Here is a 55,477-nt window from a genome sequence, read left to right as displayed (position 1 = left end):
GGACCCGGCGGTTCAATGCGTATTGATCAGCTGGGAAATGGACACCAGCGAAGGCCACGAAGACTGCATCAAACTGCTGGTCAAGCTGCGTGAACGCAACACTCGAGTGCCGGTGTTCCTGATCAGTGACCGCACCACCGCGTCGAGCATTCCATTGCTGGTCATGCAACACGCCGACGACTTTATCTGGTTGCCCGAAGACACCAGCCGTTTCCTCAGCGGGCGTATCCTGGCGGCCATCGAGCGCTATCGCCAGGCCGCCCTGCCGCCGATGTTCGGGGCGTTGGTGAAGTTTGCCAGGTCCTATGAATATTCCTGGCACACCCCCGGCCACGCCGGTGGTACCGCGTTTCTCAAAAGCACCGCGGGCCGGGCGTTCTACGAGTTCTTCGGGGAAAACCTGCTGCGTTCCGACCTGTCGATCTCGGTCGGCGAGCTGGGCTCGCTGCTCGATCACAGCGGCCCGATCGGCCAGGGTGAGCGCTACGCCGCCAAGGTGTTCGGCGCCCATCGCACCTACTACGTCACCAACGGTTCGTCGATGTCCAACCGCGTGATCCTCATGGCCAGCGTCACGCGCAACCAGATCGCCCTGTGCGACCGCAATTGCCACAAGTCCGCCGAGCACGCGATGACCCTGTCGGGGGCGCTGCCGACCTACCTGGTGCCGACGCGCAACCGCTACGGCATCATCGGCCCGATCCTCCCGCAGACCCTGAGCGCCGAAGGCGTGAAAGCGGCCATCGCCAACAACCCGATGGTCAAGGACGGCATCGACCCGACGCCGGTCCACGCGATCATCACCAACTCCACCTACGACGGCCTGACCTACAACGTCACCCGCGTCGAAGAACTGCTGGGCCAGAGCGTCGACCGCCTGCATTTCGACGAAGCCTGGTATGGCTACGCGCGTTTCAACCCGCTGTACCGCGACCGCCACGCCATGCACGGCAGCCCGGACGATCACGATGCTTCGAAGCCGACCGTGTTTGCCACCCAGTCGACCCACAAGTTGCTGGCGGCCCTGTCCCAGGCCTCGATGATTCACGTGCGCAACGGCCGCAACCCGATCGAACACGGGCGCTTCAACGAGTCGTACATGATGCACGCCTCGACTTCGCCTAACTACGCGATCATGGCCTCCTGCGACGTCAGCTCGGCGATGATGGAAGCGCCCAGCGGGCAGATCCTCACCAGCGAATCCATCGAGGAAGCCGTGGCCTTCCGCCAGGTCATCTCGCGCATGCACCACGAGATGCTGAGCAAGGACGACTGGTTCTTCACCTGCTGGCAGCCGCCGACCGTGCAGGTGGGCGATGCCACTGTGCCGTTCCACGAAGTCGATCCGCTGTTGCTGAAAACCGAGCCGAACTGCTGGGTCCTGCACCCGAACGAGGTGTGGCACGGCTTTGGCGACATCGAGGAAGGCTACTGCATGCTGGACCCGATCAAGGTCTCGGTGCTCAGCCCCGGCATGGGCGACGACGGCAACCTGCTCCCCACCGGCATCCCGGCCTGCGTGCTGACCGCGTACCTGGGGCGCCAGGGCATCGTCGTCGAGAAAACCACGGATTTCACCATCCTGTTCCTGTTTTCCATCGGCATCACCAAGGGCAAATGGGGCACGCTGGTCAACGCGCTGCTGGACTTCAAGCGCGACTATGACGACAACGTCGAGTTGGAGCTGTGCCTGCCGGACCTGCTGGCCGGCAACCAGACCCGTTACGCCGGCATGGGCCTCAAGGACCTGGCTGACGAAATCTTCGCCGCCATGAAGCAACACAAGACCACCTCGGCCATGGCCCAGGCGTTCGGCACGTTGCCGCAAGCGGTGTTCAGCCCGGTGGAGGCGTACGAGAAACTGGTGCGCAACGAGATCGAGCTGGTCACCCTGGAAGAAGCCGCCGGACGTATCGCCGCCACCGGTATCGTGCCGTATCCACCGGGCATTCCATTGCTGATGCCGGGTGAGAACGCCGGGGCTGCCGACGGTCCGCTGCTGGCCTACCTCAAGGCGCTGGAAGCCTTCGACAAATCTTTCCCAGGCTTCACCCATGACACCCACGGGATCGAAGCCGAGGCCGGGGTTTATCGGATGCTGGTACTGAAATGAGGTAAACGGGTTTCACAGTAACCCCTGTGGGAGCGGGCTTGCTCGCTCCCACATTTGGATCTCATTCGGACCAAATGCCTATGGGCAAATTCGATCACAGCGCTCTATGATTGAACCCCATGACCCCCACCGCCCCGATCCGCCAACCCTGCCCGCCCGGCGCCTGCGACTGCGGGCGTGACCCGCTGCTGGAAACGCCCGGCGCAGACCTGCGCATCCTGTTCCTGACCCGCACGGAAGAAAAACGCCTGGTCGAACGCCTGGAAAACCTGCAAAGCCTGCAGGACCTCGAACACCTGCAACGGCGGATGTTCGAGCAGTTGGGCATCCGTGTCGACATCGTGCCCAGCTTCAACGAAGTGCGGACCATGCGCGGCATTGGCATCCAGGTCGGCGAACTGCCGGGGCTGTGCCGCAAGACCCGCGCCTCGATCCCGGCCGCAATTCGTCGCGCCATGGAAAAACGCCCGGAAATCGCCTACGACCTGCTCAACGCCAACGACCTGTTGCGCGATACCTGACACCCGAACAGGATCGACGGTCGTACGTGAAGTGCGCGGCGCTGCTATGCCTTCTCAAGGGAGCAAGCGTATCAGGCCAGGCAGGATGACCCTGGCAAGGCAAACGTGACCGTGGTCCCGGCGCCAACCCGGTGCGCGCAGACACACAGGTGCCAATTCCTGGAAGGAGGTGGCAGATGTTATTCATCGTCAGCTGGAAAATCAGTACGGCCAATCGCAACAGTGCGATCGAACGTTTTCTCAAGACCGGTGGCGCGCCGCCAAAAGGCGTCACTATGATCGGACGCTGGCACGCCGTCGGCGGCGCGGCCGGATTTGGCATTGCCGAGGCCGATGATCCGGTACAGGTCCAGAAGTGGGTACTGCAATGGAGCGACCTCATGACCATGAAGGTCCAGGTGGCACTCACGGACGATCAGGTGGCGCCGCTGCTGGCAGCCGTTGCCGGCAGGTAATGGCATCGAGGCGGCGAGGCATCCTCGCCGCCTTGGCCCCAGGAATCTGGAACACCCGGTTTGACTCAGCCAATTACTGGATTTTTCAGGATAAATACCTACGCTCTTTCGCGAGTGATCCAAAATCCTGGTGCAGTCACCGGACTTCGTCCAGAGGACTGACGCCAGTACGTCATGGTCTTTGCGCAGGTGATCCCATGCAGGTAAAAACATCCGCCCTGCCCGCCTTCACCCTGTTAGCGCTGTGCTGCCAGCAGGCCCACGCCGGCGGCCTCATGCTCTACGAAATCGGCACCGACAACGCCGGCCTGGCCAACGCCGGTGCCGCCGCGCGGGCCCAGGGCCCCTCGACGATTGCCAGCAATCCGGCGGGGATGAGCTATCTGCCTGGCACGCAAATCACCGGTGGCCTGCAGGTGCTCTACGGCAACCTGGAGTTCAATCGCGACGGTGACACCAATGTCCAGGGCAGTGGCAGCGGCAATGCCCTTGACCCGATTCCCGGCGGCAGCTTCTTCATCAGCCATGAGCTGGACGACCACTGGAGCATCGGCTTTGGCCAGTACGCCGACTTTGGCCTGGCGGTCAACTACGACAACGATTGGTCCGGGCGCTACTTCTCGCAGAACGCCAGCATCGGCGGGCTGTCCCTGGTGCCGAGCGTGGCTTACCGTTTCAACGAGCAATGGTCGGTGGGCGTCGGCGCGAAGGCCATGTACGGCATGCTGCAGGCCCAGACCGCGATCGACCGCTCCCCATTCGCCCTCACCGACCGTGGCGATGGCCAGTTTAAATACAAGGACCAGGATTGGGGCTTTGGCGCGAACGTGGGAGTGATCTACGCCCCGCAAGCCGGCACGCGCATTGGCCTGACCTACACCAGCAAGGTCGATCTGGAGTTCGAGGACGGGCTGGATATCAAGGGCAACGGCCCGATCTTGAACAGGCTGGATGGCCTGGACACCCAGCTCGATTTGACGGTGCCACAAACCATCACCCTGAGCCTGTTCCAGCAACTGGATAGGCAGTGGGCCCTGCTCGCCTCAGTCAACTGGCAGGACTGGTCGGAGTTCGGCGAGGTCGGTGTGCAGGTCGACACCACGGCAATCGATGCGCGCTCGACGACCATCGACGCCAACTACAAAGACACCTGGCAACTGGCGCTGGGCGCGCAATACCAGGCCACGCCGCAACTGCTGTGGAACGTCGGCGTGGCTTACGACAGCAGTCCCGTTTCGGACAGCGACCGAACTTTGACCGTGCCGATGGCCGAATCCTGGCGCATTGCCACGGGAGCCACCTATGCTGTGAACAAGGACACCGATGTCAACGTCAGCTGGGCCCTGGTCTACCTTGGTGATATGCCGGTTGACCAAACCAAATCCGTGTCGGGCAACCGGGTTTCCGGTCAGTTCGACACAGCCTGGATATCGGCCGTAACCGGAAACATGACCTGGCGTTTCTGATTAAAAAAAAAATGATTTTATCCAAGGAGTAAACAGCACTATGAACCTGACCCGCAAATTGCTTGTTGGCACTGCCCTGGCCGGGCTCATGCTCGGCGGTTGTACATCGAAAGTCACCGAGAAGGAGCAGTACTCCGGCTACCTGTCCTCCTACAACAACCTGCAGGAAGTCGAAACGCCCAGCGGCGGAACGGCCATGCGTTGGGTGAGTCCGTCGTGGAACCCGAATGCCTATGACACGGTGGCCTTCACCCGGTTGGAAATGTACCCGGCGCCCAAGCCCAATGAGCGGGTCAACCAGCAGACGCTGACCGACATCCAGAACTACATGACCAACAAGGCCAAGGCCACGCTGGGGCAGAAGTACCGCGTCGTTTCCAGCCCGGCCGCCGCGCCGGCCGGCGCGAAAACCCTGGTCATGCGTGCAGCGATCACCGGGGTCAGTGCCTCGCCTGAAGGCATGCACTGGTATGAGGTGGTGCCTATCGCAGCGGTCGTGGGCGGTGTGTCCGCCGCTACCGGTATCCGGGATGAAAACACCGAACTGTATATCGAGGCCGAGTTCATCGACGCCAAGAACAATCAGTCCGTAGGCCGGGTCGTGCGCAAGGTCTTTGGCACCACGCTGGAAAATGACAAACAGAAAATCACCGCCCAGGACTTCAAGACGGCCATCGACAAACTGGGTAGCGACTTCCAGGCGTTCATCAACAAGTAATTCGCGACACCTGTAGGCGTTGCCGCAGCCTTTGGCAGCGCCTACAGGACGTCAGGCTTTTTTCATTCCCACCCGCCTACGCATCTCGGCAGTAATCGTCTGCCGGGTTTTCTTCAAGTCCGCCCAAGGCTCATCGCCTACTTCAGCCAGGCGTTCATGCACATTGTGTATGTTCCACAGGTTGCCGCCTTTGAGCGCCTCCACTTCTTCTCGAAAGATCGGCACCGACACCGGCAACCCTTCGCGGGTACGCGCAGCGTAGGCGCAGATGGTGGTCGCGCCCAATCCGTTGCGCAGGTAATCGATGAAGATCCGCCCCACCCGGTTCTTCGGCCCTGACACTGCAGAAATGCGCTCCGGCAGCATCTTGGCCATGTGGCTGACAATGGCGTGGCTGAAGTCCTTGACCTCATCCCAGCCGAGCTTGCGGGTCAGCGGCACCACCAGGTGAATGCCCTTGCCGCCGCTGGTCTTGAGGAACGCCTTGAGCCCCAGTTCATCGAGCACCGTAAGGGTCAACTGGGTGGCCTCGACCATGCGCTTCCATGGCAGCGCCGGGTCCGGGTCGAGGTCGAGGACGAAGCGGTCGGGTTTGTCGAGGTGGTCCGAAGTGGCGTTCCAGGTGTGAAGCTCGACGGTGCTCATCTGCACTGCGCCAATCAAGGCTTCGGCGTTGTTGATGACCATCATGGGCTGGCCCGTGAGTTTCTGGTCGAGGGTGGTGATGCCGGGGATCGCCAGGCGCTCGGCGTTTTTCTGGAAAAACAGTTCGCCGGCGATGCCATCTGGCGCACGCACCAAGGCCACAGGGCGGTCCTTGAGCTGCGGCAGAATCCACTCGGCGACGCTGGTGTAATACTCTGCCAGTTGCACTTTGGTCGTGCCACTGCTGGCGTCGATGACCCGATCCGGGTGGGTGATGCGCACCTTGCCCTGGCCAAGACCGATCTGAGACGGCGCAGGCTCGGCTTTCTTCTTCGCGGTGGAAGGCTTGGCGGCGGCTTTTTTCCCAAGGGCAGTTTTCATGGCAGTCGGGCGCTCCTCGGTGATGTCTTTGGCAGGTTTGTCGTCACGCAGGCCATGGAACACCGCATGGCGCACCGAACCGTCCTTGGTCATTTCGGCAAAGGCCACTTCCGCCAACAGGCTGGGTTTGAGCCAGTGCACGGACTTGAACTCGGCACCACCGGGCGGATTGACCACTGCGGGTTTCTTCGTTTGCAGGGGCTTGAGTTGTTGATGGATGCTGTTGAGGGTCGTCTCGGTAAAGCCGGTGCCGACCTTGCCCGCGTAGCGCAACTCACCGCTGTCGCGGTCATGCAGTCCCAGGAGCAGCGCACCGAAGGCACTGCGTGAGCCTTTGGGGTCGGTGAAGCCGACGATGACGAATTCCTGTCGATGTTTGCACTTGAGTTTGACCCAGTCACTGCTGCGCCTTGATACATAGGGGGAACCCAGGCGCTTGCCGATAAGGCCTTCCATTTGCATCTGGCAGGCACTGTTGAGCAAGGCCTCCGGGTCTTCACCGAAGGCCTCGGAGAAGCGCAACAGAGGGTCTTTCGACGTTTTCAGCACCGTCGCCAGCGCAACCCTGCGCTCCTCGACGGGCACCTCGCGCAGGTCCACGCCATTGAGATAGGGCATGTCAAACAGGTAGTAAAGAATGTTGCCGCTGCGGCCGGCCTCAAAGGCGTTTTGCAAGGCCTGGAAGTCCGGTACGCCCTGCTCGTCGGCCACTACCATCTCGCCGTCGAGCCAGGCCGATTCCAGGCCCAGGCTGGCCAGTGCCTTGGCCTGGCCGGGCAGCTTGTGAGTCCAGTCATGGCCGTTGCGAGTGAAGAGCCGAACCTCGTCGTGGTCGATGCGCGCCATGATGCGGTAGCCGTCGAACTTGACCTCATAACTCCATTCACCGCCCGGGGCCTTTTCCACCAGCGTCGCCAGTTCCGGTTTGATCTGGTCCGGTAACTTGGCCTTGCGCGCGCCGGTCAGTGGCGCGGACTTTTCTTTGCGCGGTTCTTTATGCGTTGGCGCAGCGGGCTGCTTGATGGCCTTGGGTTTGGCCGCCTTGGACGATTTGGCAATGATGGTGCGTTCGCTGAGCACGCTGTCGGGCTCGGCGGCCACCACGTCGTAATCACTTTCCGGGCGGGCGGCACCGTCCTGATGCTTGATCAGGAACCATTGCTCCTGCTTGCCCGGCATGTGCGTGCGCACCAGATTCCATAGCCCGGCGAGCTTCTCGCCTTGCAGTTCGAACTTGAGCCGGCCCTTGGCGTAGGCCTTGGCCGGATCGTCCTGGGGAATCCAGACGCCACGGTCCCAGACGATGACATCGCCCGCACCATAATGGCCTTCGGGGATGCTGCCCTCGAAGGTGGCGTAATCCAGCGGATGGTCTTCGACATGCACCGCCAGGCGCTTGACCTTAGGGTCCAGGGACGGCCCCTTGGGGATCGCCCAGCTCTTGAGGGTGCCGTCGAGCTCCAGCCTGAAGTCGTAATGCAGCCTGGAGGCATCGTGCTTCTGGATGCAGAAGAGCAGCGCATGTGCCTTGCCCTTTCGACCGCCTTTAACAGATTTGGAAAGGCCGGAAGGCTCGGGGCTTTTGTCGAAATCGCGCATGCCGTTGTATTTTTCGAGCGGCTTGTCCATGGCGCCTCCGCCGGGTCTATGACTGTGTCACACCGTTATTGTCATGAGACCCTGGGTGAGTGCGCGAAGGTTCAGTCGATTTGCAAAACACGGCTCGATTAATGATTGGAGAGGGGTAATGGCTTGACGATCATCAGACTGCACGGCGCCCGGTTCAATATGCTCTCGGCAGTTTCACCGATAAAGCGCTCATGCCCATGGCAATGGACCGCGCCCAGCACCACCATGTCAAAGTCATTCTGCTTGGCGAAATGGCCGATGACTTTGTGCGGGATGCCCGTCAGCGAGTGCCGGCGTGTGTCCTTGATGCAATAGCGCTCGGCAAGCGCATCGAAAGCCTCTTGCTGGGCGTCCTGAATGGCGTCCCTCAAGCTGGCATCAAGACTGCCTGTCGGCACGCTCATCGGCGCATCGCTCACTTCCGTCCAACGACTGACGTTAAGCAAGTGCAGCGCGGCGCCGCAGCTGGCCGCCAGGGTCGATGCCAGATCGAGTATCCGGTCATTCAGGCCTTGCGTCAGCTCTTCCAGGTGGGACAGATCGATCGTCGCGAGAATTTTCACCGGTTTGGGATGCCTGGCACTGGTCACCAGGTGCAGGTGGGTCGGACACTCGCGCAACAGTCGCCAGTCCAGGGGGCGGTGAAAGGCACGATCAAGAGCCGGCACATAGTGGGTGTCCTTGATCACCAGGTCCGGCAGAAAGTCATTCACGTACTCAAGCACGTTGCTCAGGCTCGACTTGGCCCAGACCACCTCGGTCGTCACCTGCATCCCGACGCACCGTTGAAACCGGGCCTGCTGCTCCAGCCAATGCCGGTGCACCTGCAGATAACCTTCACGCGCCTGAGCCATCGCATCGTGGTCCAGCAAACCGGCTACGGCCAATGCCTGGACATAGTCGAACGCAACAATGTGCAATATCGCCCCCGTTGCACAAGTCACGGCATACGCTCGGTCAAACGCAGGGGTAAGGGTCATTTCGCTGGGGGCTATCAATAGAATGCGCTTGATTTTGACCATGACATACCTCGTCCAGAAACCCTGATTGCAAACCCGACATCCTGCAGGGGGCGCGCGGGTTGAAGGCTTTTGCCGCCTGGAACGCCGTAGCCCGAGTATTTGGCGTTCGGCGGTGGCGAACCTGATTTTTATCAACTAACCAGCAGCTATGGTTAACAGTTAATTAATCAATGTTGATACAGCTCAACGATCCTCCAGCGCTCAAGCGTAGAAATACACTTGCCGCAGGACCCGATGCCTGTCCAGGTCCACTGCCCCCCTTATCGCTGGAGATTTGCCATGCTGGCAGTCACGCTGATCAATACGCTGGTGGTCATCATCGTCGTAGTGATCCACTACGAATGTCTGTTACGCATGAATGACTGGCTGCCACGGCTCAAACTGTGGAGCCGCTTCAGAATCGTGGTTGGGGTATTCGGCGCCCTCCTGGCCCACGCGCTAGAGGTCTGGTGCTTCGCCCTGGTTTATTACCTGATGGTGCATTCCGGAAAATGGGGCAGCCTGACAGGCAATTTCGACGGTTCGCTGATGGACTGCGTGTACTTCTCCTTTACCACGTACACAACGATCGGCTTCGGCGATATTTCGCCTGTCGGCAACCTCAAGTACCTGACCGGTCTGCAAGCCCTGACCGGCCTGGTGCTCATCACATGGACCGCATCCTTCCTGTTCCTGGAAATGCAGAAATACTGGAAGCGCAAATAAGCGCTAGACCGCCAGGACGCAGCAGGGCACCTGATACAGAATATGCTCGGTGGTGCTGCCAAGAAGCTTGTCGATGCCATGGGACTGGACCCGACCCATCACGATCACATCCACATTTTGCTCATTGGCAAACTCACTCAATACCGTGACCGGATGTCCCTCAATGAAGTGTCGACGATCGGCAGGCACTGCGAACTGGTCGGCCAACCTGGCGAACGACTTTTCCAGGTCGCTGTGAAGCGCTCTGGTCAGGTCAGCCAGTGGCAGGTCGCCCATGTGCGCAAGATAGGCGGCCGAGATATCGCAGGCGTACAGCAAATGCAGCTCGGCATTGCACTGCATGGCAAGACTGCAAGCCTGCTTGATGATTCGTTCGTTGAGTTCGTTGTCGGCTGATTCGCTGTCCGATACTTCGACCGCTGCCACAACCTTGCGGGGTAAGACGAAGCCGCTGCCGCCCACCAGGTACACCGGGACCGAACAGTGGCGCAGCAAGTGCCAGTCCAAGGGGGTGAAGAACGCCCGCTTGAGCGCGGATTCGCGCTGAATCTCCTTGATCAACAGATCGGGCTGCATGTCCGTGACGCGATCGATGATGTCTTGCTTGATGTCCTCAGCCCAGGTCACCTCGGTGGTCACCTCGATCCCCCTGCCACGCAGATTCTCGGCCTGAGTCTTGAGCCAGTCGCGATGGTCCTGCAAATAGCCTTCCCGCGCCAGTTGCCGATCGCCTTCTTCAAGCAGCGATAACCACTTGAACGAAGGAATCAGCGCGACGATATGCAAGCTCGCGCCGCTGGCCTTGGCCAGGGCTGCAGCATGATTCAGGGCGGGAGAAAGGCGCAGGACCGGGTTGATGATCAGTAACAGACGTTGATATTGACTCATGATGAACTCCAGTTACGTGAACTGCCTGACCGCCAGTATGCTCCCTGGCACTGAATACAGCGCCCGCTCGGTGTTACTGCCGATCAGCCGGTCGATGCCCACACGGTGCACAGTGCCCATCACCACCACATCGGCCAGATATTCCTCGACGAATGCACTGATCACTGGCACCGGGAGCCCCATGATGAAATGGCGTCGTTCAGGCGGTACGCCGTAACGCTCCGCCAGCGTGATGAAGGCCTGGTGCAAGGATTGACGCAGCTCCTCGATGAAGTCCACGCCCCAACCGCCCCCGGCCAGCGGCGCATCGCTGTTGAAGGCGGGCGATAAATCATAGGCGTACAGCAGGTGTAATGGCGCGTCGCATTGCAAAGCCAAGGCGTTGGCGGTCTGGATGATGGTGTCGTTCAAGCCGCTGATTTGCGTTGCCGGATCGAACGGGTCCACGGCCGCCACGATCCGATGCGGCAAGCTGTAGGGGGCGCGGTTGACCAGATGCACGGGGACCGGGCATTCACGCAACAAGTGGCAATCTAACGGGGTAATGAACACTCGCTTGAGCACAGGTTCCAGGTTGCTGTCCTTGATCAACAGGTCGGGCTTCAAGTCTTCGACCGTTTTCAGAATGTCCAGTAGCGGATGGGTGGTGAAGACCACCTTGACCGTCACTTCCAGGCCCAGCTCGCTGAGTCGATCGAGCTCTTCGGCCTCCCAGCGACGGTAGCGACGCAAATAGCGCTGATGCTCCGTGTCGTCGATTTTTTCCTGCCATAAATGAACCACCGGCGCCGGTTCGACAAAGGCCCGTACATCCAGTACCGCCCCGGCAGCCTTGGCCAAGGCGACGGCACGCAACTGGGCAGGAGACTGATGCAGGGTTTGGTCAGCGATCAGCAGAAAACGTTGATATTGCCCCATCACACACCTCCGGTCGGCCCCGGCTATCGAGTGCCGGCATGTTTGAAGTCTGCGCTCCATCGCCTCGCGCAGTTTGACTTACATCAAGCTCACGCGAACCAATGCCGCCAACACAGCAATCTGATCCAGATCAGGTTCAAGCGTTGGCAATGGCGTACAAAGAAATCCAACGCGGTTCTTTTGCTGCGCTCCAATTCCCATTCGCACAAGAGGAACACTCCATGCTTACCGTCAAAGACCACAATGATCGGGCTGCGGCCGCCTATGCTGCAGTCGACGGCCAATACTGGATCGAAGCGCTCAGGGATGGTCGCCACGTTTTGATCCGGCCACTGGCGCAGAAGGATCGCGACCGTGAATACGCCTTCATCAAACGACTGTCTCCCGAGTCCCGTCATATGCGTTTTCTTGCGCAGATCAACGAACCCGGCGCTGCGATGCTCGATCAGTTGATGGACACGGACAATCATCGCCGCCTGGCCTATATCGCCCTGGTCCATGACAACGGCAAACTGGTCGAGATCGGCATCAGCCGCTACGCGGCCACTGGCGAGCATGAGTGCGAATGTGCAGTCACGGTCGCCGATGAATGGACGCACCTGGGCCTGGGCAAAATACTGATGGACCACCTGATCAAGGCAGCCCGTAAAAACGGCTTTCGCCAGATGTATTCGGTAGACGCCGCAAGCAATACTCCCATGCGCGACCTGGCCAGGGCGCTGGGTTTCGAGACCCATAACGATCCGGACGACAGCCATCAGGTCATCCATCGCCTTAACCTGTAATGAAAGCGCCCCGCAATGTGCCTGCCAACGGACCATTGCGGGGCCTGAAAGCCCTCAGGATTGCAGCATCCTCCCTGGCTTGATCGCCAGCACACTGCACGGCGCCCGATGCAGGAGTTGCTCGGCCGTGGTTCCCAGTAATTTGCTCAAGCCCTTGTGCTGCACCGTGCCCATGACAATGACATCGGTACGGTGCTCGCTGACGAATTCACAGATACTCGGCACGGGCGCGCCCTCGATGAAGTGACGATGCTCTGGTGGCACGCCATGGCGTTCAGCGATGGCGGCAAATGCCTCATGCTGAGCCGATCCCAGCATTTCATAGATCCCGGTGGCCAACGGTAATGCGGCAAAGCCCATGTCCTGGACGTAAACAGACGTCCAGTCATAAACGTGCAGCAGCTCAAGGCCGGCATCACAGACGGCGGCCAGTTTCGTCGCGGCGTCGATGATCTGGTCGTTGAACACACGGTCTTGATCCTCATCGCGCAACAGATCGATGATGGCCAGAACGTTGCGTGGCCGGGCATTCAGCGGCGTCGTCACCAGGTGCACCGGCACAGGGCAATCGCGCAGCAACTGCCAATCCAGCGGGGTGAAAAAAACCCGTTTGAACGCCGGTTCTTCCTGGGCGTCCTTGATGATCAGCGTCAGCGGCATCTCATTGATGAAGTTCAGGACCTCCTCAAAAGGATGCTGTACCCACACCACCTCGCTGGTGACTTCCACGCCATGTTTGCTCATCAACTCGGCCTGGTCGGCGAGCCATTGCCGATGGGTTTGCAGATAGCCGTCCCGCGCCAGGTTGAATTGTTGCGCAGCGAACAGGCCGGCCACCGCCAGGGCTTGGGAGTAGTCGAACGCCACGATGTGCAATGGCAATTGCATCGCCAGCGCTAACGCCGCGGCACGGTCGAATGCCGGAGTGCGGGTCATGGCTGAGGGAGCGATCAAGAGTAAACGTTGAGTCTGCGACATGGAGCACCTCGGCACGCGGCCATTTCAGTTCAGTGGTAAAACCAGGGTTCGTGATTTGATTGCCATCTGCTTGACCTGCTCGACCTTGCGCCCCGCTCAGCCCCGCAGCGTTACTCCACGCGGTCGGCCCACATCCCTTTGCCATTTGTGTGGGCAGCTGGACGCGCTGGCATCTGTCTTGATTCGCCGGCCGGGCCAGGACTGCTTGGCCAGACATGAGGCGCTTCGATACGTGCCTTGAGTTGGCCAACAAAAGCCTGGGCTTCTCCCAGACTGTTGAAGTTCACTTCCAGGGCGTCCATGCACACGACCCAGCAGCGGGCTGTCGGTTTCTCCGTGATATCAATGAACATGGATACCTCCTTTGACTTCGCGAATCATCGGCCAGCGTTAGTCGACGTCTGCACAAGCCCTGAGACTGCGCCGGGGAGCCGGAGAAAAGGTTGATAATGGTCAATAATTTCCTCCACTGGACGAACACCGGGCCACCGCGCGTCGGGCCGGCCCCTCCTTTGCCCTCGATTTGACAAAGATCAAACCCGACACCCGAAACAGCGGCAGGCTAAGTGCAAGACATCAGCCGCTGCCATCGGGGCAAGCGATCATCTGCCGGAGATTTGTCATGTCTGATCAATCACGTTTCATGCTGGTCGTCTCGCCGTTGATGGAAAACAGCCCCGCCTTCGATCGGGCCGCGGCGTTGGCCAAGGCTTCGGGCGCTGCCCTGCACATCGTGGCGTTCGATTATCTTGAAGGGCTGGCGACTGCCGGAATGGTCAACGAACAGGCGCGGGAGCAGATGCGGCTGGGTTATGTCGAGCGTCACCGCCAGTGGCTCGAAGATCAGGCCCGCCCCTTGCGCAAGATCGGTGTGCACGTCACCACGGAAGTGGTTTGGGTGGAGAGGCCCTTGCAGGAGATCCTCATTCATCTCAAGGAACAACCGATGGCCGCATTGATCAAGGCGCTGGAGCACGAATCGCTGCTGTCACGCCTGATGTTTACGCCCCTGGATATCCACTTGCTACGAGAATGCCCGGTGCCGCTGCATTTTGTCAGCCATTTGCACAACGTCTTGCCGCGCAAGATCGTCGCCGCCGTCGACCCGTTTCATTCCGATGACCAATACGAAGGCTTCAACGACAGGATTCTGCGCGAGGCCTGTAAACTGGCGAGCACCTGTAATGCCCAACTGGACGTGATCTACGCGCATGACCTTTCAAGCATCAGCGCGGACGAGTTCGGTTTCAGTAATGGCTCGGCATTTTTCTCTTCGGGAAAAGCCAAGAGCTTGTTCGACGCGCAGGCTGATGCGTTTCGCGACCTTGCCGAGCGCAACGGTATCCCCCCGGAGCACCAGCATATGATCATGGGCAATCCGGTGAGGGTGCTCTGCGACTATGCCCGGGCCTATGACACCGATGTGATTGTCATGGGGCGCATCGGCCACCGTGGCATGGAGCGGTTGGTTGGCAGTACGGTGGAACATCTGCTGTACAAGTTACCCTGCAGCGTGTGGGTGGTTTCGCCAGAAAAAATCTGACGATGGATCAGGCGCATGGTAATGGTTGCGGCAGAATGAGGAATAATGGATGCCCAACCAAAAAGGCAGAACCGCCGATTGAACATCGATACCCGAATAAAATTCCGTCATCTGCTGTGTTTTCTCGAAGTGTCGCGCCAGGGTAGCCTGGCGCGTGCTGCCGACAAGTTGGCAATCAGCCAGCCGGCGCTATCGAAAACCCTCAAGGAGCTGGAAACCCTGTTGGACGCCACGCTGTTTGAACGGGGTAAAAAAGGTTCGACGCTGACCGAGGCTGGCGTGGCCTTCCTGCGCTACGCAGGGCCGAGCGTGCAATCGTTGCGCGACGGGGTCAACAGTTTGCGCTCCGGGGTACATGAGCCCATCAGCGTACAACTCGGCGTGTTGTCCACCGTCGAAAGCCTGTTGGTGCCTGAAGTTGTCTGCCGTCTACACGACCGACACCCGGCATTGGTGGTCAGTGTCGTGACCGGCCCAAGCGCCTACTTGCTGTCCCGACTACGCGTCGGTGAACTGGACCTGGTGGTTGGCAGGATGACCGATAGCCCGCTGATTCTCGGGCTGGCGTTCGAACACCTCTACAGCGAATCCATGACCCTGGTGGTCCGTAGCGGCCATCCGGTACTCGCCGATACGCAGGGGCACAAACACCTCGAGGACTATCCGCTGGTATTACCATCGGCCGGAACGACGATACGCAAATTCGCCGACAGCCTGTTTGTGCAGCACGCAATAACGCCATCACGTCAACGCCTGGAAACCCTGTCGGTCGCCCTGAGTCGACGCTACGTACAAAGCAGCCTGGCCATCTGGGTCGCACCTTTGGACGCGGTCAGGCAGGACTTGAGGCAAGGCGAACTGGTGGAGCTGGATCTGGGAATGCGTGAGCCTGGCGGCTCCGTGGGGCTCTGCACAAATCCTGCATTGCCGCTGACGCCAGCGGCGCAGTGGTGCGTGGAAGCGTTGCGCGAGGTCGGGCAGGAATATCGTGAGGGCAAGTATCCATAACCATCTGGATATGGATGAAGTCGTTTTTTTCAATTTTGCGAGGGGTCGTACAAGGGGAAACTGACGTCGCTGCCAACGCAGTACCTGCCTCTGTCCACCCATAACAATAGGAAAAACGACATGTCTGATGCGCACGACAGCCGCTTCGTCATTCGTGACCGTAATTGGCATCCCAAAGCCCTGACGCCTGACTACAAGACTTCGATCCTGCGCTCCCCGCGCCAGGCACTGGTGAGCATCCCCCAATCCGTATCCGAAACCAGCGGCCCGGATTTTTCCCATCTGCAGATGGGGCGGCACGATAACGATCTGCTGTTGAATTTCAATCATGGCGGCCTGCCCATCGGCGAACGCATTATCGTCGCGGGCCGGGTGTGCGATCAGTACGGCAAGCCGATTCCTCATACCCTGGTGGAGATGTGGCAGGCCAACGCCGGTGGCCGTTACCGGCATAAGAAAGACAGTTACCTGGCACCCCTTGACCCGAATTTCGGCGGCGTAGGCCGCGCGTTGACCGACCGCGATGGCAACTACAGCTTCCGCACCGTCAAACCCGGCCCCTACCCATGGCGCAACGGTCCCAACGACTGGCGACCAGCCCATATCCACGTTTCCATCAGTGGCCCGTCCATTGCCACGCGCTTGATTACCCAGCTGTATTTCGAAGGTGATCCGCTCATCCCCATGTGCCCGATCGTCAAGTCGATCGCCAATCAGGAAGCAGTGCAGAGCCTGATCGCCAGGCTTGACATGAGCATGGCCAATCCCATGGATTGCCTGGCTTATCGCTTTGATATCGTCCTGCGCGGCCAGCGCAAGACCCATTTCGAAAACTGCTGAGGAGGCCTGCGTATGCCCGTTCAACTTCTGCCTGAAACCCCGTCGCAAACAGCGGGCCCCTATGTCCATATCGGCCTGGCACTGGAAGCGGCCGGCAACGCGCCGCGTGAGCAGGAAATCTGGAATGAAATGGCCAAACCGGGCGCACCGGGTGAGCACATCTTATTGCTGGGCCACGTGTATGACGGCAACGGCCACTTGATTCGCGACGCGTTCCTGGAGTGCTGGCAGGCCAATCACGAAGGCGTCTACGACAGCGGTTTCGACCTGGAAAAACCCTTCAACTGTTTTGGCCGCACGGCGACGACCGATGTCGGTGAATGGACGGTCAAGACCGTGAAGCCTGGCGTGGTGAAAAACGCCGCGGGCGTTCCCATGGCCCCACATATCAATGTGGCCCTGTTCGCCCGGGGCATCAACATACACCTGCAGACGCGGGTGTATTTCGACGACGAATCACAGGCAAATGCGGCAGACCCCGTACTGAACCTGATCGAACAACCCCATCGCCGCGAATCGCTGATTGCCACCCGCTGCACGATTGACGGCAAGCTGGCCTACCGCTTCGATATTCATGTCCAAGGTGAATCGGAAACCGTGTTCTTCGACTTCTGACTCACAAATTGCTCAGACAGACGGCCCCGTGCAGCAGCTGTCGGCAGGCGTTCAAGCGCCTACAATCGGCGGGTGCAGCCTCACCTGCGGAGAGTCATCATGCGCACGGTTCACGTCCTCCAAGCCCCGCCGGCACCGGTCAATGTCGTTGGCGAAACGATCACTGTCCTGGCCGGCGGCGATCTGAGCAAACCCTTTGAAATGCATATCCAGGAAGGCGTGCAAGGCGGCGGTCCACCCCCGCACTTTCACCCGTGGGACGAGGCGTTCTACGTGGTGGAGGGTCAGGTCGAGGTCACCGTCGAAGGCACCTCCAACATCGTCTCGGCAGGGGGATATGTGCACATTCCTGCCGGGTCGATCCATGCCTACAGGAACCTCAGTCCCACGGCAAAGATGATCGGTGTGGTGTCCGATCCCCGGGGCGGGCAGTTTTTCACGGCGCTGGATCAGTTCAAGGTGCCCGAGGATCTGCCGCGGATATTCGAGGTGGCCGAGCGCTTTGGCGTGACGTTCCTGGTGCCGAAACCGCCGGACGCCTGATCGCCTCCCCCTGCGGCAGCTCCTGACAAGGGTATGTGTTGCGTCAGGCGGTGCCGTGGGCCTGCTGTTCCAGATGCACCTGCAGATCCGGCTCGATGCCCAGCGCCGCGGCCAGTTCGTCCAGATAACTGCGCTCAGCATCCTGTTGATCATCCACCAGCATCACGCTGGCCAGGTACATCTCGGCGGCCATGCCGGAATCGGTTGCCGACTGTGCCACTTCGGCAGGGTCAAGAGGTTTGGCGACTTCCTCATCAAGCCACTGCTGCAACTGCGGATCGTCGGTGTGACGGCCGATTTCGGTGCTGATCATCTGCTTCTCGGTGTCGTCGATCCGGCCATCGGCCTTGGCTGCCGCTATCAATGCACGCAGGATGGCATGGCTGTGCTCCTCGACTTCCGGCCCGGCCAGCATGTCCACCGTACGCATCGCCGTTTGCGGCGCCTGCTGTTGCTGCGCGGCCTGGCTGCGTTGCCAGGCTTGATAAGCCTGGAATGCCATCATCCCCAGCGAGGCCAGCGCTGCATAGTTTGTACCACCCCCGGAGCGTGACTGTGGCGCTCCGCCCATCGGCGAACCTGCGCCCAGCAAGCCACCGAGCAAGCCGCCCAAGCCGCCCATGCTACCCGCCCCGGCACTGCTGGCGCCGCCGCCCAACAACCCGCCGAGCAGTCCGCCCAGATCACCCAAGCCACCTTGAGCCGACGCTCCACCGCCGCGCTGTTGCGCCATCGAGCCCTGGCCGGCCCGCAGTAATTGTTCGAGCAGATCGCTGGTGTTCATTACGCCGTCCTCATCGATGGGAGTGATCCAGTCAGACAACGATAGTCCTCGCCGGTAAATGTGCTACCACCGTCTGGCTGACGCATCGCTCATTTACCCCGGCGTATTTTTTTCTGGTGCAGCTAAGATTCATAGGCGGTGAACCTTATTCCCGGATACCCGGTCGATACCTGCAACCCTACCCGGTTTGCCGCCGCCCGCCAGATGAGGGCGATGACTGGCTTGCTGCACTTTCTGGAGAGCGCCCCCGTGATATCGACCCTACACATCGCCAGGCTCAAAGCCTGGGGTGCCCATGGTTTCACCGCCACCGGCGTGGTCACTGCCTTCCTCGCGACACTTGCCCTGCTCGATAACCAGCCGACCAGTTGCCTGCTGTGGCTGGGCGTCGCCCTGATCGTCGATGGCCTGGACGGCGCACTGGCGCGCAAGGTCAATGTACAGACGGTGCTGCCGAGTTTCGACGGTTCGATTCTCGACCTGGTGATCGACTACCTGACCTATGTGTTCATCCCGGCACTGTTCATCTATCGCTACATCCCGCTGCCGGACTACACGTTGCTGTTGACCGTGTCACTGATTCTGGTGTCGTCGCTGTTCTGCTTCTGCAACGTCAACATGAAAAGCAAGGACAACTATTTCCAGGGCTTCCCCGCCGCGTGGAACGTAGTTGCCTTGTGTCTGTACATCATCGCGCCGTCGCCCTGGATCACCTTCCTGACAGTGATCGGCCTGGCGTTGTTGACGCTGACCCGGATGAAATTCCTGCATCCGTTCCGGGTGCGCCGCTTCATGCCGATCAACATTGCCGTCACCGCCATCTGGCTGCTGTGCAGTCTGTCGCTGGTGATCAACCACCCGCTGATCAACCCTCTGGTCATGGGGCTTTGGTTGCTGATGTCGGCATACTTCCTGGGCATCTGCTTCTGGCGTACGGCGCTGGAGTGGCTCGACGAATCGCGGCTCAAATAACGCCATGCCTATCCATATCGTACGGCTTGGCACCCCGCGTACACCCGACGAAGGGCTGCGCCTGGGCACTGTACGCCGGCCACCCCGTGGCGTGCCGAAGTCCGAGTTTGCCAGCCGGGATTTCTACGACGTGTGGCAGCCGCTGCTTTCGCCCAGCCAGGAGCTGGTCCGCGAAGCCCAGTCCGCTGAGGACGACAAGGCCTGGAATGCGTTCAGGCGCAAGTTCAAGGCCGAAATGAACCACCCTGCCGCCAGCCAGTTACTCGATCTGCTGGCCGCCCTTTCTCATCACACTTCCCTGGCCCTGGGCTGTTATTGCGAGGAGGAAGTGCATTGTCATCGCTCGGTGTTGCGCGAGTTGCTTGAGGCGCGGGGGGCGCAGGTTGTCTAGTTAACCCGGCTACAGCCGATCAACTGTAGGAGCTAACTTGGCAGCGATGAAATCACGACAGCCGATGATCGTCTGTCAGGTCTACATCGATTCCTGCGGTAACGGCCCTCTGCGGTTTCGCGGCGCTTGCAGGAGCCAGGCTTGCCGGCTCCTGCGGTTCGAGTGGGTGAGTGGCTCTCACCGCCTCGTGATCACCACCTCCAGGTACTCACTGGGCACCACCATCGACTTGTCTCCCGCCCGGTTCAGGCGGTTGAGCAATTCGGTCAGGTCGTCTTCCAGGGCCTTGGCGCCTTCGGGAGGAAGTGCCGCGAAGGCCTTGTGGATCGGACCGTACCAGCTGCGGAAGGTGTCGATGAAGTGCTCGGCCGAGCGATAGCGGAAGTTGAAGGTCCGGCGAGTGACCTGCAACAGGAAGTCACGCTCGTCGAAGTGCTTGTGCAGCCAGTCTTCAGTGCCCCACTGCGATGGCGGTTGCGCGCCGGGCGGAGGTGGCATGTGCCGCCCCAGGGTCTTGAATATCTGGCCGACGAACCCTTCCGGTGTCCAGTTGGCCAGGCCGATCCGTCCACCGGGGCGACATACCCGCGCCAGCTCTGCGGCGGCCTTGGCCTGGTCGGGGGCAAACATCACGCCGAAGGTTGAAAGCACGGCGTCGAAACTGTCATCGGCGAAAGGCAACGCTTCGGCGTCGGCCACCTGGAAGGTCACGTTCAGGCGTTCGGCTCGGGCGCGATCCTCGCCACGTTCGAGCAATGCGGCGACGTAGTCGGTGGACACCACCTGGCAGCCGCGACGCGCCGCGGCCAATGTTGCATTACCGTTGCCGGCGGCGACGTCCAGCACCCGCTCATCGCATAACAGGTCGCAGGCCTCGGCCAGTTGCTCGCCGACGATCTGCAAGGTGGTGCCGATCACGGCGTAGTCGCCACTGGCCCAGGCGGCCATTTGGCGGGTTTTCAGCGCAGCAAGATCAATGGGTGTGCTCATGGAGGCAATCTCTGGTTTGGAACAGGTCGGACGCACGCTCACTCAGCCGTGGTGGGATCGATGATGTTCATGACCTGGGAAATGCGATTGGCCGGGAAACCGCCCTGCCTGGCATGCTCCCTGATGAGTTCCTCGTTTGGCGCGATGTACACGCAATACAGTTTGTCGCCTGTGACATAACTTTGAAGCCATTGCACGTCTGGCAACTCGCGCAACACCTTGGAGGACTTTTGCGAGACGGCTTTCAAATCCCTTTCTGACAGTGCTCCGGCGCCTGGAATCTCGCGTTCAATAATGAACTTGGGCATGGCAACCTCACTTTATTCTTCTTGATGACAGGACCGGCAGTGGCCCTGTGTACGCACTATCGCTCCGGCGCCCAGCGGCGTCCTGTCCGATCGTCGGCCGACACTGCCCGATCGTCCGGAGAATTCACCTTATGCCGTGACGCGTTCACAATCAGAAACCTCCGTACGGAAAAACGCCCATGGACGCCCTGTCTCAGACCCTGCGCGTCGTCCGCCTGGTCGGCGCGATTTTCATCAACGCCAGGTTCACGGCACCCTGGTGCTACCAGTCGCCACGCGCCGACACGGCAGCCCCGTTCCTGGAGCCCGGAGCCGAGCGGGTGGTGATCTTTCACCTGATCACCGAGGGCGAATGCTACGTCGAACTGGGCGATGATCCGCCGCTGCTGCTCAACCCCGGCGACGTAGTGATCTTCCCCCAGGGACACGCCCATCGCATGAGTTCCCGACCCGGCTTGACGCCCGCCAGCGGAGCGCGGCTTGACGAGGTACTGGCGCGGCGTCCGCGGCAGTTGAGTCATGGCGGTGGTGGCGCGGTGACGCGCCTGGTGTGTGGCTACCTGGCCTGCGACACGCGGTTGGCCGGCATGTTGCTGGCCGGACTGCCGCCCGTGGTCAGGGTCAATGTGCGCGGTTCGAACGCTGGTATCTGGCTGGAATCTTCGGTTCGCTATGCCTTGGCCGAAGCGCGCTCGCCAAGGCCTGGCGGCGAAGGCGTGCTGGCGAAACTGGCCGAGGTGCTGTTCATCGAAGTGCTGCGCCTGTACATGCACGAACACGGCAAGGGCCGTACCGGTTGGCTGGCCGGCGTCAGCGACCGGATCGTCGGCGCAGCCCTCAACGCCTTGCACAAGAAACCCTGCCACGCCTGGACGCTGGACGAACTGGCGCGCACTGCTGGCACCTCGAGATCGGTCCTGGCAGAGCGCTTTGCGCAATTGGTGGGGGTTTCGCCGATGCAGTACCTGACGCAATGGCGCATGTTGCTGGCGGCCAACCTGTTACGCAGCAGTAACAGTTCGTTGATGCGCATCGCCGAAGAGGTGGGTTACCAGACCGACACGGCATTCAGTCGAGCCTTCCGCCGTGAGTATGGCGCGCCGCCAGCGGCTTGGCGGCGCAGTCAGGGTAATCGGTCAATGGCCCACGGTGAGGTGAGCCATTGATACGCCAAAAGATCGCAGCCCGGCAGAGCTGCCGCAGGCTGCGATCGTTTGATCTCAAGCCGCTGGCACAGCGGCTTTCGCTTCTTCCAGCAACTGCTGGATCACCTTCTCCTGAGTCTCATAACTGCCCTCGCCAAAGTGGGTATAACGCACCTGCCCCTTGGCATCGATCAGGTAGTGAGCCGGCCAGTACTGGTTGTCGAAGTTGCGCCAGATCGCGTAGTTGTTGTCGATCGCTACCGGGTAGGTGATGCCATATTCCTTCACCTTGTCCCTGACGTTGTCGATGATGCGTTCAAACCCGTACTCCGGGGTGTGCACGCCGATCACCACCAGGCCATCCTTCTCGTACTTCTTCGCCCAGTCCTTGACGTACGGCAGGGTGCGCTTGCAGTTGATGCAGTCGAAGGTCCAGAAGTCCACCAGCACCACTTTGCCTTTGAGCGATTCGTTGGTCAGCGCCGGCGAGTTGATCCACTCCACCGCACCGGTCAGTGACGGCATGGGGCCCTGGGCGTTGTCCATGGACTCGGCCTTGACCTTGCTGACGAAGTAATCGACCACCTTCGGCACGTTTTCCAGCAAGCCTTTTTCGACGCTGCTGACCCCTTCGGACGAAGTATTGGCCAGCAGCACATCGTTTGCGCCGGTGGAAATCACCGCCGCACCCGCCAACACCGCCACACCGGCACCCCGACGCAGCCAGCCGGTGACCGGGATCGACGGTTTCAGGCGATTGACCAGGCCACGACCGGCGAAGATCAGGGTGCCGAGGGACAATGCGCTACCCAGGCCGTAGGCCACCAGCAACAGGCTGGTCCCGGCGTTCGCGCCTTGCAGCATGGCACTGGTGAGAATCACCCCGAGGATCGGCCCGGCGCACGGCGCCCAGAGCAGGCCGGTAGCCACGCCGATCATCACTGAACTCAGCGGGCCGGACATTTTACGGCTGTTGGGGTCGATGCGATTACCCAGCGCAACGAATGGACGCGCCAACCAATCACCGACCCGTGCGGAAATCAGTGACAGGGCGAACAGTACCATCACGATCAAGGCCACATGGCGCCCGGTGTTGCTCGCTTCGATCACCCATTCACTGCTGACCACGGCCAGGCTGGAGATCAGGGCAAACGTCAGGACCATGCCGCCGAGGGTCAGCATGATCGACGAACGCGTGCGGTCGGCACCGGCGAACAGGAAGGGTACGACCGGGAGGATACAGGGACTGAGGACGGTCAATATGCCGCCCAGGAAAGCGATGAGTAACATGGGGATCACCTTGTAGAATTTTGGGTGGCATGGACCGCCCACTGTAGGAGCTGGCTTGCCGGCGAAAGCGCTCTGACGGTCAAGCCCGGGGTGAATGGGCTGCCGCCTTCGCTGGCAAGCCAGCTCCTACAGGGAGATTGGTGGTGGTCGGGCTTCAGGCGGTCTGGCTATCCAGCGCCTGGCCCTGGGGGGTGCGGTTGTAACCGTCCTCGGCGAGCAAGGCATCACCGCCCTGCTCCGCCACCGGCGTCAGCTGGAAGCAGGTGCTGCTGCCACAAGCACTCTGTTCTACCGCGGCGTTGGCATGGGCCGCGGCCCCGGCAACGGAGAAAGCAAAGGCAGTCAAAAAGCGGGTAATGTTGTTCATGATGTTCTTCCTGGCTTGAGTGGAATGCGCTAAGTACCGGACTCAATTGTCCGAATTACAGTTGTCAGCCAATTTGCGGTAGTCCAGGACCTGGGTCTTGCTCTGGGAATCCAGGTAGGTCAGCTGCGCATTCACCACGCCGCAGGAAGGCGAGGCATCCTGTTTCTGCGACACCACTTTCTTGATATCCAGGTGCGTGCCGTAGCTGTAGCTCACAGGCGTAACATGCGCTTCGGCGCGGGCCGACAAGGTGCAGATGTTCAGGGCGGCAAACAGGCAAGCGGCGTAGATGGCTTTGGTGTTCATGGTGGTTTCCTCAAGGTTCGACAGGTAGATCGTGTGTTGGGTAGAGGCGGTCTGGTTTGCCTCGATGGAACCTATTAGAAGCTTGCGAGGTATCCCGCATGTGTCGGGAACAGGCGCGGGTAAATCGCCAAGTATCTGGAACGGGTCGGGATACAGAGGGATACAAAACCCCGGCAATTGCCTGTTTTTGCGTCGGTGTGTATCCGCCCACAGCCCAGATACACTGCAATACAAAGGGCGAAAGGCGTGCGGGCCAAGGCTCGATAGACTGTGCGACATCCCCCCACTTGAAGAGGCAAGTCCCCATGGAGCACGTCGATCACATTCTCATCGTTGACGATGACCGCGAGATTCGAGAACTGGTGGGCAACTACCTGAAGAAAAACGGCCTGCGCACCACGGTCGTGGCCGACGGCCGGCAGATGCGCAGCTTCCTCGAATCCACGCCGGTGGACCTGATCGTGCTCGATATCATGATGCCCGGCGACGATGGCCTGATGCTCTGCCGCGAGCTGCGCACGGGCAAACACAAGGCCACCCCGGTATTGATGCTCACCGCGCGCAACGATGAAACCGACCGTATCATCGGCCTGGAAATGGGCGCCGATGACTACCTGGTCAAGCCCTTCGCCGCCCGCGAACTGCTGGCACGCATCAACGCCGTGCTGCGCCGCACACGCATGCTGCCGCCGAACCTGGTGGTGACCGAATCCAGCCGCCTGCTGGCCTTCGGTCGCTGGCGCCTGGACACTTCCGCCCGGCACCTGCTCGATGGCGACGGCACCATGGTCGCCCTCAGCGGCGCCGAGTATCGGTTGCTGCGGGTGTTCCTCGATCACCCGCAGCGGGTGCTCAATCGCGACCAGTTGCTCAACCTGACCCAGGGCCGCGACGCCGACCTGTTCGATCGCTCCATCGACCTGCTGGTCAGTCGCCTGCGCCAGCGCCTGCTGGACGATGCCCGCGAACCGGCCTACATCAAGACCGTACGCAGTGAGGGCTATGTGTTCTCCCTGCCGGTGGAAATCGTCGGTGCGCCAGCATGAACCGGTCACTGCGCTGGCCCCGCACCCTGGCGTCAAGACTGTCGCTGATATTCCTGATCGGCCTGATCCTCGCCCAGGCGTTGTCCTTCGGCGTGCAGTACTACGAGCGCTATGAAAGTGCGAAAAACACCATGCTCGGCAACCTGGAAACCGACGTTTCCACCTCCATTGCCATCCTCGACCGCTTGCCCGCCATCGAGCGAGCCAGTTGGCTGCAACAACTGGAGCGGCGCAATTATCGGTATCTGCTCAGTGAGGGTTCGTCGGGCATCCCCATGGGCATGGACATGCCCAACGCGCCCATCGCCATGACCTCGATCAAGAACTCCATCGGCAAGGACTACCCGATGACCTTCACCGATATTCCAGGGCCGGTGAAACACTTCCAGGTCCACCTGAAACTGGCCGACGGCAGTCCGTTGACCATCGACGTTCGGCCTTCGATGGTGCCGCTGTCACCCTGGCTGCCCATGGTGCTGCTCGGGCAACTGGCGCTGATGATTGCCTGCACCTGGTTGGCCGTGCGCATCGCCATACGCCCCCTCACCCGCCTCGCCGAAGCCGTGGACACCCTCGACCCCAACACCCACCCGGTGCTGCTGGACGAAAAAGGCCCGACCGAAGTGGCCCACGCCGCCAAGGCCTTCAACGCCATGCAGGTCCGCATCGCTGCCTACCTGAAAGAACGCATGCAACTGCTGGCGGCGATCTCCCATGACCTGCAAACACCGATCACCCGGATGAAACTGCGCGCCGAGTTCATGGACGACTCGGTGGAGAAAGACAAACTGTGGAACGACCTGGGCGAGATGGAACACTTGGTACGCGAAGGCGTGGCGTACGCCCGCAGTGTCCATGGCGCCACCGAAGAAAGCCGACGCACCGACCTGGATTCGTTCCTCGATAGCCTGGTGTTCGACTATCAGGACATGGGCAAGCACGTGCAACTGAGCGGCAAGAGCACCGCCGTCATCGACACCCGCCCCCACGCCTTGCGCAGAGTGCTGGTGAACCTGACGGACAACGCCCTCAAGTTTGCCGGAGCGGCGGAGTTGCTGGTAGAAAAACAAACCGATGGCAGCGTGTCGGTGAAGATCATGGACCGCGGCCCGGGGATTGCCGAAGCGGAACTGGCCCAGGTCATGCAGCCGTTCTATCGCGTGGAAAATTCGCGCAACCGCAGCACTGGCGGTACCGGGTTGGGTCTGGCGATCGCGCAACAGCTGGCATTGGCGATCGGGGGATCGTTGACGTTGAGCAACCGGGAGGGTGGTGGATTGTGTGCGCAGCTTGTGTTGCGCGGGTGATGATCGTTCCCACGCTCTGCGTGGGAACGATCAGGCGCTCAAGCAACGACGCCTACTACGCCCTCCCCCTGCATCTGCCGCAACAACCCCAGCCCGCTTTCGATAAACGCCACAGACTCGGTCATCCCCGCTTCCGCCGCCAACCCCTGCAGATGTGCACGTCCGGTCTGCCCGGGAAACGTCTCGATGCGTTGCAACAAACGAAACGCCAACGGACTCAACGCAGAAAACTTCACACTGAAATCCAGATCCCGACGCACCAGCAGCAACGTCGGCTGATCCGGTGGTGCATCAGGCTGATACTGCGGCCCGAGCAATTGCACCGGCCAGGAATACGCCAAGGGCCAGGCCAATGGCGAAACCTGCAACGGACGCTCCAGCAACCCATCGGCATCGCCGCCGGACAACGGCTCGTCCTCGGCTTGTTGCAGGGCCATTTCCACCCATTCGTAGTGCGCCAGCTCGACCATGAACGGCGGCCAGGGTCCATCAACCAAAGCCTCGGGCCCGGAGGCCAGGAACTCGACAAACTCCTCGGCGATCTCACCGAATTTCGGGGTGTGGGCGCGGTAGTCGCGCAGAAAGATCCGCACCAGCGCGCGCCAGTGCTCATCGCCGAGAATCTTCACCAGCACCGGAAAGGTGCCGCTGATCAGTGAAGACAGATTGGCGAACACCAAATCGCGGTAAACACGTGCCCGCGCCGGGTCCATTTCGGACGGCGGCGCGCAATGGTCGGGATCGCGCAGGTACAGGCCCATGCTGTTCTGTTGCTCATGCAGCGAGCGCTTAGCCACGATTTGCCTCCTTGGATTGCAATTGGCGAATGGTCTGCAATTCGGCCACCAGTTCGGAAAACGCCGGGAAGTTGAAATCCCGCTCCAGCAAGGTCGGTTGCGCGCCGAACCGGGCATAAGCCTCGGCCAGCAACGTCCACACCGCCGGTTTGACCGAGGCGCCATGGGTGTCGATTTTCAAGGTATCGGACTCATCGAAATGCCCGGCGATGTGCATCGCCACCACTCGGCTCGCATCGATCCCGGCCAGGAAGGCAAGCGGATCGAACCCGTGGTTGATCGAGTTGACGTACACGTTGTTGACGTCCAGCAACAGGTCGCAATCGGCTTCGCGCAGCACGGCGTTGGTGAACGTCACTTCGTCCATGTCCTGCTGCGGGGCGGCATAGTAAGAGACATTTTCCACCGCCAGGCGGCGGCCGAGGATGTCCTGGGCCTGGCGGATGCGCGCGGCGACGTGATGCACCGCTTCTTCGGTAAAGGGCAGCGGCAACAGGTCATACAGGTGACCGTCATCGCTGCAGTAACTCAAGTGTTCGCTGTACAGGGGCACCTGGTGGTGATCGAGGAAAACCCGGACCTCTTGCAGAAATTCGACGTCCAGCGGCGAGGGCCCGCCCAGGGACAAAGACAAGCCGTGACAGGACAACGCAAAGCGCTCGGCCAGGGTGCGCAACGCCGCGCCATGCGCGCCGCCGATGCCGATCCAGTTCTCCGGTGCGACTTCGAGAAAGTCGAAATGGCCGGCCGGGGCGGCCAGCAGGTCCTTGATCAAGCCGCGACGCAGGCCGAGCCCAGCGGTGGCCCTGGTTGATGCGATAGAGGTGTGCATGATGTCGATCCCAAGGGTGGTCAGAACGTCATCACAGTTAATCGAAGCGATGTATCGGGTCTGTGTACCGTGCTGACCGAAAACCGCACGGTGTGTATCGGCAGCGGGTCTATACACACTCTGGTACAGACCCGCTGCCCGGGATTACGCCAGGTCGTACTTCTCGCGCACCAGATGACCGATGCCCATGGCATCGAGCACCTCCATCGGGCACAGGAAGGTCACACGCACCGTGCCTGGCAGGCGACTGATATCGATGGAGCCGGTGATGGTGGCGCGATTGAGCACTTCGTCATAGGGCAGCCCGGTAACTGCAGCGGCGCGCGTCAAACCGTTCTCCACCGCCAGGTTGAGGTTCTCGCCGCTGCCGATGAAGGTAATAGGGCCGCTCTGCTCGATTTCGTGTTGCCCCCAGCGCTCGCCCAGCTGACGGACTTTCCCGCGCTGCTCGGCGTTCATCGGCCGCGCCATTGGTGGCAGGTCATCGAGGTTTTGCAGCAGGATCGGCCCTTCCAGCGTCAGGTTTTTCACCACTTGCACTACCACTTCGGTTTCCCCGGAGCAATCGGTGGCGTGGCCGGCGATCTCGCCGTTGCCCTGCTGCGCATGCATATCACCCATGTACACCCCGGCCCCCGGCACTTTCACCGGGCAGATCAGCACACAGCCTTCGCGGATCGAATTGGTGTCCATGTGGCCGTCGGTCTTGGCCGCGTGCAGCTCCTCGCGGGTCATGCCGAAACGGTGCGGGGCGTTGATCAGGTACTGGCCAAAGTCGGCACAGTTGTGCGAGTCGGGAATGTCCCGGGATGGCATCGTGCCGATGTTGCCGAGGAACGGTCGCATGTGCGCGGCGACGCCAGGGATATCGGCGCGGGCCAGGGACAGGATCGAATGTTGCGCGGCGAACTCCGGCAGCGCCGACATCTCGCTCGCATTGCCGGCCAGTTGATTGGCGACGTCTTGATTCACCGTCAGACTGACCTGATTTTGCGCGTCGAACACAATCACATAACCGTGGCTGAAGCGAAATGCGCTGACCTCGGCACCACAGTGGTTACAGCGAATCGCATCCTCGCCAATGCCTTCGACATGGCTGGCGGGATGCTCGGTGCCACACGTGGAGCAGAACTTGGCGACAAACGGATCGCCGTTGTAGCGTCCCTCGACGAAGCTCATGACCCCGGACGAAGTGGCCAGCGACGTGACGCGCATGCTCTTGATCGTGATCGCCACGGCGTCGCCGATTTGCGCCCCGGCGATGGCCACTGGTTGCGTCACTTCATGGCCGCCCTCGAAGGCTGGCGTGATCATCGGCCCCCAGCAACCTGGCGGCGTCCCGGTGATCAGCGTGCCGCCGTCTGCCAGCGGGCCGAGCATCGGCTGGCCAGGGCCAATGATGCCGTTGGTGTAGCGATCGACCCGCAGGCGATTGACCGGCGTGGCGTTGAGATGGGGTTGAGGCACAAGCGTTGTCATGGTGATCCCCTTCGAAGTCAGGAGCGAACGGAACTCACAGTTCAGCGCAGGTTTGTATCTGGTCTGTGTCCAGGGGTGGCCTTGAATCAAGGTGGACTGTATCCAGAGGCTGTCTGGATACATTGAAATACATACGCAGGCACTGCTGGCTAATCCCCTGTAGGAACTGGCTTGCCAGCGATGAGGCCGGCACATATCGCAGCTTCGGTGGTTTACACACCGCCTTCGCGGGCAAGCCCGCTCCTACAGGGGTTCAGTGCACAGCCATAGAGCACTTTCGTCGCTCAAGCCCGCGGTACACAGCCTGCGAACTAAACTTAATCCACACGGGACCTGCTCAGTGTCCTGTTCATTCCCACGACCACCGCCCGGACAAACAAGCCTCCGGACCGTGATCCTTGCAAAGGAGCACACGTGATGGACGAGGCCAGACTCAACGATTTCATGGGCAAACTGGTGGGTGACATGGGCGGTGCGGCGATGCTGGCCAATGTCATCCTCGGTGAAGAACTCGGCCTGTACCGGGCCATGGCCGACAGCCAGTCGACCAGCCCCGAAGCGCTTGCCGACAAGACCGGCTGCAACCCCCGCCTGGTGCGCGAATGGCTCAGCGCCCACGCCGCCTCTGGCTACATGGAACATCGCGACGGGCAATTCCGCCTGCCCGAAGAGCAAGCGTTGGCGTTGGCCATCGAAGACTCTCCGGTCTATGTAGCAGGTGGCATCGGCGTGGTTGCATCGTTTTTTCATGACAAGGACAAACTGGTCAAGGCCATGCGCGGCGACGGCGCCCTGGCCTGGGGCGATCACCATCCGTGCATGTTCAGCGGCACCGAACGCTTCTTCCGGCCCGGCTACAAGGCCCACCTGATCGCCGAATGGTTGCCGGCGCTGGATGGCGTGGTGGCCAAGCTGGAGGAAGGCGCCAAAGTCGCCGACATCGGCTGTGGTCATGGCGCATCGACGGTGATCATGGCCCAGGCGTACCCGAACTCGCGGTTCGTCGGCTTCGACTACCACGCACCGTCCGTCACCGTCGCCACCCAGCGCGCCGAGGAAGGCGGCGTTTCCGGTCGCGCGCGATTCTTCCAAGGCACGGCCAAGAGCTACCCCGGCAATGACTACGACCTGATCTGCTACTTCGACTGCCTGCACGACATGGGTGACCCGGTTGGCGCGGCCAAGCACGCCTACGAGTCGTTGAAGCCGGACGGCACGGTATTGCTGGTGGAACCGTTCGCCAACGACTCGCTGGATGACAACATCACTCCCGTTGGCCGACTGTTCTACGCGGCCTCGACCTTCATCTGCACGCCCAACTCGCTGTCCCAGGAAGTCGGCCTCGGCCTCGGCGCCCAGGCGGGTGAGGCGCGGTTGCGCAAGGTGTTCAGCGAGGCCGGGTTCTCGAGTTTCCGCCGGGCCACGCAAACGCCGTTCAACCTGATTCTGGAGGCCCGTAAATAAACACTGCGCCCTTTGCAGGAGCGAGCTTGCTCGCGAGGATGTATCAGGTACATTTATGTGGCTGATACACCTTCGCGAGCACGCTCGCTCCTACAGGGTTCCGGAGTGCTGATCATGCTCGACAGCCTTATCCACGAACAACTCGATCGCCTCCAGCATTTGATCGCCGACCAGCCGTTCGCGGTGTTGACCGGCGCCGGTATCAGCACGCCGTCGGGCATCCCGGACTACCGCGACAACCAGGGCGTGCGGCGTGGACGCCAGCCGATGATGTACCAGGAGTTTCTCTCTGCACCCGAATCGCGCCGGCGCTATTGGGCGCGAGCGATGCTCGGCTGGCCACGGGTGCGCCAGGCGCAGCCGAACGTGGCCCACGATACCCTTGCCCGCTTGCAAAGCACCCGGCGGATCAGCGGCCTGATCACCCAGAACGTCGACACCTTGCACGACCAGGCCGGCAGCCATGACGTGATCGAACTCCACGGCAGCCTGCACCGCGTACTGTGCCTGGATTGCGGCAGGCGCAGTGAGCGCGATTCAATCCAGCAATTGATGGAGGCGCAAAACCCTTATCTGGCGGGCGTAGACGCGGTGCAGGCCCCGGACGGCGATACCCTGCTCGATGCAGCCTTCGAGGCACGCTTCCAGGTCCCGCATTGCCCGCATTGCGCGGGTCAGAGGATGAAACCGGACGTGGTGTTCTTTGGGGAGAACGTCGCACAGGCAACCGCGGCAAAAGCGATGGCCACGGTGGAACAGGCTGCCGGGTTACTGGTGGTTGGCTCGTCACTGATGGCGTACTCGGCGTTTCGCCTGTGCCGGGCGGTGGTAGACCAGGGCAAGCCGCTGCTGGCGATCAACCTGGGCAAGACCCGGGCGGATGACATACTGGATTTGAAGATAGAAATGTCGTGCGAAGCGCTTTTACCGTTACTGGCACAACGCCTCAATGACTGAAGAGCCCCCGCCTGTAGGAGCTGGCTTGCCAGCGATGGCGATCCAACTGACGCCTTCGCTGGCAAGCCAGCGCCTACAGGGTGAAGCGTTCACCCAGGTTTTCTTCTTTCAGCACATCAAACAACGCCTGCGCCGCCGCCGACAGTTCCCCTCCAGGCAACGTCAGTACGCCAAGCGCGCGTTCCACCACCGGATCACGCAAGGTGATGCAACGCGCCCCCAGTTCACGCATCTGCCCTGCGCACAATGCAGGAACGGCGCTCACGCCCAGCCCGCTGGCGACCATGCGCCCAACCGTCGCCAGTTGATGGCTTTCGAACTCCACCGGCAATTTCATGCCCCGGGCCTGCAAGTGTTCCTCCAGCATCACTCGCACCGTCGATGGCCGCTGCAACGTGATGAAGGGTTCCTTGAGCAACGTCTGCCAGTCGACTTCGTTTAGCTCGACCAACGGCGAATCGGCGGGCACCACCGCCACGAAACGATCGATGTACAGCGGCGTGAATTGCAGCGACGAGCTCTGGCTCGGCTCGAACGCCACGCCCAGTTCCACCTGGCGGTCACGAACCATTTCCAGTACCTGCTCGTTGATCACGTCGTTGACCGTGACGTTGACTTTCGGATAGCGCGCGCGGAATGTCTTGAGGATCGGCGGCAGCAGGTTGCCGGCAAACGACGGCATGGCCGCCAGGGTCACGCGCCCGCGCTGCAGGGTGAAACGCTGACGCAGCTCATCCTCGGCATTGTCCCAGTCGGCGATCAGGCGGCGCGCCAGCGGCACCAGGGCTTCGCCCTCGGCGGTCAGCGCCACATTGCGCGTGTTGCGGGTGAACAACCGACCGCCCAGGCTTTCTTCCAAGGCCTTGATGGTCAGGCTGAGGGCCGATTGCGACAGGTGCAGGCGCTCGCAGGCCACCGCAAAGCTCAGGCTCTGGGCCACGGCCAGGAAGGCGCGGATCTGTTTGATGGTCATGGTCGCTTTGCTCCAGTTGTAAGCGACAAGCTTCAAGCGGCAAGATTGAAGCAGTGGTTTAATGAGCTTTATCAATCAATCAAGCCAAAAAAACAACTTAACAAATGAATCCCGTGGCGCGACACTCAATACCATTCGGCTAGCCAGCCGCCCATCAAGAATAAAAGAGGTGCATATGGCAGGTTTCGACAAGCGCGTGAGTTCCTACGAGGAAGCCCTGGCCGGTCTTGAAGACGGCATGACCGTGATCGCTGGCGGCTTCGGCCTCTGCGGGATTCCGGAAAACCTGATCAACGAGATCAAGCGCAAGGGCACCCGTGACCTCACCGTGGTTTCCAACAACTGCGGCGTCGACGGTTTCGGCCTCGGTGTGCTGCTGACCGACCGTCAGATCAGCAAGGTGGTGGCCTCCTACGTCGGCGAAAACAAGCTGTTCGAAGAGCAACTGCTCAAAGGCGAGATCGAAGTCATCCTGACCCCACAAGGCACCCTGGCTGAAAAAATGCGCGCTGGCGGCGCCGGCATCCCGGCCTTTTTCACCGCCACCGGCGTGGGCACGCCTGTTGCCGAGGGCAAGGAAGTGCGTGAATTCCATGGCCGCAAGTACCTGATGGAAGAATCCATCACCGGCGACTTCGCCATCGTCAAAGGCTGGAAAGCCGACCATTTCGGTAACGTGATCTATCGCCACACCGCCCAGAACTTCAACCCGCTGGCCGCTACCGCCGGCAAGATCACCGTGGTCGAAGTCGAAGAAATCGTCGAACCCGGCGAGCTGGACCCGGCGCAGATCCACACCCCAGGCATCTACGTCGACCGGATCATCTGCGGCACGTTCGAAAAGCGCATCGAACAGCGCACCGTGCGTAAGTGATCCCCTGCCCCCGGACCGAATGAAGGAATAACGACAATGGCACTTTCCCGCGAACAAATGGCTCAACGCGTCGCCCGCGAAATGCAGGACGGCTTCTACGTGAACCTGGGCATCGGCATTCCGACCCTGGTCGCCAACTACATCCCCGAAGGCATGGAAGTCATGCTGCAGTCGGAAAACGGCCTGCTCGGCATGGGTCCGTTTCCGACTGAAGAAACCATCGACGCCGACATGATCAACGCCGGTAAACAGACCGTGACCGCCCGTACCGGCGCCTCGATCTTTTCCTCGGCCGAATCCTTCGCGATGATCCGCGGCGGCCATGTCGACCTGACCGTACTGGGCGCCTTCGAAGTCGACGTGCAGGGCAACATCGCCTCGTGGATGATTCCCGGCAAACTGGTCAAGGGCATGGGCGGCGCCATGGACCTGGTAGCCGGCGCAGACAACATCATCGTCATCATGACCCACGCCTCCAAGGACGGTGAGTCCAAGTTGCTGGACCACTGCAGCCTGCCGCTGACTGGCGCCGGTTGCATCAAGCGCGTTCTGACCGACCTCGCCTACCTGGAGATCGAAAATGGCGCATTTATCCTCAAGGAACGTGCTCCAGGCGTCAGCGTCGAGGAAATCGTCGCCAAAACCGCTGGTAAACTGATCGTGCCGGACCACGTTCCGGAAATGCAGTTCGCTGCCCAGTGAGGAATCATTCCATGCAAGAAGTCGTCATTGTTGCCGCCACACGCACCGCCATCGGCAGTTTCCAGGGCTCCCTGGCAACCGTATCCGCCGTTGACCTGGGCGCAGCGGTGATCCGTCAGCTGCTGGCGCAAACCGGCCTGGACCCGGCCGAAGTCGATGAAGTGATCATGGGCCAGGTGCTGACCGCTGGCGCCGGGCAAAACCCTGCGCGCCAGGCGTCGATCAAGGCCGGCCTGCCGTTCGCCGTGCCGGCCATGACCTTGAACAAGGTCTGCGGTTCGGGCCTCAAGGCTTTGCACCTGGGCGCCCAGGCCATCCGTTGCGGCGACGCCGAGGTGATCATCGCCGGCGGCCAGGAAAACATGAGCCTGTCCAACTACGTCATGCCGGGCGCCCGCACGGGCCTGCGCATGGGTAACGCGCAAATCGTCGACACCATGATCAGCGACGGCCTGTGGGATGCGTTCAACGATTACCACATGGGCATCACCGCCGAGAACCTGGTCGAGAAGTACAACCTGACCCGTGAGCAACAGGACGCTTTCGCCGCTGCCTCGCAGCAGAAAGCCACGGCTGCCATTGAAGCCGGGCGTTTTGTCGATGAGATCACGCCGATCCTGATCCCCCAGCGCAAGGGCGATCCACTGTCCTTCGCCACCGACGAGCAACCACGGGCCGGCACCACCGCCGAATCCCTGGGCAAGCTCAAACCGGCCTTCAAGAAGGACGGTTCGGTGACCGCCGGTAACGCTTCGTCGCTGAACGATGGCGCCGCCGCCGTGATCCTGATGAGCGCCGAAAAAGCCAAGGCCCTGGGCCTGCCGGTTATGGCGACAATCGCCGCCTACGCCAACGCAGGCGTGGACCCGGCGATCATGGGCATCGGCCCGGTATCGGCCACACGCCGCTGCCTGGACAAGGCCGGCTGGAACATTGACCAGCTGGACCTGATCGAAGCCAACGAAGCCTTCGCCGCGCAATCGCTGGCCGTGGCCAAGGACCTGGAATGGGACCTGGACAAGGTCAACGTCAACGGCGGCGCCATCGCCCTCGGCCACCCGATCGGTGCCTCGGGTTGCCGCGTGCTGGTAACCCTGCTGCATGAAATGATCAAGCGCGACGCCAAAAAAGGCCTCGCCACCCTGTGCATCGGGGGTGGTCAGGGCGTGGCATTGGCGCTCGAACGCGCTTAAGCCAACAGCGTTTACAGACGGCGCGGGGACCCACGAAGATCCGCCGCCGCCTGGCAAAACACCCGGTGCGACTCACGTCGCACCGGGTTCTTTTTTTTCGGTTCCGCGAATTATCGTCAGCTGAAAGGCTGCAGACTCAACCCGCTGTTCGTCCCACTGATCAGGACGCCATAGCTTTGTATACAAAACCCGCAAATCTATAGAGCAAATCTGCTAACGTTGCCGCCACATACAAGGACGGAGAAGTGCGCGTGTTGATGCTCAAACTGCTGGTCATTCCAGGCTTCCTGCTGCTTATTTCCCTTGCCGGCAAACGCTGGGGGCCAAGTGTCGCGGGTTGGTTGTCGGGGTTGCCGGTGGTGGTCGGGCCGATACTGTTTTTCCTCGCCATCGAACAGGGCCAGGCGTTCGCCGCCCAATCGGCCATGGCTGCACTGTCGGCAATGTTCGCCATGATTGCCTTCTGCGTGACCTACGCGCAGGTCGCACAACGGGCAAAATGGCCACTGGCGCTGACGATCTCGATGCTGGTCTGGGCCTTGGTCGCCGTGGTCCTGTCGTTGCTCCCGCCGTCGCTGCCACTCTCGGTGATTGCCGCCGCCACCGCACTGCTGGCCGCGCCTTACCTGTTCCCGGCGGTGCAGCCGATCGTTTCCGGGCCGGCACCGAAGTCCGACAAACTGCTGTTGCGAATGGTCGCCGGCGCTCTGCTGACCTTGGCCGTCACTTGGCTCGCCAGCACCGTTGGCGACCGCTGGAGCGGCCTGCTCGCCGTGTTCCCGGTACTTGGCAGTGTGATGGCGGTGTTCTCCCAGCAAACCCGAGGCCCGGCGTTTACCGCCGCGTTGCTGCGGGCGACGGCCACCGGGATGTATTCATTTTCGGCCTTCTGCCTGGTCGTGACGCTGACCTTGCCGAGCCTGGGCCTGATGGGTTTCGGTATCGGCGTTGCCGTCTCGGTGGCCATGCTCGGCGTCACCCGGCGGTTGCTGGCAAAACCTGCGCCCCTGGCAACACGTTCAACCATTTCGAACGAGTAGCGCAATATCCTCGTGCGTCAATCGAACAGGTTTGCCCCACCATCAGCCTCAGTTGCAACCCACTCCGACTGAGGCCTTTACCATGAAATTCTTTTTCCATCCTTCGCCGAACCCGATGAAAGTCGCCCTGCTGCTCGAAGAACTGCAGACGCCCTATGAGTTGATCGGCGTCGACACCTTCAAGGGCGAGCAGCACTTGCCCGCCTTCCTCGCGATCAACCCGAACGCCAAGGTTCCGGCCCTGGTCGATGGCGACGCGACGGTCTTCGACTCCCAGGCCATCCTGCTGCACCTGGCGCAAAAACATCAGCGCTTCCTGCCGCACACCGCTGCCGGAAATGCCGAACTGCTGTCGTGGCTGATGTTCATCGCCACCGGCCTGTCGCCCTTCTCCGGCCAGGCCGTGCATTTCCTGCACCATGCACCGGAAGACCTGCCCTACGCGAAAAACCGTTATCTCAAGGAAGTCGAACGCCACTACCGCGTGCTCGACCAGCGCCTGGCCGACCATCAGTACCTGGCGGGTGACACCTACAGCATCGCCGACATGGCCCTCTGGGGCTGGGCCAACTATGCGCCTTACATCCTCGGCGAAAACGGCTTGGCCGCGTATCCGAACGTCAAGCGCCTGTTCGATGAAATCAGCGCCCGCCCGGCGGCCCAACGCGCCCACGGCCTGAAAGAAAAACTGGTGCTCAAGGCTGAGTTCGACGAAGAAACCCGCCGCAGCCTGTTTCCGCAGAACCAGGCTGAGTAACGCGTTCCCGACGTACGTCGGGAGGTGTGACTGCGCCCGACCCTTGTGGTGACCTGCCGTCGCCACAGGGTATCGGCTACTGGTTTTTTCAGATCCTACATGCGGCAACGGAGATCAAAAAATCGAGCCTGTTTCCTACATATTTTTCAGGTTGGCCGTCGGACGAGTGACGGATCAAATCCAGATCCTGAGTGTGTTACATGCCCGGCAGGAATACCCCTGATACCGAAGCATCAACGACCGTCCGTTAGCCCATGCTGGAACATCTCGCAGCCGCCATGGGATGATCACGCCCCACCGCGCGACCATCCCTGGAGATTCCGATGTCACTGTTGAGTAAAAAAGCCGTTGTCCTGTTGCTGGCAGCGGCTGCCAGCCTGGGGGCTTTGAATGTGCAGGCGGCCAAGGCTCCTGCGAAGGAGACGGTGCAGGGCCAGAAAGTCTCGCTGCTCGATGGCAAGTTCACCTTCACCCTACCCAAGGGTTTCGTGGCCAATCCGTTGCCCGCCAGCCCTACCGGTGCGAGCGGCACCATGTATTCGAACGAAACCACCAAGACCGTGGTGATCGCCGCGCAAAACAGCCTGCCCGAAGGGGTCAGGGTCAAGGACAACGACGGTGAGTTCCTCGACGGCACGGCGGCCGACTTCGACGCGGCGCAACACAAGGCCCTGGCGGACTACAACAAGCTCAGCGAAAAAAGCCTGACCCTGAAGAACACCGGCCTGGGCGTGCGCCAGGTCGACAGCACTGCCACCCAGGGCGGTGGCATGACCCTCAACACCACGTTGATGGCGGCTTCGGGCAACCACATGACGGTGATTCAGGTCATTTCCCGCCCCGGCGACATGGCCGCCCACGAAACCCTGATCAAGCAGATCGTCAGCGGCAAATGAGCCTCAGGGGTTGCGGCGCTGCAACCAGGCGCTCAAGTCCTGCATCTCCTCGGCACTGATGCTGTGGCCGACACCCTGGTAAGCGTGGAACTCGGGCTCCAGTGAAATGCTCTGCAACAGGCTGTTGGCCTCGGTGCCATCGCTCAAGGGAAGACGCTGGTCCGCCGTGCCATGGCCGATGAAAATCGCCAGCGACTGGCGTTTTTCATCAGGCTTCAATTCAGACTTGAGCACCGGCAGAATCCGCCCGCTCAACGCGGCAATCCCGCCCACCGCCTCGGGATGCCGAAGGGCGACTTCGTAGGACATGATCGCGCCCTGGCTGAATCCCACCAGGAACACCTTCTCCGGTTGCGTGTGATATTTCTTCGTCGCCTGTACGACGAAATCCAGCAGCAACTGGCCGCTCGACTTCAGGTCATCGGTTTCGCCGTTGTAGGCACCTTCGCCCTTCTTGCGAAACCACTGGTAACTCCCCTCCTGCATCACCATCGGCGCCCGCACCGACAGGTAGTTGTACTCGCTGGGTAACTCATCCTTGATGTCGAACAGATCCTGCTCGTTACTGCCGTAGCCGTGGAGAAAGATCACCAGGGGCTGCTCGCGGGAATCGGCGTTGGCCTGCTCCAGGTACTTGAGCGGCAGGTCGCTTTGCAATGGGGTTTGAGCATGGACAGTGGCGGATGCCAGCAGCGTGAACAGAGCGAGAAACTTCAGCATAAACCTTCCTTCACCGTGCGCAGGATTCGGGACAGAGACTAGCACCTTCGTTGCAGCGACTCCCAGCACCGGCCCCATTATGGAATCAGCCTACAGCAGACAAGGAAAGGTCTGATTTACGCCTGACACCCTTGCATAGAACCCTGTGCGCGGCATTTTGCCATGCCTCCATTTCCATGGAAGTGGGAGCAATTCGCGCGTCAACAGACAAGGAGTTCAAGCGATGGCTAAGGGATATTTCATTCGCAAGGGTGACAAGACCAGTTGTGGCGGCGAGGTGCTGGAGACCGATACCTGCATCATGACGTTTGGCTTCGCCCACGCTCGCGCCGGGGATCCGGTTTCCTGTGGCAAGAACGACAAAACCTATGAAATCGTCGGTGGCATCTCGTACATGAACAGTCATGCAGGCTGTTCGCTGGCTCGCTGGACAGCCGCAGCAGCTGCTCCTGCAAGGCCGGGCTCTACCCCTCGTTTACCACCGCCACCTATGAGTCCAGTCAGGGTGCTGCGCCGCAAGCCGCGAGGAGTGCCCCGCAGCAGGAAGCCGCGCCAGTTGCCCCCAACCACCGCAACCATCCAGTTTCGCTTCAGCGCGGGCACCCACACCCACGCTCAGCGAACGGCCAGGGACAGTCTGTGAAAACCTTTGGCGCGGGCATCAGCAAAGGGTCGAAAACGTCGTGGCCCCGGGCGGCAAACTGATTGCCGATCCGAAGGCGCGCAACAAGGCAATCAATGCCGTCTACGCGCAGCTGTGGCGCCTCGATTCGCGATTCCAGTGGGCAGGTCTTGCGGCTTTCGCCTCGAAACAGGTGGGTTGAACTGGTCAAGTAATCCCGGACACCGATTACGGTGTTTATGCCGCTTTTTGCTCCATAGCTATTGGCGACAGGTAGTTGTTGTAGCTGTGGAGCCTGGTGCGGTTGTAGTACATGAAGAAGCGCACCATGTCGGTTTTTGCTTCCTCGACCATGCTATGGCCGGTCGGAGAGGAAACACTAAAATTCGGGATTGACCATGATGAAATCATCCTGGCTTTTGGGGCGATCGAGGCGGGCAACATCGCCAAAAGCGTTGAACATCTGGCTTGGCACGAACAACAGAATATTCTGCAACCAGCGATGTACAACGACTGGCGATTCAGCTCATTGCTGTACAGCAATCATCTTTCCTACCTGAGCGGTATCCCGTCTGGCGCCGCTGAAGCCATCGAACTGACGTTGGCCAGTCAGTGCCGCCGGATCGACGACGGACGCACCATTGGTTTCAGCAACAGCCTCACTGCCAACCTGGCCGATATCAATCAGTGCATGCCCTTCGTACTTAGAGCCGCAGAGCAGTTTGATGATCTACTACGCAGCAACCAGCGCGAGCTGATTGAGCAATCGATTCGGGATATCGCCTGGGGTGGAAGCGTGCGATGAGCCTGCTGCAACGCGTGGGCTGGCGTCGTGGTGCGTTGGCACTGGCGGTCGCGGCCCTCCTGACATTGGCAGCGATTGAGGCCCTATCAGATGAGCCGGAAATTGCCCTGTTGATTGGCGAGCCTTGGGAGGATATGCGCCGTCGCTCCAGTGCGGCCATTGATCCAGCCATCGCCGGGCACTTTTGGGGGCGCTTGCCCAAGTCGGATGCCCGTCTTCGTTTCATCGATCCTCAATATGGGTTCATAACTCCACTGGCACGCTACTTTACGGTTACGTTCAATCGTGATGAGTCAATCAACGGTGTCAACATGTCCCCACAAATCGAACCACTATTGCTCGACGACACCCTCAAGCTCGTACTGGATCTGCAGGAGCAATGGCGCAACGCTGGCTGGGTACCCATCCGGGTCAATGACTTCCCTTCGTTCGCCGACACCCCGCAATGGCGGGCCCAATTGCGCGATGCAAAAAAAGGCGGGACGGCTTACTGGCGAGCAGGTGACAAGTACCAACTGATGCTGGTGGTCAATCGCTTCAAGTACGACAAGCGCCCCACAGAGGAGCGCTACCTCATCACATTAGGCATCCACCGATCACGCGGCGTGGAATGACCCTCCCCTCCTCAATCGTTAATCAACTTCCCAACCCGAATCGGCTCGCGCCCGGCCACTTTCGCCTGCCAAGTGCCCGGTTGCGTATAGCGCCCGCGATCAATCGCAAACAGCACGCCACTTGTGCCCGCGCGCACGGTGGTGACCTTGTCGTTCAATGGGTCGACCACTTCGAACAGTGGATCGCCCTGCTCCACCCATTCACCGGCCTCGCGCAGGAAGCTGACCACGCCGTGATGCGGTGCGAACAGGTATTGGGTGCCTTCGAACGGCATGCCCTCGCAGCACTCGCCCGGTGCCGCCGGCCAGGTGCCCTTGATGAAACCCTGTTCGGCGAGAAAGCCCAGGATCGCCTCGCAATTGGCCTGGGCCTGATCGACCCGGGTGTCGCCCATGCTGCCAAGCTCCAGCGTGGTCGCCAGGTTGGCCGGAGGAATGGCGGCTTCGGGGAAAGCCCTGGCCAGGCGTAACCAGGGTGAAGAGCAGGACTCGTCGAAGGAACTGCCACCGGAATCCTCGCACAGCAACGCCACCCCGGCTTTCAGGCGCGCCGCCAGCGATTGCCATTGCGGCCAGTGTTGCGGCAAGGCGTAGAGGTGAATCGCCGCATCGAAATCGCAATGCAGGTCGAGGGTGATGTCGGCGTCGCAGGCATGACGCAGTAACAGGCGGTGCATCGCTTCCAGTTGCGAAGCCGGGGCCGGCAGGTCGTCGAGCACCTGGCCCATGGCCTGGCGAATCAGGGCGATGTTGGCCTCGGCATCGCTGCCCAGGCGATCACCCACCCTTTGCGCCACCGGAGCGCTCAGTTCGACGAACGAGCGGTTGAAGTTCTTGCCGCTGCCCAGTTCGAAGCGGCCCATGTGACTGCCTTGCAGGTGCTGGTCGAGACCGATGGGGTTGGCCACCGGCACCAGTTCGATCACGCCTTGCAATTGGCCCTGGCTTTCCAGTTCGGCCAGGCGCTGCTTGAGCTCCCAGGCGGTGCGCATGCCCGGCAGTTCATCGGCGTGCAGGCTGGCCTGGATGTAGACCTTGCGAGTGCCCGCGCCATAACGGAATACGCTGAGGGTGCGCTCGGTTCCCAGGTGGCTCCAGGGCAGCAAATGGTCGATGCGTTGCATGGGAAGACTCCGATTCTCCAACGGTGGGGAAATGGGTTGGGCAGGATAAATCATGGGCGAAAAAAATGGCCGCCGCGTTAACGGGGCCATTTTTTAACGGCTCGATTACTCGCCGTAGACGTCAAACTTGAAGTACTTGTCCTGCACTTGGTTGTACTTGCCGTTGGCGCGGATCTCGGTAATGGCTTTGTTGAACTGCTCGGCCAGGGCGGTATCGCCCTTGCGCACGGCAATGCCTGCACCACCGCCGAAGTATTTCGGATCGTTGTACTCAGGTCCCACGAAAGCAAAACCCTTGCCGGCGTCGGTCTTCAGGAAACCGTCGTCCAGGTTGACCGAGTCGGCCAGCAGCGCATCAACGCGGCCGGACACCATGTCCAGGTTGGCTTCCTGCTGGGAACCGTAGCGCACCAGGACAATCCCTGCCGGTTGCAGCACTTCGGTGGCAAAACGATCATGGGTACTGGCGCGCAGTACACCGACTTTCTTGCCCTTGAGTTCGGTCAACGGGTCCTTGACGTCGGAACCTTCCTTCATCACGAAACGTGCCGGGGTGTGGTAGTACTTGATGGTGAAATCGACGTTTTTCTTGCGATCGTCGGTGATGGTCATGGACGACAGGATGGCGTCGATCTTCTTGACCTTCAGTGCCGGAATCAGGCCGTCGAACTCTTGCTCGACCCAGGTGCACTTGACCTGCATCTGCTCGCACAGGGCGTCGCCGATGTCCACGTCGAAGCCGGTGAGCTTGCCGTCGGGGGTTTTCATCGAGAATGGTGGGTAACCGGCTTCGATACCGATGCGAATTGGCTTGGTATCCGCGGCCACGGCGGTGAGGGACAACATCGACAGTGCCAGGGCACCGAACATCACTAGCTTCTTCATTTATAACTCCTGTGTGCGGAGACTTTTATTGGCAGCTTTCGGTCGCTAGCTTGTGGCGGTGGGACCGAAGTGGCCGGCAGTCTAGAGCGGCTTTCACAGGGTAAATTAGTATGAAGCGACAAATAGTTATAGAAAGGAGCCGGTTTGCCGACGAAGGCCTCCTTGGGCATTGGGCTGGTCTTTCGGCCGCCTTCGCTGGCAAGCCAGCTCCTACAGAAGATCGAGTACAGGCAGGTTCAGCAGGCGCAGCCGATAGCGGCGCCCGCCGCACTCAACTCGAACCCTTCATCCAGCCATCCGGTCACACCGCCAATCATTTCCTTCACCGGGTACCCCAGCGCCGCCAGCTTCACCGCCGCCTTGTTCGCCCCGTTGCAGTGGGGGCCTGCGCAATAGACCACGAACAGGCTGGTTTTCGCGTAGGCACGCAAACCTTCGGCGGTAAGAAGTCGCCCGGGAATGTTGATCGCACCCGGCACATGCCCGCGGTCGAACGCCAACGGCCCCCGCACATCCACCAGAATGAAATCGACTTCGCCGGCCTGCTGGCTGGCGTAAACGTCGGAACAGTCGGTTTCGAATGTCAGGCGGTTGCTGAAATGCATCAAGGCAATGGCCGAAGGGGCGGCGGGAATTTCGCGGACGAGGCTGGTCATGGGCAGTGCTCCGGGATGTCGGTCGGTGTGAACAGACTTTATCTGTCCGCCTTCTACGGCTAAAGTGGCGCACAAGACACTCACCGGGAACTTTCCGCCAAATGCATGCTTCTCCAGGACTGGTCGTGATCCTGGCCTACGACGGCCTGTGTACTTTCGAATTCGGCATCGCCGTGGAGATTTTTGGCCTGGCACGGCCAGAGTTCGATTTCCCTTGGTACAGCCATCGAATCGCGGCCGTCGATCAAGGGCCGATGCGCGCCATGGGCGGTATTCAGGTATTGGCCGATGGCGGCCTGGAACTGCTGGAACAGGCACGGACCGTTATCATTCCCGGCTGGCGCGACCGTCAGGCAGCGGTACCTGAGGCGCTGCTGACTGCCCTGCGCCACGCCCATGCGCGGGGTGCGCGGTTGCTGTCGATCTGCTCGGGGGTGTTCGTGCTGGCCGCTACCGGTTTGCTCGACGGTCGCAGCGCCACCACGCATTGGCGCTACACCGCGGAACTGGCCGAACGCTATCCGAACATCCTGGTGGACCCGGACGTGCTCTACGTCGATTCCGGACAATTGATCACCTCGGCCGGAAGCGCTGCGGGCATCGACGCCTGCCTGCACCTGGTGACGCGGGATTTTGGCACCCAGGTGGCCAACTCAGTCGCGCGGCGCCTGGTGATGTCACCGCAACGCACCGGGGGCCAGGCGCAGTTCATTCCGACGCCGGTCAGCCCTGCGCCGCGCAGCGATCTTTCGCGCGTCATACAGTGGGCACGAGAGCGGTTGCACGAACCGCTGGAGGTACGCGACCTGGCCAGCAAAGCCGCCATGAGCGAGCGCACCTTCCTGCGCCGTTTCACCGAAGCCAGCGGCCAGTCGCCCAAGACCTGGTTGCAGCAAGAACGCCTGGGGCGCGCCCGGGAATTGCTGGAAAGCACCGACCAGCACACCGAGCAGATCGCCCAGCACTGTGGTTATCGTTCGGTGGAAAGCTTTCGCGTGGCGTTTCGCAACGTGGTCGGCGTGCCACCGTCGGTGTACAGGGAACGGTTTGGGCGAGCGCGTGCTTCAGGGCTTGCGCAATAGATAGGTGTCCATGATCCAGCCATTGGCCTGCCGGGCCGCCTTGCGCACCCGCTCGATCTGCTGCGCCACGTCCTCGAGTTTGCCGCTGATGAGGATTTCATCCGGGGTGCCCAGGTAGGCGCCCCAGTAGATCTGCGTCTGCTGATCGGCCACATGATGGTAGGCATCCTGGGCATCGAGCATCACCACCAGACTGTCGGCATCGCCCACCTGCCCCGCTGCCAGGCGCCGGCCGGTGGTGATCTCCACCGAGCGGCCGATTTGATTGAGGGGCACCTTGTGCTGCGCGGCCAGCGCCTGGACGCTGGTGATGCCGGGAATCACCTCGAACTCGAAAGCACAGCGGCCCGAAGCCAGGATCGCCTGCAGGATGCGTATGGTGCTGTCATACAACGCCGGGTCGCCCCACACCAGGAAACCGCCGCACTGGTCGGGCGCCAGTTCCTCGTTGATCAGGCGCTCGAAGGTTTGCTGCTTGACCAGGTTCAACGCATCGACGCTGGTCTTGTAGTCCACCTCGCCGCGCTCGCGCTCCGGGCATTGGGCGTCGACAAAGCGGTAGTGCGGATCGGTGATGTGGCGTTCGCAGAGTTCGCGGCGCAGGTCAATCAGCTTGTCCTTGTCCTGGCCCTTGTCCATGATGAAAAACACATCGACCCGGTTCAGCGCCTTCACGGCCTGCAGGGTAATGTAGTCGGGGTTGCCGGCGCCGATGCCGATGACCAATAGTTTTTTCATCATGACATCCCCTCGTTATCGCTGCCGGGCAGCCGCAGCCGCCAGCAACCATGAAACTGCAGTTCTATCATCGACAGCGGCTCGACATCGATCAGGTTGAATGCCGACCCCTTCAGTACCTGCATCAATGCGCCACGCATGACGAATGGATGGGTCACGGCAACCACATGGCCGGGCAACGCTTCCAGGGTTTTCATCCAGGCGGCGACTCGCTCGCCGAGTTGCGCCACCGACTCGCCGCCGTGGGGCGCCGAGCGCGGGTCGGCGAGCCAGGCCTGCAGTGAATCGGGCTGGTTTTTCTGTAACTCGTTGATTCGTACGCCACGCCAATCGCCAAAGTCGCAATCGCGCAGGGCCATGACAATTTCCAGGCGCTTGCCGAAAAGCTCCGCAGTCTGTCGGGTGCGCAACTCCGGACCGCACAACACGCGCGAGGCCTCCTTGAAGCGAGCGCCTCGGGAACCCCGCGCCGCTTGCCAGTCCATCTCCAGGGGTTCGTCCGCAGGAAAGCGCGCCAGTTTCTGTGCAAGGGTTCGAGCGTGGCAGATCAGGGTCAAACGGGTCGCCTGCACGAAAAAAATCACTCTATGGATAGAAAGGAAAATCGGCACCTGACCGTCAGTCATTGCCCAATTGTGCCGTAAGAAAGATCCTCAGGGGGTGACATTTCAACGATTCAAACGCGCTCCGAGGGCGGTGCCCTACACGATTATTCAACATCCCCTTCATCTGCCGCTGACAGCCTTTTCCTGCCTGTTCGACCGGGGAAATGTCCCGTCAAAATTAACTAGACATGTAGTGCGCCTTATAGAAATACTGTTTTCAACGGATTAACGATACACCTCATCCAGCAGGAGCCGGGATGCCCTCATGCGAAGGCCGGTCACCGAGCCCTTTGATACAGGAGTGCACCCATGCTGGTCTTGCGCACCGTGCAACTAACCGACCTGCCCCAGTTGCAGCGATTGGCCCGCGAAAGCCTGGTGGGCGTCACGTCCTTGCCCGATGACAGCGCACGCTTGCGCGACAGGATTCTCGACGCCTGCATGTCACTGCAACAGAACGTCGAGAGTCCCGGCCCGCAGAATTACTTTTTCGTCCTGGAAGACCAGGCAGACCGGCGCCTTTTGGGCTGCTCGGAAATCGTCGCCACGGCCGGTTTCAGCGAACCTTTCTACAGCCTGCGCAACCGCCCTTTCACCAGTGCCTCGCGCGAGCTGAACATCGAGCACGGCGTGCCTGCACTGTCGCTGTGCCATGACCTCAACGGGCACACCTTGCTACGCGGCTTCCATATCGATTCGGCGCGGGTGCGCACGCCGCACTCAGAATTGTTGTCGCGGGCGCGCCTGCTGTTCATTGCCGCCCATGCGCAACGCTTTGCCGACGCGGTGATCAGCGAAATCGTCGGCTACAGCACCGATAACGGCCACTCACCCTTCTGGGACGCTGTGGGCAAGCACTTCTTCGACCTATCCTACGTTGAGGCCGAGCGGCTCTGCGGCCTGGAAAGCCGGACGTTCCTCGCCCACCTGATGCCGCAATACCCGATCTACGTGCCGATGCTGCCCCAGGCCGCGCAAGACTGCATCGGGCGCATCCACCCCGACGGCCAGGAAGCTTTCGATATCCTTGAGCGCGAAGGATTCGAAACCAACGGTTATGTCGACCTGTTCGATGGCGGCCCGACGCTGCAGGCACGCACCGGCGACATTCGTTCCATCGCGCAGAGCCAGACCGCCGAGGTGTTGGCCGTTTCGTCCATCGATGCCCGCGGCCGCTACCTGGTCAGCAATGATTCGCTTGGGCACTTTCGCGCCATCGTCGCCGATCTCGACTACCGCGCAGGTCAACCGCTGGGGCTGGACGGCGAGATGTGCCAGGCGCTGCAGGTCACCGAAGGCAGCAGCATCCGGCTGATCGCCCTGTGAGCAGAACACGCCAGTGTCGACAACGCCCGAACGGCCGCACACAAGGCGCGCCAGCATGATTCTGCGCCCGGTCCAGGTGACCGACCTGCCCGCCTTGCTGGCGCTGGCACGCCTGGCCGGTCGCGGCCTGACACCGCTGGTCGATGAAGAGCGCCTGACCCACCGCTTGCGCTGGGTCAAAAGAACCTTCGCCGAACAGGTCGAACGCGCCGATGCCGATTACCTGTTTGTCCTTGAAGACGACGACCAGCAAGTGCTCGGCGTCAGCGCCATCAGCGCAGCGATCGGCCTGCGCGAGCCCTGGTACAACTATCGGGTCGGGCTGACGGTCAATGCTTCACCCAACCTGGGTATTTCGCGACAAATCCCGACCCTGTTCCTCAACAATGAAATGACCGGTCAATCGGAACTCTGCACGCTGTTCCTGCGTCCCGATCAACGCCGGGGCAGTAACGGCCGCCTGCTCTCGCTGGGTCGCTTGTTGCTGGCGGCGGAGTTCCCGCACCTGTTCGGCGAGAAACTGATCGCCGAGCTGCGCGGCAGTGCCGACGAAAAAGGTTGCTCACCGTTCTGGGACAGCGTGGGCCGGCACTTTTTCAAGATGGATTTCAGTCATGCCGATCATTTGTCGGGGCTGGGCAACAAAGCGTTCATCGCCGAGCTGATGCCACGGCAACCGCTCTACGCCTGCCTGCTCACCGAACAGGCCCAGGCCGTGATCGGCAAGCCGCACCCCGATGCCGAGCCGGCACTGAAAATCCTTACGGCTGAAGGATTCTCTCATCAGGGCTACATCGACATCTTCGACGCAGGCCCGGTCATCGAAGCGCCGCTTTCGACCATTCGAACCGTGCGCGACAGTCAACATCTGTCATTGGTCATCGACACCCCGGACGACCAGGCACCGATCTGGCTGATCCACAATCGCCGCCTGGAAAACTGTCGCATCACCGCCGCCCCGGCGCGCCTGACGGGCAACAGCCTGCTGGTGGACCGTCTCACCGCCAAACGCCTGCAGCTGCAACCCGGCGACTCGGTGCGTGCGGTGCCGCTGCCCAATCGACAGTGACATGCCGTGACCGCCTGAACGAACCCTGCCTCGCCTCAAGATCGACGCCTTTGGCCGTAAAAGCGCTAAATTCGTCATCATTCAAGACTTGCCCCCGTGATAGCCTTTCACTTCTTCGGCGTTGACACTTTTGCTCAAGCCCTTCCATTTCCATTGGTGGAACTCATATGTCCAGGCTTTCTCATCAAGATTTGCGCCGCAATTTTCGTCAACTGTTCGCGTCAAACACCTGCTATCACACCGCGTCGGTGTTCGACCCGATGTCGGCACGCATCGCCGCGGACCTGGGTTTCGAAGTGGGGATCCTCGGTGGCTCGGTCGCGTCCTTGCAAGTCCTGGGCGCCCCTGACTTTGCCTTGATCACCCTCAGCGAGTTTGCCGAACAGGCCACTCGCATCGGCCGCGTCGCCCAATTGCCGGTGATCGCCGACGCCGACCACGGCTACGGCAACGCGCTCAACGTCATGCGCACCATCGTCGAACTGGAACGAGCCGGTGTGGCCGCCCTGACCATCGAAGACACCTTGCTGCCGGCCCAATTTGGCCGCAAGTCCACCGACCTGATCACGGTCGCCGAAGGAGTCGGCAAGATTCGCGCGGCACTGGAAGCCCGCTGCGACAAGGAAATGGCGATCATCGCCCGGACCCACGCAGGTATCCTGCCGGTCCAGGAGATCATCAGCCGCACCAAGCAATACCAGGCCGCCGGTGCGGACGGCATCTGCATGGTTGGGGTGAAGGATTTCGACCACCTCGAACAAATCGCCGAGCACCTGAGCGTGCCACTGATGCTGGTGACCTACGGCAATCCGTTGTTGCGTGACGACAAACGCCTGGCCGAACTGGGCGTGCGCGTCGTCATCGACGGCCACGGCGCCTACTTCGCCGCGATCAAGGCAACGTACGACAGCCTGCGCGAACAACGCCAGATATTCACCCAGGCATCGGACCTGAGCGCGACCGAACTGACGCATACCTACACCCAGCCGGAGGAATATATCCGTTGGGCGGAAGAGTTCATGCACGTTAAGGAGTAAACGCCGACGCTGAAAGATCGCAGCCTGCGGCAGCTACATCGGGACCACCCTATCCTGTAGCTGCCGCAGGCTGCGATCTTTGGCCGTTGGGTTTTCCGTCAGACCGTAGTCTTGAACCCCTCCTCCCGCTGCAACGCCCTCGCCTGAATCACATCCAGCATGGCGCAACCTTCGCGCATGAGCAGATGCACGGCACGGGTCACCCGCGTCAGATCATAATCGGAAATATCTTTGAGATTGAGGCTGGACAGGGTGTCCGCCAGGTCGCGCACTACGGTAAAACGGTGCATGGCGCAGGCCGCCATGTCGCTGAGTTCTTTGTGGGTATTGATGAAGAGCACCGGGTTAACGGCGTCGTAGGTGTCGATGGGGAGGTAACGGGGCGTGACTTGGTCAAACATACGAGTAACTTCAGGTTGAGCTACCACCATTCGCGGCCAAGCGAAATGAAGGTGGCAGCCGTGTGCGGGTTGGCCGACCGGTACCTGAAAGACCGGCACACCCGAAGATGTCCCGCGCACAGCCGCCATAAACATGCAGCGCTGTTACGTTTCAGATTCCGACCGGCCAAGGTCGGTCGCGGAGTTTTCCGCGAACCCGAACTATAGGAGTCGATGCCGAAACGCGGCAACAGGGTACGTTGTAGGAAACGTCTTGGAAAGTTGTGCGCCATGTATTGATCGCTGCGACGCTCTTACGTGGGAACTCGTCGTGGGTGAGTAGCGAGTGGTTTTGAGCTGGCTCTGGCTTTTGATCTTGATTGCCGAGCCTAGGCGAGGCACCGAACACCAGGGGCAAGAGCCCATGGTTACGTGGGGCTGGCCGGCGTTCCGTTTTTCCAAGTGACTCGCCGTAAGGGCGAAACCATTGGTGGCTGTTACCGCAGGAATGCATATGTACACCGGAAAGATATTCGTCGCCTGTGAGGCCGCCTTCGCTGGCAAGCCAGCTCCTACAGCGGATCGGGTACGGCCGTGGGAAATGGATTGGCTATCAGGCCGTCTTCGCTGGCAAGCCAGCTCCTACAGTTGATCGGGTACGGCCGCGAGAGATGGGCGATGAGGCCGGTCATTGCTGCAGCAGATAACCCGATTGCGCCCCGTGGTCTTGGCCTCGTACAGCGCCTGGTCAGCGTCGTTGAGCCACAGGGTCGCATCGCTGTGGCGGGCGTTGAAGGCCGCCAGGCCGATGCTCAGGCTGACTTTCAGGGCCGGATTCTGTTCGTAGCCCAAGGTTGCGAAGCGGTCACGCAGGGCGTCCATGGCCGCGGCGGCGCTGCCCAGGGGCAGGTCGGGAAGGATCACGCAGAACTCGTCGCCACCATAACGCCCGGCCACATCGGTGGCCCGCAGGTTCTGCTTGAGCATCTTGCTCAATTGGCGCAGCACGATGTCACCGGCCACATGGCCGTAGGTGTCATTGATGCTTTTGAAGTGGTCAATGTCGATCAGCGCGATGGCCCCGCCATGATGCTGTCGTTGGCAGCGCTGGAACTCGACTTCCAGCTGATCCTTCCAGGCGCCGTGATTGAGCAGGCCGGTCAGGCTGTCGGTACGGCTCAGGGCCAACAGCTCGCGCTTTTGCTGGCCGAGGGTATGCGCCTGGCGAAAACAGATCAAGCCCAGCGCCAGCGGGTAAAAGCACATCAGGGGCAAACAGGCGTAGAGCTGCAGTTGGGTTGTTTCAGGGATGAACAGCGGCGTGAAGATCAACCAGCCGACGCCGATCCCGAGGACCTGCGCGACCGTACCCGCCAGCAGAAAGCGCAGTCCGCCGATGGCCACGTTGTTCATTGCCATCATGGAAATGGTCGTTGCACTGGGCAGCGGATTGAATTGCATCGCGGCGACCCAGAAGCCGCCCATGAACGCGTCGATCAACAGGTTGCGGTGTTCGGCGTGATAAGCGGCCTTGGCGCGCCGCGCCCACAGGTAGGCCAGGTGCGGCCAGAGCAGGCCGTTGAACAGCATGAGCCCCCATACCCAGGGTGCCGGGTCCAGCGGGTACATCGCCACACCCACGCATATCAGCCCCAACACCAGGCCGAGGACGCGCGATGTGTAGAGCCTCCTGGCCAGTGAAAGTCCTTTTCCTCCCTTCTTTCCCATTGGGACCTCTGCACCACAGAACGAAACCTGTTCACACCGGGATTGCAAGTGTGCCCGAAGTCTAACAGGGCAAGATCAAATAGCCATCACCGCCTGACGGATCGAGCTCCCGTCGCCAGCAAAATCGTTACGCCTGCAGAAACGGCTATACATGAAGGTAAGGATTGATTCTCGATGTTGAACAGGAGGCCCATGCAGACCTTTCAAGTGCTGATCATCGGCAGCGGTTTCGGCGGCCAGTGCGCGGCGGTCAATTTGCTCAAGGCCGGCATCACCGACTTTCGCCTGCTGGAACGGCGGGATTTCTTCGGCGGCACCTGGTGCCAGAACACCTACCCGGGCGCCGCGGTCGACGTGCCCTCGCCGCTCTATTCGCTGTCGTTCGCCCCCTACCGCTGGACACAGATGTTCGCCGAACAGGCTGAACTGCACCGCTATACCCGTTACGTGGTGGAGCACTTCGGCCTGCTGGACAAGGTGGAACTGCAGGCCAATGTCGAGCGCGTCGAGTGGGACGACGTGCAAAAACACTGGGTGGTGCACACCGCCAAGGGCACCTTTCATGCGCAATTCCTGATCAATGCCACCGGGCCCTTGAGCCAACCGGTGGTCCCGCACTTCGAAGGGCAGGAGCGTTTTGGAGGCAAAACCTTTCACACCAACAATTGGGATCATTCCTACGATTACCGGCACAAGCGTGTCGCCATCGTCGGCAGTGGCGCCAGTGCGGCCCAGGTGATTCCGGCAATCGCCCCGGACGTCGAGCACCTGCATGTATTCCAGCGCACGCCGCATTGGGTGCTGCCTCGGGCTGACCGCACCTTCGGCCGTTTCCAGCGTTGGTTGCTGGGAATCAAGCCGGCCTACAAGCTGCTGCGCTGGATGATCTACTGGCAATTTGAAACCCGGGTGATTGCCTTCAAATACTCGAAACCGGCCATCCGCATGGTGCAATACCAAGCCCTGCGCTTCCTCAAGCGCCAGGTGCCGGACGCCGAACTGCGGCGCAAACTGACACCGGACTACACCATCGGCTGTAAACGGGTGATTCTGTCGAGCACCCTTTACCCCGCGCTGGGTCGCCCTAACGTGACATTGCACAGCCGCGAACAGGGCATCGCCGCCATCGATGAAACCGGCATCGTCATGCAGGACGGCCAGCACATCGACCTGGACCTGATCGTCTGGTCCACCGGTTACGACGCCACCGACGGGGTCATTTCCTACCCCGTCAGCGGTAAAAACCGCATACGCCTCTCAGACATCTGGGCGCAGTACCCAAGGGCCTACCTCGGCACCAGCCTGCCGGCCTTTCCCAACCTGTTTATCGTCACCGGGCCGAACACCGGTATTGGCCATACTTCGGCGCTGTTCATCATCGAATCGCAGATGAACTACATCCTCGATTGCATTCGCACGTTAAAAGCATGCGGTTTGCGCAGCATCGAAGTACGCCCCGAGGCAGAACGTACCTACACTGAAATGATACATAGAGAAATGCAGCGTACGGTGTGGAAGTCCGGAGGCTGCCACAGTTGGTATCAAAGCAAGAGCGGTCATGTGATTGCCATGTTTCCAGGGTTCAGTTTCAGCTTTCACCGTTTGACCCGAACCCTGAAACCGGCTGATCACATAGTGTCCTGATCAGATAGAAGGAAGACGCCTGATGCTTTTACTGGTTGTCGCTATCGCGGTTTTCGCCGCCTGGAGCTGGTTGAGCTACCCGGCGATCGGTTACTGGCTGTATGACTTGAGCGTGGCCGTCGAGGCCAGGTTGTACAAGCTGCACAAGATCGTCGTGCCCATCGCCGAAATGACCGTCTCGACCTGGCAAGGCGGGCCGTATGAGGCGTCCAGCAATGTATTGATGCTGCACGGCTTCAGTGCCGACAAGAACCTGTGGCTGCGATTTGCCCGGCACTTTGTCGGCAATTACCGGGTGATCATTCCCGACATCGCCGGGCATGGCGAAACCGGCTTCAAGGCGGGCGGCGGCTATGACATCCCATTGCAAGCCAAGCGAATGATCCAATTGCTCGATGTTTGCGGGGTTGACAAGGTCCATGTCATCGGCAACTCGATGGGTGGCTACATCGCCGCCTGGTTGGCAGCCCACTATCCGGAGCGCATTGCCTCGCTCGCCCTGTTCGACCCTGCCGGGGTGACCGAACCGGAGCCCAGTGACCTGGAGCGGCATCTGGCCAAGGGGCACAACCCGTTCCTGATTCACTCCCGGGAAGAATTCAAATACTTCTATGGCATGACCATGGCCGAACCACCGTGGGTACCGCGGGTGGTGCTGGACGCTATCGCCCATCGCTATCAACAGTCGCGCGACGAACTGGAAGAAATCTTCCGCGATTTTCGCGCCAGCCCGCCCATGGAACCGAAACTGCCGGCGATCAAGGCACCAGCGCTGTTGCTGTGGGGGCGCAAGGATCGCTTGATCGATGTCAGCAGCGTGGCCATCTGGAGCAAAGGCCTGGCGGATTTGCGGGTGGAAATATGGGAAGGCATCGGGCACATGCCGATGGTTGAATCTCCTGCCGGCTCGGCGCACCTGTATCGGGAGTTTTTGGCATCGCTGCGCTCAGAGAGCCCGCAGGATCAACGACTGCACTGAACTGGCAGTCCTTTGTAGAATGAAGTCCGTCAGAAACTTCGTTTGCCGGCGTCGCTGAAGGCTGCGATCTTTTCTTCCATCCTTCACGTCCACGCGCCAGGAATGTCATTCATGAGCCACCCCAGCTTCGTCAGCCCCGACCTGATCCGCCAACGCTTCTCCAAAGCGATGTCCGACATGTACCGCGAAGAAGTGCCGCTGTACGGCGCGCTGATGGAATTGGTGGAACAGACCAATCGCCACGTGCTGGACAGCGACCCACAAGTGGCCCGACAGTTGAACAACACCGGTGAAATCGAGCGCCTGGACCTTGAGCGCCATGGTGCCATCCGGGTCGGCACCGCCGCTGAACTGGCCACCCTCGCCCGCCTGTTCGCGGTGATGGGCATGCAGCCGGTGGGATATTACGACCTGACCCCGGCCGGCGTGCCGGTGCATTCCACCGCCTTCCGTGCCGTGCATGAGGCGTCGTTGCAGGTCAGCCCGTTCCGGGTGTTCACCTCGCTGTTGCGCCTGGAACTGATCGAAGACCTGGAGCTGCGGGCCTTTGCCCAGTCGGTGCTGGACAAGCGTTCGATCTTCACCCCCGCCGCCCTCAGGCTCATCGATCGCGCCGAAACCCAAGGAGGCCTCACCGAAAAAGAGGCCGACGAGTTCGTTGAACAGTCGCTGGAAACCTTCCGCTGGCACCACAGCGCCACGGTCACCGCCGAGCAATATCAGAAACTCAGCGCCCAGCATCGCCTGATTGCCGATGTGGTGGCGTTCAAGGGACCGCACATCAATCACCTGACACCGCGCACCCTCGACATCGACATCG

General features: G+C 60.9%; 58 protein-coding genes and 1 pseudogene (2 of these 59 running past the window's edge). 35 read left to right on the top strand and 24 right to left on the bottom strand.

Annotation, left to right across the window (positions count from 1 at the left end):
* The 5 genes from NQL71_RS13290 to NQL71_RS13270 form a co-directional block, all read left to right on the top strand.
* Positions 1-2,113 carry the 3' portion of an Orn/Lys/Arg family decarboxylase gene (locus tag NQL71_RS13290; protein WP_046816330.1) on the top strand. 173 nt of this gene lie to the left of the window's left edge, so 2,113 of the gene's 2,286 nt are visible here — the last part of the coding sequence; its start codon lies off the left edge, out of view; its stop codon occupies positions 2,111-2,113.
* Between the two features lie 119 nt (positions 2,114-2,232).
* Entirely contained in the window at positions 2,233-2,634 is a 402-nt protein-coding gene (locus NQL71_RS13285; RefSeq protein ID WP_046816329.1) for a hypothetical protein, read from the top strand.
* A 176-nt stretch (positions 2,635-2,810) separates the two neighbouring features.
* Positions 2,811-3,089, top strand: coding sequence for a DUF3303 domain-containing protein (locus NQL71_RS13280; protein ID WP_274642773.1), 279 nt, complete (start codon positions 2,811-2,813; stop codon positions 3,087-3,089).
* A gap of 197 nt (positions 3,090-3,286) precedes the next feature.
* Positions 3,287-4,555: an OmpP1/FadL family transporter gene (locus tag NQL71_RS13275; protein WP_274642772.1), complete on the top strand. Its 1,269-nt coding sequence runs from the start codon at positions 3,287-3,289 to the stop codon at positions 4,553-4,555.
* Positions 4,556-4,595: 40 nt separating this feature from the next.
* Positions 4,596-5,273, top strand: a complete 678-nt coding sequence (locus NQL71_RS13270; protein WP_046816326.1) for a DUF3313 domain-containing protein — start codon at positions 4,596-4,598, stop codon at positions 5,271-5,273.
* Between the two features lie 51 nt (positions 5,274-5,324).
* On the opposite strand, the gene ligD is transcribed toward NQL71_RS13270, so the two are convergent.
* Positions 5,325-7,928 (bottom strand): DNA ligase D, encoded by a 2,604-nt coding sequence (gene ligD, locus NQL71_RS13265; RefSeq protein WP_274642771.1) that lies wholly within the window; start codon positions 7,926-7,928, stop codon positions 5,325-5,327.
* Positions 7,929-8,026: 98 nt separating this feature from the next.
* Entirely contained in the window at positions 8,027-8,950 is a 924-nt protein-coding gene (locus NQL71_RS13260) for a universal stress protein (protein ID WP_046816324.1), read from the bottom strand.
* 279 nt (positions 8,951-9,229) lie between these two features.
* Between NQL71_RS13260 and NQL71_RS13255 the strand changes: the two genes are divergently transcribed.
* Positions 9,230-9,655 (top strand): potassium channel family protein, encoded by a 426-nt coding sequence (locus NQL71_RS13255; protein ID WP_046816323.1) that lies wholly within the window; start codon positions 9,230-9,232, stop codon positions 9,653-9,655.
* A gap of 3 nt (positions 9,656-9,658) precedes the next feature.
* On the opposite strand, the gene NQL71_RS13250 is transcribed toward NQL71_RS13255, so the two are convergent.
* Complete coding sequence (locus tag NQL71_RS13250) at positions 9,659-10,543, bottom strand: universal stress protein (RefSeq protein ID WP_046816322.1); 885 nt, start codon at positions 10,541-10,543, stop codon at positions 9,659-9,661.
* Positions 10,544-10,555: 12 nt separating this feature from the next.
* Positions 10,556-11,461, bottom strand: a complete 906-nt coding sequence (locus NQL71_RS13245) for a universal stress protein (protein ID WP_274642770.1) — start codon at positions 11,459-11,461, stop codon at positions 10,556-10,558.
* A gap of 221 nt (positions 11,462-11,682) precedes the next feature.
* On the opposite strand from NQL71_RS13245, the gene NQL71_RS13240 reads away from it, so the two are divergent.
* On the top strand, positions 11,683-12,246 hold the full coding sequence (locus tag NQL71_RS13240; protein WP_077183147.1) for a GNAT family N-acetyltransferase: 564 nt from the start codon (positions 11,683-11,685) through the stop codon (positions 12,244-12,246).
* 54 nt (positions 12,247-12,300) lie between these two features.
* Here NQL71_RS13240 and NQL71_RS13235 read toward each other — a convergent pair whose 3' ends face one another.
* A complete protein-coding gene (locus tag NQL71_RS13235; protein WP_077182997.1) occupies positions 12,301-13,224 on the bottom strand; it encodes a universal stress protein in 924 nt (307 codons plus the stop codon).
* A gap of 110 nt (positions 13,225-13,334) precedes the next feature.
* Positions 13,335-13,577, bottom strand: coding sequence for a hypothetical protein (locus NQL71_RS13230; protein ID WP_046816319.1), 243 nt, complete (start codon positions 13,575-13,577; stop codon positions 13,335-13,337).
* A gap of 269 nt (positions 13,578-13,846) precedes the next feature.
* Here NQL71_RS13230 and NQL71_RS13225 point away from each other — a divergent pair, with 269 nt between their 5' ends.
* The 5 genes from NQL71_RS13225 (at position 13,847) to NQL71_RS13205 (ending at position 17,773) form a co-directional block, all read left to right on the top strand.
* Positions 13,847-14,767, top strand: a complete 921-nt coding sequence (locus NQL71_RS13225) for a universal stress protein (RefSeq protein WP_046816318.1) — start codon at positions 13,847-13,849, stop codon at positions 14,765-14,767.
* Between the two features lie 78 nt (positions 14,768-14,845).
* Complete coding sequence (pcaQ, locus tag NQL71_RS13220; protein ID WP_046816349.1) at positions 14,846-15,775, top strand: pca operon transcription factor PcaQ; 930 nt, start codon at positions 14,846-14,848, stop codon at positions 15,773-15,775.
* 120 nt (positions 15,776-15,895) lie between these two features.
* On the top strand, positions 15,896-16,615 hold the full coding sequence (gene pcaH, locus NQL71_RS13215) for a protocatechuate 3,4-dioxygenase subunit beta (protein ID WP_046816317.1): 720 nt from the start codon (positions 15,896-15,898) through the stop codon (positions 16,613-16,615).
* A gap of 12 nt (positions 16,616-16,627) precedes the next feature.
* Positions 16,628-17,230, top strand: coding sequence for a protocatechuate 3,4-dioxygenase subunit alpha (gene pcaG / locus NQL71_RS13210; protein ID WP_046816316.1), 603 nt, complete (start codon positions 16,628-16,630; stop codon positions 17,228-17,230).
* A 99-nt stretch (positions 17,231-17,329) separates the two neighbouring features.
* Positions 17,330-17,773: a cupin domain-containing protein gene (locus NQL71_RS13205; protein ID WP_274642769.1), complete on the top strand. Its 444-nt coding sequence runs from the start codon at positions 17,330-17,332 to the stop codon at positions 17,771-17,773.
* Positions 17,774-17,816: 43 nt separating this feature from the next.
* On the opposite strand, the gene NQL71_RS13200 is transcribed toward NQL71_RS13205, so the two are convergent.
* On the bottom strand, positions 17,817-18,557 hold the full coding sequence (locus NQL71_RS13200; RefSeq protein ID WP_274642768.1) for a tellurite resistance TerB family protein: 741 nt from the start codon (positions 18,555-18,557) through the stop codon (positions 17,817-17,819).
* Positions 18,558-18,806: 249 nt separating this feature from the next.
* On the opposite strand from NQL71_RS13200, the gene pcsA reads away from it, so the two are divergent.
* Together pcsA and NQL71_RS13190 are read left to right on the top strand one after the other, a co-directional pair.
* The gene (gene pcsA / locus NQL71_RS13195; RefSeq protein WP_046816348.1) at positions 18,807-19,529 is read left to right on the top strand and encodes a phosphatidylcholine synthase; all 723 of its coding nucleotides are present in this window, start codon (positions 18,807-18,809) and stop codon (positions 19,527-19,529) included.
* Positions 19,530-19,533: 4 nt separating this feature from the next.
* Positions 19,534-19,920, top strand: coding sequence for a DUF488 domain-containing protein (locus tag NQL71_RS13190; RefSeq protein ID WP_046816313.1), 387 nt, complete (start codon positions 19,534-19,536; stop codon positions 19,918-19,920).
* Between the two features lie 177 nt (positions 19,921-20,097).
* Here the strand turns inward: NQL71_RS13190 and NQL71_RS13185 are convergent, their stop codons facing one another.
* The gene (locus tag NQL71_RS13185; RefSeq protein WP_077182993.1) at positions 20,098-20,910 is read right to left on the bottom strand and encodes a class I SAM-dependent methyltransferase; all 813 of its coding nucleotides are present in this window, start codon (positions 20,908-20,910) and stop codon (positions 20,098-20,100) included.
* A gap of 38 nt (positions 20,911-20,948) precedes the next feature.
* The gene (locus tag NQL71_RS13180) at positions 20,949-21,218 is read right to left on the bottom strand and encodes a DUF4242 domain-containing protein (RefSeq protein WP_046816311.1); all 270 of its coding nucleotides are present in this window, start codon (positions 21,216-21,218) and stop codon (positions 20,949-20,951) included.
* 179 nt (positions 21,219-21,397) lie between these two features.
* Here NQL71_RS13180 and NQL71_RS13175 point away from each other — a divergent pair, with 179 nt between their 5' ends.
* On the top strand, positions 21,398-22,384 hold the full coding sequence (locus NQL71_RS13175; protein WP_046816310.1) for an AraC family transcriptional regulator: 987 nt from the start codon (positions 21,398-21,400) through the stop codon (positions 22,382-22,384).
* 54 nt (positions 22,385-22,438) lie between these two features.
* On the opposite strand, the gene NQL71_RS13170 is transcribed toward NQL71_RS13175, so the two are convergent.
* The 3 genes from NQL71_RS13170 to NQL71_RS13160 all read right to left on the bottom strand — a co-directional run bounded on the left by NQL71_RS13170 (position 22,439) and on the right by NQL71_RS13160 (position 24,326).
* Entirely contained in the window at positions 22,439-23,653 is a 1,215-nt protein-coding gene (locus NQL71_RS13170; RefSeq protein WP_077182992.1) for a cytochrome c biogenesis protein DipZ, read from the bottom strand.
* A gap of 154 nt (positions 23,654-23,807) precedes the next feature.
* Positions 23,808-24,020: a hypothetical protein gene (locus NQL71_RS13165; RefSeq protein ID WP_046816308.1), complete on the bottom strand. Its 213-nt coding sequence runs from the start codon at positions 24,018-24,020 to the stop codon at positions 23,808-23,810.
* Positions 24,021-24,062: 42 nt separating this feature from the next.
* Complete coding sequence (locus tag NQL71_RS13160) at positions 24,063-24,326, bottom strand: DUF2790 domain-containing protein (protein ID WP_046816307.1); 264 nt, start codon at positions 24,324-24,326, stop codon at positions 24,063-24,065.
* Positions 24,327-24,631: 305 nt separating this feature from the next.
* Between NQL71_RS13160 and NQL71_RS13155 the strand changes: the two genes are divergently transcribed.
* Both NQL71_RS13155 and NQL71_RS13150 read left to right on the top strand, forming a co-directional pair.
* Positions 24,632-25,372: a response regulator gene (locus NQL71_RS13155; protein WP_046816306.1), complete on the top strand. Its 741-nt coding sequence runs from the start codon at positions 24,632-24,634 to the stop codon at positions 25,370-25,372.
* Positions 25,369-26,679: an ATP-binding protein gene (locus NQL71_RS13150; RefSeq protein WP_274642767.1), complete on the top strand. Its 1,311-nt coding sequence runs from the start codon at positions 25,369-25,371 to the stop codon at positions 26,677-26,679. The genes NQL71_RS13155 and NQL71_RS13150 overlap by 4 nt, the downstream gene beginning before the upstream one ends.
* Before the next feature lie 38 nt (positions 26,680-26,717).
* On the opposite strand, the gene NQL71_RS13145 is transcribed toward NQL71_RS13150, so the two are convergent.
* The 3 genes from NQL71_RS13145 to NQL71_RS13135 form a co-directional block, all read right to left on the bottom strand.
* Positions 26,718-27,476, bottom strand: coding sequence for an HvfC family RiPP maturation protein (locus NQL71_RS13145; RefSeq protein ID WP_046816304.1), 759 nt, complete (start codon positions 27,474-27,476; stop codon positions 26,718-26,720).
* On the bottom strand, positions 27,469-28,308 hold the full coding sequence (locus NQL71_RS13140) for an HvfB family MNIO-type RiPP peptide maturase (RefSeq protein WP_046816303.1): 840 nt from the start codon (positions 28,306-28,308) through the stop codon (positions 27,469-27,471). The genes NQL71_RS13145 and NQL71_RS13140 overlap by 8 nt, the downstream gene beginning before the upstream one ends.
* Before the next feature lie 144 nt (positions 28,309-28,452).
* A complete protein-coding gene (locus NQL71_RS13135; protein ID WP_046816302.1) occupies positions 28,453-29,787 on the bottom strand; it encodes an acetamidase/formamidase family protein in 1,335 nt (444 codons plus the stop codon).
* 417 nt (positions 29,788-30,204) lie between these two features.
* Between NQL71_RS13135 and NQL71_RS13130 the strand changes: the two genes are divergently transcribed.
* Both NQL71_RS13130 and NQL71_RS13125 read left to right on the top strand, forming a co-directional pair.
* Positions 30,205-31,251, top strand: a complete 1,047-nt coding sequence (locus NQL71_RS13130; protein ID WP_046816301.1) for a class I SAM-dependent methyltransferase — start codon at positions 30,205-30,207, stop codon at positions 31,249-31,251.
* A 114-nt stretch (positions 31,252-31,365) separates the two neighbouring features.
* Positions 31,366-32,208, top strand: a complete 843-nt coding sequence (locus tag NQL71_RS13125) for an NAD-dependent protein deacetylase (RefSeq protein WP_046816300.1) — start codon at positions 31,366-31,368, stop codon at positions 32,206-32,208.
* 73 nt (positions 32,209-32,281) lie between these two features.
* On the opposite strand, the gene NQL71_RS13120 is transcribed toward NQL71_RS13125, so the two are convergent.
* Positions 32,282-33,181: a LysR family transcriptional regulator gene (locus tag NQL71_RS13120; RefSeq protein ID WP_046816299.1), complete on the bottom strand. Its 900-nt coding sequence runs from the start codon at positions 33,179-33,181 to the stop codon at positions 32,282-32,284.
* 175 nt (positions 33,182-33,356) lie between these two features.
* Between NQL71_RS13120 and NQL71_RS13115 the strand changes: the two genes are divergently transcribed.
* From NQL71_RS13115 to NQL71_RS13090, 6 genes are all read left to right on the top strand, one after another.
* Positions 33,357-34,055: a CoA transferase subunit A gene (locus NQL71_RS13115; RefSeq protein WP_046816298.1), complete on the top strand. Its 699-nt coding sequence runs from the start codon at positions 33,357-33,359 to the stop codon at positions 34,053-34,055.
* A gap of 36 nt (positions 34,056-34,091) precedes the next feature.
* Positions 34,092-34,757: a CoA transferase subunit B gene (locus NQL71_RS13110; RefSeq protein ID WP_046027772.1), complete on the top strand. Its 666-nt coding sequence runs from the start codon at positions 34,092-34,094 to the stop codon at positions 34,755-34,757.
* Positions 34,758-34,768: 11 nt separating this feature from the next.
* Complete coding sequence (locus NQL71_RS13105) at positions 34,769-35,950, top strand: acetyl-CoA C-acetyltransferase (protein WP_274642766.1); 1,182 nt, start codon at positions 34,769-34,771, stop codon at positions 35,948-35,950.
* 251 nt (positions 35,951-36,201) lie between these two features.
* Entirely contained in the window at positions 36,202-36,990 is a 789-nt protein-coding gene (locus tag NQL71_RS13100; protein WP_046816347.1) for a hypothetical protein, read from the top strand.
* An 82-nt stretch (positions 36,991-37,072) separates the two neighbouring features.
* A complete protein-coding gene (locus NQL71_RS13095) occupies positions 37,073-37,747 on the top strand; it encodes a glutathione S-transferase family protein (RefSeq protein WP_077182987.1) in 675 nt (224 codons plus the stop codon).
* 323 nt (positions 37,748-38,070) lie between these two features.
* A complete protein-coding gene (locus tag NQL71_RS13090; protein WP_046816295.1) occupies positions 38,071-38,643 on the top strand; it encodes a DcrB/PsbP domain-containing protein in 573 nt (190 codons plus the stop codon).
* A 3-nt stretch (positions 38,644-38,646) separates the two neighbouring features.
* Here NQL71_RS13090 and NQL71_RS13085 read toward each other — a convergent pair whose 3' ends face one another.
* Complete coding sequence (locus NQL71_RS13085) at positions 38,647-39,363, bottom strand: alpha/beta hydrolase (RefSeq protein WP_046816294.1); 717 nt, start codon at positions 39,361-39,363, stop codon at positions 38,647-38,649.
* Between the two features lie 223 nt (positions 39,364-39,586).
* Here NQL71_RS13085 and NQL71_RS13080 point away from each other — a divergent pair.
* The 3 genes and pseudogenes from NQL71_RS13080 to NQL71_RS13070 all read left to right on the top strand — a co-directional run.
* Positions 39,587-40,184: pseudogene (locus tag NQL71_RS13080) on the top strand (PAAR domain-containing protein); the annotation flags it as partial.
* Positions 40,185-40,298: 114 nt separating this feature from the next.
* A complete protein-coding gene (locus NQL71_RS13075) occupies positions 40,299-40,790 on the top strand; it encodes a DUF2515 family protein (protein WP_274642764.1) in 492 nt (163 codons plus the stop codon).
* On the top strand, positions 40,787-41,404 hold the full coding sequence (locus NQL71_RS13070; protein WP_274642763.1) for a hypothetical protein: 618 nt from the start codon (positions 40,787-40,789) through the stop codon (positions 41,402-41,404). The genes NQL71_RS13075 and NQL71_RS13070 overlap by 4 nt, the downstream gene beginning before the upstream one ends.
* 11 nt (positions 41,405-41,415) lie before the next feature.
* On the opposite strand, the gene NQL71_RS13065 is transcribed toward NQL71_RS13070, so the two are convergent.
* From NQL71_RS13065 to NQL71_RS13055, 3 genes are all read right to left on the bottom strand, one after another.
* Entirely contained in the window at positions 41,416-42,528 is a 1,113-nt protein-coding gene (locus tag NQL71_RS13065) for a M14 family metallopeptidase (protein WP_274642762.1), read from the bottom strand.
* 105 nt (positions 42,529-42,633) lie between these two features.
* Positions 42,634-43,413: an L-arginine-binding protein AotJ gene (aotJ, locus tag NQL71_RS13060; RefSeq protein WP_274642761.1), complete on the bottom strand. Its 780-nt coding sequence runs from the start codon at positions 43,411-43,413 to the stop codon at positions 42,634-42,636.
* Positions 43,414-43,649: 236 nt separating this feature from the next.
* The gene (locus NQL71_RS13055; protein WP_046816285.1) at positions 43,650-44,069 is read right to left on the bottom strand and encodes a rhodanese-like domain-containing protein; all 420 of its coding nucleotides are present in this window, start codon (positions 44,067-44,069) and stop codon (positions 43,650-43,652) included.
* A gap of 101 nt (positions 44,070-44,170) precedes the next feature.
* Between NQL71_RS13055 and ftrA the strand changes: the two genes are divergently transcribed.
* A complete protein-coding gene (gene ftrA, locus NQL71_RS13050; protein WP_274642760.1) occupies positions 44,171-45,151 on the top strand; it encodes a transcriptional regulator FtrA in 981 nt (326 codons plus the stop codon).
* Here ftrA and cobF read toward each other — a convergent pair.
* On the bottom strand, positions 45,134-45,889 hold the full coding sequence (gene cobF, locus NQL71_RS13045) for a precorrin-6A synthase (deacetylating) (protein ID WP_274642840.1): 756 nt from the start codon (positions 45,887-45,889) through the stop codon (positions 45,134-45,136). The genes ftrA and cobF overlap by 18 nt on opposite strands.
* Positions 45,889-46,461, bottom strand: coding sequence for a histidine phosphatase family protein (locus NQL71_RS13040; protein ID WP_274642839.1), 573 nt, complete (start codon positions 46,459-46,461; stop codon positions 45,889-45,891). Before NQL71_RS13040 ends, cobF begins: the two co-directional genes overlap by 1 nt.
* Before the next feature lie 342 nt (positions 46,462-46,803).
* Here NQL71_RS13040 and astA point away from each other — a divergent pair, with 342 nt between their 5' ends.
* The 3 genes from astA to NQL71_RS13025 all read left to right on the top strand — a co-directional run bounded on the left by astA (position 46,804) and on the right by NQL71_RS13025 (position 49,926).
* Positions 46,804-47,820 (top strand): arginine N-succinyltransferase, encoded by a 1,017-nt coding sequence (gene astA / locus NQL71_RS13035; protein ID WP_274642759.1) that lies wholly within the window; start codon positions 46,804-46,806, stop codon positions 47,818-47,820.
* Between the two features lie 55 nt (positions 47,821-47,875).
* Positions 47,876-48,889 carry an arginine N-succinyltransferase gene (aruG, locus tag NQL71_RS13030; protein WP_274642758.1) on the top strand — a complete coding sequence of 338 codons (1,014 nt, stop codon included), beginning with the start codon at positions 47,876-47,878 and terminating at the stop codon, positions 48,887-48,889.
* A 167-nt stretch (positions 48,890-49,056) separates the two neighbouring features.
* Entirely contained in the window at positions 49,057-49,926 is an 870-nt protein-coding gene (locus tag NQL71_RS13025) for an oxaloacetate decarboxylase (RefSeq protein ID WP_046816281.1), read from the top strand.
* Positions 49,927-50,024: 98 nt separating this feature from the next.
* On the opposite strand, the gene NQL71_RS13020 is transcribed toward NQL71_RS13025, so the two are convergent.
* Together NQL71_RS13020 and NQL71_RS13015 are read right to left on the bottom strand one after the other, a co-directional pair.
* Positions 50,025-50,327, bottom strand: a complete 303-nt coding sequence (locus NQL71_RS13020) for a hypothetical protein (RefSeq protein ID WP_274642757.1) — start codon at positions 50,325-50,327, stop codon at positions 50,025-50,027.
* Between the two features lie 621 nt (positions 50,328-50,948).
* Complete coding sequence (locus NQL71_RS13015; RefSeq protein WP_077182980.1) at positions 50,949-52,034, bottom strand: diguanylate cyclase; 1,086 nt, start codon at positions 52,032-52,034, stop codon at positions 50,949-50,951.
* 192 nt (positions 52,035-52,226) lie between these two features.
* Between NQL71_RS13015 and NQL71_RS13010 the strand changes: the two genes are divergently transcribed.
* The 3 genes from NQL71_RS13010 to hglS form a co-directional block, all read left to right on the top strand.
* Complete coding sequence (locus tag NQL71_RS13010) at positions 52,227-53,678, top strand: flavin-containing monooxygenase (RefSeq protein WP_274642756.1); 1,452 nt, start codon at positions 52,227-52,229, stop codon at positions 53,676-53,678.
* Positions 53,679-53,700: 22 nt separating this feature from the next.
* The gene (locus tag NQL71_RS13005) at positions 53,701-54,657 is read left to right on the top strand and encodes an alpha/beta fold hydrolase (RefSeq protein WP_077182978.1); all 957 of its coding nucleotides are present in this window, start codon (positions 53,701-53,703) and stop codon (positions 54,655-54,657) included.
* Positions 54,658-54,768: 111 nt separating this feature from the next.
* Positions 54,769-55,477 carry the 5' portion of a 2-oxoadipate dioxygenase/decarboxylase HglS gene (gene hglS / locus NQL71_RS13000; RefSeq protein WP_274642755.1) on the top strand. It continues 671 nt past the right edge of the window, so 709 of the gene's 1,380 nt are visible here — the first part of the coding sequence; its start codon is at positions 54,769-54,771; the stop codon falls past the right edge of the window.

The sequence above is a fragment of the Pseudomonas serbica genome (assembly GCF_028823535.1).
GTDB lineage: Bacteria > Pseudomonadota > Gammaproteobacteria > Pseudomonadales > Pseudomonadaceae > Aquipseudomonas > Aquipseudomonas serbica.
The sequence above is the reverse complement of the archived record's forward strand: the minus strand, read 5'-3'. Positions and strand labels throughout refer to the sequence as shown.

Bases quoted from the DNA above. Each gene is read 5' to 3' on its own strand.
- NQL71_RS13285 (WP_046816329.1), top strand. From the start codon at position 2,233: ATGACCCCCACCGCCCCGATCCGCCAACCCTGCCCGCCCGGCGCCTGC.
- NQL71_RS13280 (WP_274642773.1), top strand. From the start codon at position 2,811: ATGTTATTCATCGTCAGCTGGAAAATCAGTACGGCCAATCGCAACAGT.
- NQL71_RS13275 (WP_274642772.1), top strand. From the start codon at position 3,287: ATGCAGGTAAAAACATCCGCCCTGCCCGCCTTCACCCTGTTAGCGCTG.
- NQL71_RS13270 (WP_046816326.1), top strand. From the start codon at position 4,596: ATGAACCTGACCCGCAAATTGCTTGTTGGCACTGCCCTGGCCGGGCTC.
- ligD (WP_274642771.1), bottom strand. From the start codon at position 7,928: ATGGACAAGCCGCTCGAAAAATACAACGGCATGCGCGATTTCGACAAA.
- NQL71_RS13260 (WP_046816324.1), bottom strand. From the start codon at position 8,950: ATGGTCAAAATCAAGCGCATTCTATTGATAGCCCCCAGCGAAATGACC.
- NQL71_RS13255 (WP_046816323.1), top strand. From the start codon at position 9,230: ATGCTGGCAGTCACGCTGATCAATACGCTGGTGGTCATCATCGTCGTA.
- NQL71_RS13250 (WP_046816322.1), bottom strand. From the start codon at position 10,543: ATGAGTCAATATCAACGTCTGTTACTGATCATCAACCCGGTCCTGCGC.
- NQL71_RS13245 (WP_274642770.1), bottom strand. From the start codon at position 11,461: ATGGGGCAATATCAACGTTTTCTGCTGATCGCTGACCAAACCCTGCAT.
- NQL71_RS13240 (WP_077183147.1), top strand. From the start codon at position 11,683: ATGCTTACCGTCAAAGACCACAATGATCGGGCTGCGGCCGCCTATGCT.
- NQL71_RS13235 (WP_077182997.1), bottom strand. From the start codon at position 13,224: ATGTCGCAGACTCAACGTTTACTCTTGATCGCTCCCTCAGCCATGACC.
- NQL71_RS13230 (WP_046816319.1), bottom strand. From the start codon at position 13,577: ATGTTCATTGATATCACGGAGAAACCGACAGCCCGCTGCTGGGTCGTG.
- NQL71_RS13225 (WP_046816318.1), top strand. From the start codon at position 13,847: ATGTCTGATCAATCACGTTTCATGCTGGTCGTCTCGCCGTTGATGGAA.
- pcaH (WP_046816317.1), top strand. From the start codon at position 15,896: ATGTCTGATGCGCACGACAGCCGCTTCGTCATTCGTGACCGTAATTGG.
- pcaG (WP_046816316.1), top strand. From the start codon at position 16,628: ATGCCCGTTCAACTTCTGCCTGAAACCCCGTCGCAAACAGCGGGCCCC.
- NQL71_RS13205 (WP_274642769.1), top strand. From the start codon at position 17,330: ATGCGCACGGTTCACGTCCTCCAAGCCCCGCCGGCACCGGTCAATGTC.
- NQL71_RS13200 (WP_274642768.1), bottom strand. From the start codon at position 18,557: ATGAACACCAGCGATCTGCTCGAACAATTACTGCGGGCCGGCCAGGGC.
- NQL71_RS13190 (WP_046816313.1), top strand. From the start codon at position 19,534: ATGCCTATCCATATCGTACGGCTTGGCACCCCGCGTACACCCGACGAA.
- NQL71_RS13185 (WP_077182993.1), bottom strand. From the start codon at position 20,910: ATGAGCACACCCATTGATCTTGCTGCGCTGAAAACCCGCCAAATGGCC.
- NQL71_RS13180 (WP_046816311.1), bottom strand. From the start codon at position 21,218: ATGCCCAAGTTCATTATTGAACGCGAGATTCCAGGCGCCGGAGCACTG.
- NQL71_RS13175 (WP_046816310.1), top strand. From the start codon at position 21,398: ATGGACGCCCTGTCTCAGACCCTGCGCGTCGTCCGCCTGGTCGGCGCG.
- NQL71_RS13170 (WP_077182992.1), bottom strand. From the start codon at position 23,653: ATGTTACTCATCGCTTTCCTGGGCGGCATATTGACCGTCCTCAGTCCC.
- NQL71_RS13165 (WP_046816308.1), bottom strand. From the start codon at position 24,020: ATGAACAACATTACCCGCTTTTTGACTGCCTTTGCTTTCTCCGTTGCC.
- NQL71_RS13160 (WP_046816307.1), bottom strand. From the start codon at position 24,326: ATGAACACCAAAGCCATCTACGCCGCTTGCCTGTTTGCCGCCCTGAAC.
- NQL71_RS13155 (WP_046816306.1), top strand. From the start codon at position 24,632: ATGGAGCACGTCGATCACATTCTCATCGTTGACGATGACCGCGAGATT.
- NQL71_RS13150 (WP_274642767.1), top strand. From the start codon at position 25,369: ATGAACCGGTCACTGCGCTGGCCCCGCACCCTGGCGTCAAGACTGTCG.
- NQL71_RS13140 (WP_046816303.1), bottom strand. From the start codon at position 28,308: ATGCACACCTCTATCGCATCAACCAGGGCCACCGCTGGGCTCGGCCTG.
- NQL71_RS13135 (WP_046816302.1), bottom strand. From the start codon at position 29,787: ATGACAACGCTTGTGCCTCAACCCCATCTCAACGCCACGCCGGTCAAT.
- NQL71_RS13130 (WP_046816301.1), top strand. From the start codon at position 30,205: ATGGACGAGGCCAGACTCAACGATTTCATGGGCAAACTGGTGGGTGAC.
- NQL71_RS13125 (WP_046816300.1), top strand. From the start codon at position 31,366: ATGCTCGACAGCCTTATCCACGAACAACTCGATCGCCTCCAGCATTTG.
- NQL71_RS13120 (WP_046816299.1), bottom strand. From the start codon at position 33,181: ATGACCATCAAACAGATCCGCGCCTTCCTGGCCGTGGCCCAGAGCCTG.
- NQL71_RS13115 (WP_046816298.1), top strand. From the start codon at position 33,357: ATGGCAGGTTTCGACAAGCGCGTGAGTTCCTACGAGGAAGCCCTGGCC.
- NQL71_RS13110 (WP_046027772.1), top strand. From the start codon at position 34,092: ATGGCACTTTCCCGCGAACAAATGGCTCAACGCGTCGCCCGCGAAATG.
- NQL71_RS13105 (WP_274642766.1), top strand. From the start codon at position 34,769: ATGCAAGAAGTCGTCATTGTTGCCGCCACACGCACCGCCATCGGCAGT.
- NQL71_RS13095 (WP_077182987.1), top strand. From the start codon at position 37,073: ATGAAATTCTTTTTCCATCCTTCGCCGAACCCGATGAAAGTCGCCCTG.
- NQL71_RS13090 (WP_046816295.1), top strand. From the start codon at position 38,071: ATGTCACTGTTGAGTAAAAAAGCCGTTGTCCTGTTGCTGGCAGCGGCT.
- NQL71_RS13085 (WP_046816294.1), bottom strand. From the start codon at position 39,363: ATGCTGAAGTTTCTCGCTCTGTTCACGCTGCTGGCATCCGCCACTGTC.
- NQL71_RS13075 (WP_274642764.1), top strand. From the start codon at position 40,299: ATGAAGAAGCGCACCATGTCGGTTTTTGCTTCCTCGACCATGCTATGG.
- NQL71_RS13070 (WP_274642763.1), top strand. From the start codon at position 40,787: ATGAGCCTGCTGCAACGCGTGGGCTGGCGTCGTGGTGCGTTGGCACTG.
- NQL71_RS13065 (WP_274642762.1), bottom strand. From the start codon at position 42,528: ATGCAACGCATCGACCATTTGCTGCCCTGGAGCCACCTGGGAACCGAG.
- aotJ (WP_274642761.1), bottom strand. From the start codon at position 43,413: ATGAAGAAGCTAGTGATGTTCGGTGCCCTGGCACTGTCGATGTTGTCC.
- NQL71_RS13055 (WP_046816285.1), bottom strand. From the start codon at position 44,069: ATGACCAGCCTCGTCCGCGAAATTCCCGCCGCCCCTTCGGCCATTGCC.
- ftrA (WP_274642760.1), top strand. From the start codon at position 44,171: ATGCATGCTTCTCCAGGACTGGTCGTGATCCTGGCCTACGACGGCCTG.
- cobF (WP_274642840.1), bottom strand. From the start codon at position 45,889: ATGAAAAAACTATTGGTCATCGGCATCGGCGCCGGCAACCCCGACTAC.
- astA (WP_274642759.1), top strand. From the start codon at position 46,804: ATGCTGGTCTTGCGCACCGTGCAACTAACCGACCTGCCCCAGTTGCAG.
- aruG (WP_274642758.1), top strand. From the start codon at position 47,876: ATGATTCTGCGCCCGGTCCAGGTGACCGACCTGCCCGCCTTGCTGGCG.
- NQL71_RS13025 (WP_046816281.1), top strand. From the start codon at position 49,057: ATGTCCAGGCTTTCTCATCAAGATTTGCGCCGCAATTTTCGTCAACTG.
- NQL71_RS13020 (WP_274642757.1), bottom strand. From the start codon at position 50,327: ATGTTTGACCAAGTCACGCCCCGTTACCTCCCCATCGACACCTACGAC.
- NQL71_RS13015 (WP_077182980.1), bottom strand. From the start codon at position 52,034: ATGGGAAAGAAGGGAGGAAAAGGACTTTCACTGGCCAGGAGGCTCTAC.
- NQL71_RS13010 (WP_274642756.1), top strand. From the start codon at position 52,227: ATGCAGACCTTTCAAGTGCTGATCATCGGCAGCGGTTTCGGCGGCCAG.
- NQL71_RS13005 (WP_077182978.1), top strand. From the start codon at position 53,701: ATGCTTTTACTGGTTGTCGCTATCGCGGTTTTCGCCGCCTGGAGCTGG.